The 40926-nt window shown below is 72.7% G+C and carries 40 protein-coding genes, 1 pseudogene and 1 riboswitch; of the genes and pseudogenes, 24 read left to right on the plus strand and 17 right to left on the minus strand.

Translation table 11 applies throughout. The features are described from left to right. Positions 1-231: 231 nt before the first annotated feature. From D2K64_RS18180 to proV, 7 genes are all read right to left on the minus strand, one after another. A complete protein-coding gene (locus D2K64_RS18180; RefSeq protein ID WP_202910734.1) occupies positions 232-1698 on the minus strand; it encodes a cobyric acid synthase in 1467 nt (488 codons plus the stop codon). Positions 1699-1712: 14 nt separating this feature from the next. Then, a complete protein-coding gene (locus D2K64_RS18185; RefSeq protein ID WP_120009811.1) occupies positions 1713-2045 on the minus strand; it encodes an SMR family transporter in 333 nt (110 codons plus the stop codon). 1 nt (position 2046) lies between these two features. Further along, positions 2047-2667, minus strand: coding sequence for a cob(I)yrinic acid a,c-diamide adenosyltransferase (gene cobO, locus D2K64_RS18190; RefSeq protein ID WP_120009812.1), 621 nt, complete (start codon positions 2665-2667; stop codon positions 2047-2049). Then, on the minus strand, positions 2664-3173 hold the full coding sequence (gene cobU / locus D2K64_RS18195; protein ID WP_120009813.1) for a bifunctional adenosylcobinamide kinase/adenosylcobinamide-phosphate guanylyltransferase: 510 nt from the start codon (positions 3171-3173) through the stop codon (positions 2664-2666). Before cobU ends, cobO begins: the two co-directional genes overlap by 4 nt. Before the next feature lie 100 nt (positions 3174-3273). Next, on the minus strand, positions 3274-4152 hold the full coding sequence (locus tag D2K64_RS18200; RefSeq protein ID WP_120009814.1) for a glycine betaine ABC transporter substrate-binding protein: 879 nt from the start codon (positions 4150-4152) through the stop codon (positions 3274-3276). A 96-nt stretch (positions 4153-4248) separates the two neighbouring features. Next, positions 4249-5163 carry an ABC transporter permease gene (locus D2K64_RS18205; protein ID WP_120009815.1) on the minus strand — a complete coding sequence of 305 codons (915 nt, stop codon included), beginning with the start codon at positions 5161-5163 and terminating at the stop codon, positions 4249-4251. Positions 5164-5175: 12 nt separating this feature from the next. Further along, positions 5176-6423: a glycine betaine/L-proline ABC transporter ATP-binding protein ProV gene (proV, locus tag D2K64_RS18210; protein ID WP_120009816.1), complete on the minus strand. Its 1248-nt coding sequence runs from the start codon at positions 6421-6423 to the stop codon at positions 5176-5178. A 423-nt stretch (positions 6424-6846) separates the two neighbouring features. Then, a riboswitch (cobalamin riboswitch) is annotated at positions 6847-7065 on the plus strand. A 151-nt stretch (positions 7066-7216) separates the two neighbouring features. Here proV and D2K64_RS18215 point away from each other — a divergent pair. From D2K64_RS18215 to cobJ, 7 genes are read left to right on the plus strand one after another with little or no spacing between them, the layout of a single operon-like run. Further along, complete coding sequence (locus D2K64_RS18215; protein ID WP_120009817.1) at positions 7217-7630, plus strand: DUF1636 family protein; 414 nt, start codon at positions 7217-7219, stop codon at positions 7628-7630. Further along, on the plus strand, positions 7627-8661 hold the full coding sequence (gene cobW / locus D2K64_RS18220; RefSeq protein ID WP_120009818.1) for a cobalamin biosynthesis protein CobW: 1035 nt from the start codon (positions 7627-7629) through the stop codon (positions 8659-8661). The genes D2K64_RS18215 and cobW overlap by 4 nt, the downstream gene beginning before the upstream one ends. Positions 8662-8704: 43 nt before the next feature. Next, a complete protein-coding gene (gene cobN / locus D2K64_RS18225; protein ID WP_120009819.1) occupies positions 8705-12019 on the plus strand; it encodes a cobaltochelatase subunit CobN in 3315 nt (1104 codons plus the stop codon). Beyond that, positions 12016-13173 carry a precorrin-3B synthase gene (gene cobG / locus D2K64_RS18230; protein ID WP_157985925.1) on the plus strand — a complete coding sequence of 386 codons (1158 nt, stop codon included), beginning with the start codon at positions 12016-12018 and terminating at the stop codon, positions 13171-13173. Before cobN ends, cobG begins: the two co-directional genes overlap by 4 nt. Further along, positions 13170-13796, plus strand: a complete 627-nt coding sequence (locus tag D2K64_RS18235; protein ID WP_120009821.1) for a precorrin-8X methylmutase — start codon at positions 13170-13172, stop codon at positions 13794-13796. The genes cobG and D2K64_RS18235 overlap by 4 nt, the downstream gene beginning before the upstream one ends. Then, positions 13796-14521 carry a precorrin-2 C(20)-methyltransferase gene (locus D2K64_RS18240; protein WP_120009822.1) on the plus strand — a complete coding sequence of 242 codons (726 nt, stop codon included), beginning with the start codon at positions 13796-13798 and terminating at the stop codon, positions 14519-14521. Before D2K64_RS18235 ends, D2K64_RS18240 begins: the two co-directional genes overlap by 1 nt. Then, positions 14518-15261, plus strand: coding sequence for a precorrin-3B C(17)-methyltransferase (gene cobJ, locus D2K64_RS18245; protein ID WP_120009823.1), 744 nt, complete (start codon positions 14518-14520; stop codon positions 15259-15261). Before D2K64_RS18240 ends, cobJ begins: the two co-directional genes overlap by 4 nt. On the opposite strand, the gene D2K64_RS18250 is transcribed toward cobJ, so the two are convergent. Next, on the minus strand, positions 15231-15983 hold the full coding sequence (locus D2K64_RS18250) for a cobalt-precorrin-6A reductase (RefSeq protein WP_120009847.1): 753 nt from the start codon (positions 15981-15983) through the stop codon (positions 15231-15233). The genes cobJ and D2K64_RS18250 overlap by 31 nt on opposite strands. Positions 15984-16006: 23 nt before the next feature. On the opposite strand from D2K64_RS18250, the pseudogene cbiE reads away from it, so the two are divergent. From cbiE to cobM, 3 genes and pseudogenes are all read left to right on the plus strand, one after another. Further along, positions 16007-17212: pseudogene (gene cbiE, locus D2K64_RS18255) on the plus strand (precorrin-6y C5,15-methyltransferase (decarboxylating) subunit CbiE); the annotation flags it as partial. Further along, positions 17201-17593, plus strand: a complete 393-nt coding sequence (locus D2K64_RS25585; protein WP_274379312.1) for a cobalamin biosynthesis protein — start codon at positions 17201-17203, stop codon at positions 17591-17593. The pseudogene cbiE and the gene D2K64_RS25585, both read left to right, overlap by 12 nt. Then, a complete protein-coding gene (cobM, locus tag D2K64_RS18260) occupies positions 17590-18339 on the plus strand; it encodes a precorrin-4 C(11)-methyltransferase (RefSeq protein ID WP_120009825.1) in 750 nt (249 codons plus the stop codon). Before D2K64_RS25585 ends, cobM begins: the two co-directional genes overlap by 4 nt. A gap of 5 nt (positions 18340-18344) precedes the next feature. Here the strand turns inward: cobM and D2K64_RS18265 are convergent, their stop codons facing one another. Further along, on the minus strand, positions 18345-19478 hold the full coding sequence (locus D2K64_RS18265; RefSeq protein ID WP_120009826.1) for a cobalt-precorrin-5B (C(1))-methyltransferase: 1134 nt from the start codon (positions 19476-19478) through the stop codon (positions 18345-18347). 38 nt (positions 19479-19516) lie between these two features. Between D2K64_RS18265 and cobA the strand changes: the two genes are divergently transcribed. Continuing rightward, positions 19517-20365, plus strand: a complete 849-nt coding sequence (gene cobA / locus D2K64_RS18270) for a uroporphyrinogen-III C-methyltransferase (protein WP_238384270.1) — start codon at positions 19517-19519, stop codon at positions 20363-20365. 40 nt (positions 20366-20405) lie between these two features. Here the strand turns inward: cobA and D2K64_RS18275 are convergent, their stop codons facing one another. Together D2K64_RS18275 and D2K64_RS18280 are read right to left on the minus strand one after the other, a co-directional pair. Continuing rightward, positions 20406-20978 carry an Ig-like domain-containing protein gene (locus D2K64_RS18275; protein ID WP_120009827.1) on the minus strand — a complete coding sequence of 191 codons (573 nt, stop codon included), beginning with the start codon at positions 20976-20978 and terminating at the stop codon, positions 20406-20408. Beyond that, the gene (locus D2K64_RS18280; protein WP_120009828.1) at positions 20978-21547 is read right to left on the minus strand and encodes a hypothetical protein; all 570 of its coding nucleotides are present in this window, start codon (positions 21545-21547) and stop codon (positions 20978-20980) included. The genes D2K64_RS18275 and D2K64_RS18280 overlap by 1 nt, the downstream gene beginning before the upstream one ends. 254 nt (positions 21548-21801) lie before the next feature. Here D2K64_RS18280 and D2K64_RS18285 point away from each other — a divergent pair, with 254 nt between their 5' ends. From D2K64_RS18285 to cobS, 3 genes are read left to right on the plus strand one after another with little or no spacing between them, the layout of a single operon-like run. Next, the gene (locus tag D2K64_RS18285) at positions 21802-23151 is read left to right on the plus strand and encodes a cobyrinate a,c-diamide synthase (protein ID WP_120009829.1); all 1350 of its coding nucleotides are present in this window, start codon (positions 21802-21804) and stop codon (positions 23149-23151) included. Further along, positions 23148-24161 (plus strand): nicotinate-nucleotide--dimethylbenzimidazole phosphoribosyltransferase, encoded by a 1014-nt coding sequence (gene cobT / locus D2K64_RS18290; RefSeq protein WP_120009830.1) that lies wholly within the window; start codon positions 23148-23150, stop codon positions 24159-24161. The genes D2K64_RS18285 and cobT overlap by 4 nt, the downstream gene beginning before the upstream one ends. Positions 24162-24168: 7 nt before the next feature. Beyond that, positions 24169-24921, plus strand: coding sequence for an adenosylcobinamide-GDP ribazoletransferase (gene cobS / locus D2K64_RS18295; protein WP_120009831.1), 753 nt, complete (start codon positions 24169-24171; stop codon positions 24919-24921). Here cobS and D2K64_RS18300 read toward each other — a convergent pair. After that, positions 24905-25429 carry a histidine phosphatase family protein gene (locus D2K64_RS18300; RefSeq protein WP_238384271.1) on the minus strand — a complete coding sequence of 175 codons (525 nt, stop codon included), beginning with the start codon at positions 25427-25429 and terminating at the stop codon, positions 24905-24907. The two genes, cobS and D2K64_RS18300, sit on opposite strands and share 17 nt — an antisense overlap. Before the next feature lie 126 nt (positions 25430-25555). Here D2K64_RS18300 and D2K64_RS18305 point away from each other — a divergent pair, with 126 nt between their 5' ends. Beyond that, entirely contained in the window at positions 25556-25747 is a 192-nt protein-coding gene (locus D2K64_RS18305) for a hypothetical protein (RefSeq protein WP_120009833.1), read from the plus strand. 27 nt (positions 25748-25774) lie between these two features. Here D2K64_RS18305 and D2K64_RS18310 read toward each other — a convergent pair whose 3' ends face one another. Both D2K64_RS18310 and ubiA read right to left on the minus strand, forming a co-directional pair. Further along, entirely contained in the window at positions 25775-26425 is a 651-nt protein-coding gene (locus D2K64_RS18310; RefSeq protein ID WP_120009834.1) for a class I SAM-dependent methyltransferase, read from the minus strand. Next, positions 26422-27357 (minus strand): 4-hydroxybenzoate octaprenyltransferase, encoded by a 936-nt coding sequence (gene ubiA, locus D2K64_RS18315; protein ID WP_120009835.1) that lies wholly within the window; start codon positions 27355-27357, stop codon positions 26422-26424. The genes D2K64_RS18310 and ubiA overlap by 4 nt, the downstream gene beginning before the upstream one ends. Between ubiA and D2K64_RS18320 the strand changes: the two genes are divergently transcribed. Next, positions 27350-28078: a 16S rRNA (uracil(1498)-N(3))-methyltransferase gene (locus D2K64_RS18320; protein ID WP_120009849.1), complete on the plus strand. Its 729-nt coding sequence runs from the start codon at positions 27350-27352 to the stop codon at positions 28076-28078. The genes ubiA and D2K64_RS18320 overlap by 8 nt on opposite strands. Positions 28079-28117: 39 nt before the next feature. Then, positions 28118-29461 carry a glutamate--cysteine ligase gene (locus D2K64_RS18325; RefSeq protein WP_120009836.1) on the plus strand — a complete coding sequence of 448 codons (1344 nt, stop codon included), beginning with the start codon at positions 28118-28120 and terminating at the stop codon, positions 29459-29461. 38 nt (positions 29462-29499) lie between these two features. Here D2K64_RS18325 and D2K64_RS18330 read toward each other — a convergent pair whose 3' ends face one another. Further along, positions 29500-29880: a hypothetical protein gene (locus D2K64_RS18330; protein ID WP_120009837.1), complete on the minus strand. Its 381-nt coding sequence runs from the start codon at positions 29878-29880 to the stop codon at positions 29500-29502. A gap of 199 nt (positions 29881-30079) precedes the next feature. Between D2K64_RS18330 and uvrB the strand changes: the two genes are divergently transcribed. Further along, positions 30080-32293, plus strand: a complete 2214-nt coding sequence (uvrB, locus tag D2K64_RS18335; protein WP_120009838.1) for an excinuclease ABC subunit UvrB — start codon at positions 30080-30082, stop codon at positions 32291-32293. A 162-nt stretch (positions 32294-32455) separates the two neighbouring features. After that, entirely contained in the window at positions 32456-33403 is a 948-nt protein-coding gene (locus D2K64_RS18340) for an FkbM family methyltransferase (RefSeq protein WP_157985926.1), read from the plus strand. Between the two features lie 27 nt (positions 33404-33430). Here D2K64_RS18340 and D2K64_RS18345 read toward each other — a convergent pair whose 3' ends face one another. Further along, a complete protein-coding gene (locus D2K64_RS18345) occupies positions 33431-34150 on the minus strand; it encodes a TVP38/TMEM64 family protein (RefSeq protein WP_120009840.1) in 720 nt (239 codons plus the stop codon). Beyond that, a complete protein-coding gene (locus D2K64_RS18350; RefSeq protein WP_120009841.1) occupies positions 34147-34923 on the minus strand; it encodes a glycosyltransferase family 2 protein in 777 nt (258 codons plus the stop codon). Before D2K64_RS18350 ends, D2K64_RS18345 begins: the two co-directional genes overlap by 4 nt. A gap of 149 nt (positions 34924-35072) precedes the next feature. Between D2K64_RS18350 and D2K64_RS18355 the strand changes: the two genes are divergently transcribed. From D2K64_RS18355 to D2K64_RS18375, 5 genes are read left to right on the plus strand one after another with little or no spacing between them, the layout of a single operon-like run. Then, positions 35073-36158 carry a COX15/CtaA family protein gene (locus D2K64_RS18355; protein WP_120009842.1) on the plus strand — a complete coding sequence of 362 codons (1086 nt, stop codon included), beginning with the start codon at positions 35073-35075 and terminating at the stop codon, positions 36156-36158. Next, the gene (locus D2K64_RS18360; protein ID WP_162306217.1) at positions 36155-38404 is read left to right on the plus strand and encodes a PAS-domain containing protein; all 2250 of its coding nucleotides are present in this window, start codon (positions 36155-36157) and stop codon (positions 38402-38404) included. The genes D2K64_RS18355 and D2K64_RS18360 overlap by 4 nt, the downstream gene beginning before the upstream one ends. Next, entirely contained in the window at positions 38401-39828 is a 1428-nt protein-coding gene (gene tldD / locus D2K64_RS18365) for a metalloprotease TldD (protein WP_120009844.1), read from the plus strand. Before D2K64_RS18360 ends, tldD begins: the two co-directional genes overlap by 4 nt. After that, positions 39812-40288 (plus strand): GNAT family N-acetyltransferase, encoded by a 477-nt coding sequence (locus tag D2K64_RS18370; RefSeq protein ID WP_238384272.1) that lies wholly within the window; start codon positions 39812-39814, stop codon positions 40286-40288. Before tldD ends, D2K64_RS18370 begins: the two co-directional genes overlap by 17 nt. A gap of 47 nt (positions 40289-40335) precedes the next feature. Continuing rightward, entirely contained in the window at positions 40336-40827 is a 492-nt protein-coding gene (locus tag D2K64_RS18375) for a hypothetical protein (protein ID WP_120009845.1), read from the plus strand. Positions 40828-40926 lie beyond the last annotated feature (99 nt).

Raw genomic sequence — 40926 nt, forward strand, 5'->3', positions numbered from 1 at the left:
CTGCTGGGCTTCTCGGAAAGCGCCGAGCACCAGCTGCAGACTGCGGCGGCGCTGGGTGGCGAAACGCCGGACACCTATGGCATCACCTTCGCCTGAGGCGCGACGGGAGCACGGCGTGGCACACCGGGTCATCCGTGCCGGGCACGATGGCATTGGCGCTTTCCCGGTGATGGCGGCCGCGCGATAGCGGGCAGGGGCGGACGGCAAGCCAGGGAGCGAAGGGCCGCCGCGTCAGCCGGCGCAGGCGATCCGCAGCAGCGCCTCCACATCCAGATGCGCTTCCAGATGCGCCGCCAGCCCGTCCAGCGCCGCCTCCACCGCCGCCTCGTGCGGGGCGGCGGCGGCGCGGGCGCCGAGCCGCGCCAGCCAGGCAGCGCGCTGGGCGTCGTCGGCGAAGAAGCCGTGCACGTAGGAGCCGGCCACCCGGCCATCCGCCGATACGGCGCCATCGATGCGGCCATCGTGGAAGCGCAGCAGCGGCCGCGCCGCATCGGGGCCGGTGGTGCGGCCGATATGCATCTCGTAGCCGCTGAAGGGCAGGCCGTCGGCCAGGGTGGTGCCGCGTGCCTCGGCCAGCCGCTTGGCACCGGCCAGCACCGTGTCCACCGCCAGAAGGCCCAGGCCCTCGGTGCGGCCGGATGGGCCTTCCACCCCGTCCGGGTCGGACAGGCTGCGCCCCAGCATCTGATAGCCGCCGCACAACCCCAGCACCCGCCCGCCGCGGCGGTGATGCGCCAGGATGTCGGTGTCCCAGCCCTCCGCGCGCAACGCGCCGAGGTCGGCGATCGTGGCCTTGGAACCGGGAATCAGCACCAGGTCCACATCGCCTGGCAGTGCCATGCCCGGGCGCAGCAGGATCAGTTCCACCTCCGGCTCGGCGGCCAGCGGGTCGAGGTCGTCGAAATTGCTGATGCGCGGCAGCACCGGCACGGCGATGCGGCACGTCGCACCGGCGCGGCGCGGCTGCTCGGCGAGATCCTGCGCATCCTCGGCTGGCAGGCGGCACGCGCCATCGAAGAACGGCACCAGGCCGAGCGGCGCCCAGCCGGTGCGCGCGCCGATCTGCGCCATGCCCTCGGCGAACAGCGTCGGGTCGCCGCGCATGCGGTTGACCACGAAGCCGCGCACCAGCGCCGCGTCCCCACGCTCCAGCACCGCATGGGTGCCGACCAGTGCGGCAATCACGCCGCCGCGGTCGATGTCACCGATCACCACCACCGGCGTGCCGGTGGCACGGGCGAAGCCCATATTGGCGATGTCGCCCTGGCGCAGGTTGATCTCAGATGCGGAGCCGGCGCCTTCCACCAGCACGATGTCGGCGCCGGCGCGCAGTTGCGCGAAGCTGTCCAGCACGAAGGGCATCAGGGAGGGCTTCATGGCCTGGTAGGCGCGCGCCCGCGCCGTGGCATGCACGCGCCCCTGCACCACCACCTGCGCGCCGGTCTCGCTCTGCGGCTTCAGCAGCACGGGGTTCATGTGGATGCTGGGGGCGAGGCCGGCGGCCCGTGCCTGCAGCGCCTGGGCGCGGCCGATCTCGCCGCCTTCCGCCGTGACGGCGGCGTTGTTGGACATGTTCTGCGGCTTGAACGGCCGCACGGCGAGGCCGCGCCGCGCGAGCGCCCGCGCCAGCCCCGCCACCAGCAGCGACTTGCCGACCGAGGAGCCGGTGCCCTGGAACATGATGGCGGCGCCGGCCATGCTTCCCGCCATGATCAGTGCGGCACCGATCGGGAAAACAGGTTCACCACCGCGACGCCGGCGACGATCAGCCCGAGGCCGATCATGGCCGGCGCATCCAGCCCATGGTGGAACCAGATCCAGCCGATGGCCGAGATCAGCACGATGCCCGCGCCGGACCAGATGGCATAGGCGATGCCGGTCGGCACCGTGCGCAGCGTGATCGACAGAAAGAAGAACGCCACCCCGTAGCCCGCCACCACCACGGCGGAGGGCCAGACGCGGGAGAACCCGTCCGAAGCCTTCAGGGCGGAGGTGGCGATCACCTCGGCCACGATGGCGATGGCGAGCGCGGCATAGGCGTTCATCTCAGAACTCGATGCCCTGCTGCGCCTTCACCCCCGCGGCGAAATGGTGCTTCACCGGCTTCATCTCGGTCACCATGTCGGCGGCCTCCAGCAGTGCCGGCGGCGCGTTGCGCCCGGTGACCACGACGTGCAGCCCGTGCGGGCGGGCGCGCAACCCGTCCAGCACCTCGGGCAGCGGCAGGTAATCGTAGCGCAGCGCGATGCACAGCTCGTCCAGCACCAGCAGGCCGAGGCCAGGCTCGGCCATCAGCCGCCGCGCCTGCTCCCAGGCGCGGCGGGCGGCGGCGATGTCGCGCGCCTTGTCCTGGGTTTCCCAGGTGAAGCCCTCGCCCATGCTGTGCCATTCCAGCATGGCATAGGCTTCCAGCACGCCCCGCTCGCCGGTGCTCCAGGCGCCCTTGATGAACTGCACCACGCCGACGCGGCGGCCACGCCCCAGCATGCGCAGCGCCAAGCCGAAGGCGGCGGTGGACTTTCCCTTGCCGGCGCCGGTGTGGACCATCAGCAGGCCCTTCTCCACCGTCTTCTCCGCCACCTCGGCATCCTGCACCGCTTTCCGCTTCGCCATCTTCTCGCGGTGGCGGGCGGCGTCCTCGTCCTCCGCGGACTGGTTCTCGGTCATGGCTCCCCCTTCAGCACCAGCGGCAGGCCGGCGGCGATGAAATGCACCGATGCGGCCCGCGCCGCCAGATCCTGGTTCAACCGCCCGGCGGCATCGCGGAAGCGGCGGGCCAGCGCGTTGTCCGGCACGATGCCGAGGCCGACCTCGTTGGCCACCAGCACGGTGGGGGCGGTCCGCGTTTCCAGCGTGCCCCCCAGCGCCGCCGCCGCGGCGGCGATGTCGCGCTCGCCCAGCATCAGGTTGGTCAGCCACAAGGTCAGGCAATCCACCAGCACTGGCCGCGAGCCGGCACCGGCCAGAATGGCGGGCAGGTCCAGCGGGGCCTCCAGCGTGATCCATTCCGCGCCGCGCCGGGCACGGTGCTCAGCGATGCGGGCGCGCATCTCGTCATCCCAGGCCTCGGCGGTGGCGATGTAGGTCCAGGGAGCAGGATACCGAGCGACCAGCGCTTCCGCGTGGCGCGATTTGCCGGAGCGCGCGCCGCCGAGAACCAGGGTGAAGCTCATGGCCGCCAGGGTTAGCCGACGGCGGGACGACGCGAAAGGCCGGCGCGTCGCCGCACCCGGCCCTCCGTCGAGGCCCCGCGTCAGGCGACGCGGCGCGGGATCAGCCGGCGAACCAGCCGTTCACGCGGCTTTCCTGCTCCTTGATGTACTTCGCCACCGCGGCGTCGGAATCATCCTCCTGCGCCACCAGCATGCCGGCCTCCAGCTCGTTCAGCGGCAGGTTCAGCTTCGACAGGAAGGCGGCGACCTGCGGATGGTCCTGCTTCAGCCCGGGGCGGCCCAGCCCGATCACCTCCTCGGCGGCGCCCAGCGCGCCCTTGGGATCGGCCAGGTAGCGGAGGTCGTACTTGCCGAACATCCAGTGCGGGCTCCAGGCCGTGGCGACGATCCAGTTCTCGCCGCGCATCTGCCGGTTTACCATGGACAGCATCGCCGCCTCGGAGGATTCCTGCAGCTTGTACTCGCCGAGGCCGTAGGTCTTCAGCGCGTCCTGCGACAGGCGGGTCAGGCCGGCACCGGGCTCGATGCCCTGGATGCGGCCGTTGAGCTTCTCCCGCACCGCGGGCTTGGCAAGGTCGGCGATGGAAGCCAGATCGCTCTCGGGAACGTAGCCCGGCACCACCCAGCCCAGCTTGGCGCCGGTGTAGAGGGTGCCGAGGCGCTCCACCTTGCCCTCGACACGCTTGAAGTAATCGGCATGGGTCTGCGGCAGCCAGCACATCAGCATGGCGTCCACGTCGCCGCGGGTCAGGCCCTGGTACAGCGGCGCCACGTCGGTCTGCACCAGCTGCACCTTGGTGTCGAGGCGGTCCTCGATCAGCCTGGCGGCGAGGCGGGTGACGAACTCTGCATCCGCCCAGGGGGCGAAGCCGAGCTTGATGGTCTTGTTCTGGGCGCGGGCCGGGCGAACGCCGGTGGCGAGGCCGGCGGCGAGCCCGGCACCGGCGGCAAGAAGCTGGCGCTTGTTCAGCTGGATCATGATGGGGTCCTTGGATCGGGGCGCGGCCAACGGCGCGCCCATTAGGCAGGCAGTGGGAAAGGGGGGCGGGAAAGCGCGTTCCCCGCCGGCTCCGGATCAGGCCTTGGGCGCGACGAGCGCGCCGGACGGCGCCTCGTTCTTCTGCGCCGCTGCCGCGCCGAACAGGCGCTTCAGCAGAAAGCCCTGGCGCGGCGCGCTGAAGCTCTGGGTGATGCGGTCGAGCAGCACGGCAAGCACCACCACGGCTAGGCCGCCCTCGAATCCGGTGCCCACATCGAGGCGCTGGATGCCGGTCAGCACCGTGTTGCCCAGGCCGCCGGCGCCGATCATGGAGGCGATCACCACCATCGACAGCGACAGCATGATCGTCTGGTTCACGCCGGCCATGATGGAGGGCAGGGCGTTCGGGATCTGCACCTTCATCAGCAGCTGCACCGGCGTGCAGCCGAAGGCCTCGCCGGCCTCGATGAACTCATGGTGGACCTGGCGGATGCCGAGATTGGTCAGGCGCACCACCGGCGGCATGGCGAAGATCACGGTGGCAATGGTGCCCGGCACCGCGCCGAGGCCGAAGAACATCGCCGCCGGGATCAGGTAGACGAAGGCCGGCATGGTCTGCATCAGGTCGAGCACCGGCCGCGCCACCGCCTGCACGACGTTGGACCGTGCCATGGCGATGCCGAGCGGGATGCCCACTACCATGGCAATGGCAGTGGCCGCCAGAACCAGCGACAGCGTTTCCATCATCCGCTCCCACAGCCCCATGCCGGTGATCAGCAGCAGGGCGGCCACGGCGAACACGGCGAACTTCCAGCCCACGCGCCACAGCGCCAGCAGAACGATGATGGCGATGGCCGCCGGCGCCGGCAGCGCCACCAGCGCGTCACGGATGCCGCCGGTGACGAAGCCGATGGCGGCGGCGATGATGTCGAGCGCGGGGGTGAAATGGTCGAGAACGAAGGTCACCACGGCATCGGCACCCTCGCCGATGCCCAGGTCCAGATCCTGCATCGGGTCGTCTCCTCAGTTGCCGCTGCGGTCGAGCGTCTGCAGCAGGGCCGTCTTGCTGATCGAGCCCACATAGCGCCGGTCCTCATCTACCACCGGCAGCGGGTGCGGGCTCTCGGCCACGCGGCCCATCACCTCCGACAGCGTGTCGGCGGCGGCGATCGGCTCCACACCGGGCAACAGGGCACGGTGATACGGGTCGGGCTCGGCGCGGCGCGCCGCCTCGGCCAGGGAATCGACGCTGACCATGCCGTGATACGTCTTGTCGCGGCCGACCACGATGGCGACGTCGCGGTCGTGCCGGCGCATCCGCTCCAGCGCCGCCGGGATGGCCATGCCGCGGCGCTCGATCAGCGTCACCTGAGTTTCGCGCGCGATGTCGCCGGCGCGGAACACATGGCTCACATCGACATTGCGGAAGAACGAGCGGACGTAGTCATTGGCCGGGCTCATCACGATCTCGTCCGGCGTGCCGACCTGCACCACCCGGCCATGCTGCATGATGGCGATACGGTCGCCGATGCGCATGGCCTCGTCGAGGTCATGGCTGACGAACACCACGGTGCGGCTGCGCTCGGCTTGCAGGCGGATCAGCTCGTCCTGCATCTCGGTGCGGATCAACGGGTCGAGCGCCGAGAAGGCCTCGTCCATCAACAGCACGCTGGGCTCGCCCGCGAGGGCACGGGCGAGGCCGACGCGCTGCTTCATGCCGCCGGACAGCTGGTCCGGCCGGCTGTCGACATAGGCGCCGAGGCCGACAGCCTCCAGCGCGGCGCGCGCCTTGGCGTGGCGCTCGGCCGGCGCCATGCCGGCCACTTCGAGGCCGAAGGCGGCGTTGTCCAGCACGGTGCGGTTGGGCAGCAGCGCGAAGGACTGGAACACCATGCCCATGGTGGAGCGTCGCACCGCCGTCAGTTCGCGGCGGGACATCTTGGTGATGTCCTGGCCATCGATCAGGATGGCGCCGGAGGAGGGTTCGATCAGCCGGTTGATCAGCCGCAGCAGGGTGGATTTGCCGGAGCCGGACAGGCCCATGATCACGAAGATCTCGCCGGCGCGGATCTCGAAGGAAGCATCGTCGACGCCGACGGTGCAGCCGGTCTCGGCCTGGATGTCGGCCTTGTCGCGGCCCGCGCGCACCATCCGCAGGGCGTCGTCCGAATGGTCGCCGAACACCTTGTAGACGTTGCGGAGCGCGATCTTGACGGGCGGAGCGGCGTCGTCGCCGGCCACGTCCTGTGGAAGCGGGGTCAGGCTGTCCATGGGATCTCCAGGCTGCCGCGCGCCGGGCGGGCGGCATCACCTCCATCGGGGTTCAAACGGGTCGCGGCCGCCCGACGGATCCGGGCGGCGCAGGGTGCCAAGCGGGCCGTGAAAAAGCCATAATCGCGTCGGAGCACCAGAATGGTTGCGTCGTCTAAAGCATCGACGGGGCAGTGTCCACCCCGGCCAAAATTCCGCCCACCGGGCAAGCAGAACCGCGCCCGATTTCCCGCAGGAGTGGAAGAATCACCTTGCCTCACAGGCATGGGAATTCTGAAGGCATTACTCATGACATCGTTGCCGATAGACATGTCGCCACCTGTTCGTCGGTCCATGTATTCTGGACCAACGATTCAGAACTCGGTCGCGGCCCCAAAGTTACAGTTCCGGATGGTCGCGTTTGACTCGCTGCACCGCGCCGCCTACCACGGCGGCGGTGATGGTCCTCCCGGTCGGGAGGCGAGAGAAGGGAATGCGGTGCGGGGCCTGGCCCCAATGCCGCGGCTGCCCCCGCAACTGTGGGCGGAGAGCACCCCGGACCGATGCCACTGGTGCCGCCCGGTTCTCCGGGAGCGCTGGGAAGGCGACCGGGGGGCGTCAGGATCCGCGAGCCAGGAGACCTGCCATCACCGCATCGGATCGTGCCACCGGGCGGGGTGCCCCGGCGGGCGGCGATGGAACCGGGCATCGATCCCCGGTCGCTGTCGGGCCTGCGCTTCCCCGGGAAGCGCCGGACGGTTCTGGCATCCTGCCGCCTCGCGCCGCTCCGGCGCGCCATCAGGGTTGCCGAGCCATGCCGACCGATACCTCCCCGCCCTGCCTCGTGGTCTGCACCACCTGCCGTGCCCGGCGCCCCCTGGCCGAGGGCGAAACCCCGCCCGGCCAGATCTTGCATGACGCGATGGCCGCCGCCCTGGCCGCCCATGCCGGGGCGCCGCCGCTGGAGCTTCGCGGCGCCGCCTGCCTATCCGCCTGCGACCAGGGCTGCACCGCGGTGATGGCGGCGCCCGGCAAGTGGAGCTACCTGCTCGGCCATCTCGATGCCGGCATGGCGGCGGACCTGCTGCGCTACGCCGAAACCTACGCCGCCAGTGCCAGCGGCGCGGTGCTGCGCTCCCGCCGCCCGGAAAGCCTGCGCCACGCCGTGCTGGGGCGCGTGCCCTCCTTTCTGTCCGCACCCCCTCCCCCATCGGAGCTTCCCGCATGAGCCAGAGCCTGGACAAGGTTCCCGCCACCGTCGTCACCGGCTTCCTCGGCGCGGGCAAGACCACGCTGCTGCGCCACCTGATAAGCCATGCCAATGGCCGCCGCATCGCCGTCATCGTCAACGAGTTCGGCGCCCTCGGCGTGGATGGCGAGACGCTGAAGGATTGCGGCATCCCCGGCTGCGAGGCGGAGAACATCGTCGAGCTGTCCAATGGCTGCCTGTGCTGCACCGTCGCCGACGACTTCATCCCGACATTGCAAACCCTGCTCGACCGCCCGAACCCGCCCGAGCACATCCTGATCGAAACCTCTGGCCTGGCGCTGCCGAAGCCGCTGATCAAGGCGTTCAACTGGCCCGCCATCCGCTCCCGCGTCACGGTGGACGGGGTGGTGACGGTGGTGGACGGTCCTGCGGTGGCCGAGGGCCGCTTCGCCGACGACCCGGAGGCCGTCGCCGCCCAGCGCGCCGCCGACCCCTCGCTCGACCACGACAACCCCCTCGCTGAGGTCTACGAGGACCAGCTCAACGCCGCCGACATCGTGGTGCTGAACAAGGCCGACCTGCTGGACCCGGCGGCGCTGGAGCGGCTGCGGGCCGAGATCGGCGCGCGGCTGCCGCGCGCGGTGAAGGTGGTGCCGGCGCGTGACGGGGCGCTGGAGCCCGCCGTGCTGCTCGGCCTCGCCGCCGCCGCCGAGGACGACCTCGATGCCCGGCCCTCGCACCACGATGCGGAGGATGGCGCGCACGAGCACGATGATTTCGACAGCTTCGTGGTGGTGCTGCCGGAGTATGACAGCGCCGACGCCCTGCTGGCCCGCCTGCCGGAGGTCGCCGCCGCGCATGACATCCTGCGCATCAAGGGCTTCGTGCGGCTGAAGGGCAAGCCGATGCGCCTGGCCGTGCAGGGGGTGGGCCGGCGCTTCCGCGCGCATTTCGACCGTGCCTGGGCGGATGACCGGGACGGGCACCTGGTGGTGATCGGCCAGGCGGGCATGAACCAGGACGCGATCGCCCGGGCCATCCTGGGGTAGCGTGGTCCCGAAGGCCCGGCCTTCCGGCGAAAGGTGAGACGCGTTGCACCTGTTGCGGCAAGAAACACGCACCCTGGACGAGATGGAGCAGGCCGAGGATCTCGGCCATGCACCGGCCGACCTCGTGCTGCTGTCCTTCACCGACAGCGACCTCGGCGCCGCCGCCGCCGCCTGGCAGTCGCTGCCGGAGCCGCGCCCGACGCTGCGCCTCGCCAGCCTGGCCCGCCTGCGCCACCCCATGTCGGTGGATCTGTACGCCGAGGACGTGCTGAGCCGCGCGCGCTGCATCGTGATCCGCCTGCTGGGCGGGCTGGATTACTGGCGCTACGGCGCCGAGGAGGTGTCGGCGCTGTGCCGGCGGCAGGGCATCCCGCTCGCCATCCTGCCCGGGGATGGGCGGCAGGATGCGCGGCTCGCCGCCCTTTCCACCGTGCCGGACGCGGTGCGGGTCCGCCTTGATGCCTGCCTGCATGAGGGCGGGGTGGAGAACCATCGCGCCGCGCTGCGCCTGGCCGCGCATTGCGCCGGTCTGGCACCGGATGACGCGGCGCCGCCGCTGCGCCGCCCCGCCTGCGGCGAACACCCGCTGGGACAGGAGGAGGATGCGCCGCAGGCCGTGATCGCCTTCTACCGCTCGCATCTGATGGCCGGCGACATCGCGCCGCTGGAAGCGCTGGCCGCGGCGCTGCGGCGGGGCGGGCTCCAGGTTCGCGGCCTTTACGCCGCCAGCCTGAAGGATGCCGAATGCGCCGGCTTCGTGGCCGCGCGCCTGGCCGAATGGCGCCCGGTCGTGGTGCTGAACGCCACCGCCTTCTCGGCCCGGCAGGGCACGGCCTCGCCGCTCGACGCGGCCGGATCACCGGTGCTGCAGCTGCTGCTCTCCGGCGCCCCGCGCGATGCCTGGGCGGCCTCCACCCGCGGCCTGGGGCAGAGCGACCTCGCCATGCAGCTGGTGCTGCCGGAGCTGGACGGGCGCCTCGCCACCACCGCCATCGGCTTCAAGCAGGAAGCGCCGCCGATCCCGGGCCTGGACCATGCGCGAACCCTGCTGGCGCCGGATGCGGAGGGCATCGCGCTGGCCGCCGACCGGGCGCTGGGCTGGGCGCGGCTGGCCGGCACCCCGCGCGCCGGGCGCCGCGTCGCCGTGCTGCTGTCCGACTACCCGGCGGTGGGCGGCCAGGCCGGGCACGCGGTGGGGCTGGACAGCTTCGCCAGCCTGTCCGCCCTGCTGCGCGACCTGGGCGATGCCGGCTATGGCACGGAAACCCCCGAGGCAGCCGGGCTCGCCCGCGCCCTGACCACGGGTGCCGCCACGCCGTTCCTGAGCCTGCGGGACTACGGCGCCCTGTTCGCCACCCTGCCCGCGGTGCTGCGCGAGGCCGTCACCGCCGCCTGGGGCGCGCCGGAACAGGACCCGTCGCTGCGGAACGGCGCCTTCGCCCTGCGCCACCGGCGGCTCGGCCACGTCACGGTGGCGGTGCAGCCGGAGCGCGGCAGCCGCCTCGACCGGCGCGAGGGCTACCACGACCCGGACACGCCGCCGCGCCACGGCTACCTCGCCTTTCACCTTTGGCTGCGCCGGGAGCACCACGCGCTGGTGCATCTCGGCACGCATGGCACGCTGGAATGGCTGCCGGGCAAGGCCGCCGCGCCTTCCGCCGCCTGCGCGCCCGCCGCCCTGCTGCGCGGGATGCCGGTGATCTATCCCTTCATCGTCAACAACCCGGGCGAGGCCGCCTATGCCAAGCGCCGCCTCGGCGCGGTCACGCTCGGCCACCTGACGCCGCCGCTGCGCGCCGCCGGCAGCCACGGCGCGGCCGCCGAGCTGGAACGGCTGATCGACGAATACGCCGCCGCCGATGGCCTCGACCGCCGCCGCGGCGCCATCCTGCGGCGCGAGATCCTGGACCGGGCCGACACCGCCGGCCTGCTGGCCGAGGGCAACATCCCGCGCGACCTGCCGGAGGAGGACGCGCTGGCCCGGCTCGACGCCTGGCTGTGCGACGTGAAGGAGATGCAGATCCGCGACGGGCTGCACGTCTTCGGCCGCGCGCCATCGCCGGAGCGACGCGATGCGCTGCTCGCCGCCCTGCCCGCCGGCACCGACCCGGCGCGGCTGGATGCCTCCCCGGCCGCCGAGCGGAAGGCGCTGCTGGCGGCGCTGGACGGCCGCTTCGTGCAGCCCGGCCCGGCCGGCGCACCGACGCGGGGCCGTGCCGACGTGCTGCCCACCGGGCGCAACCTGTTCAGCATCGACCCGCGCGGCGTGCCGAGCCGTTCCGCCCTGGTGCTGGCCGAGAAGGCCGCCACCGAGCTGCTGCGCCGCCACCGCCAGGACCATGGCGACTGGCCGCGTGCCCTGGTGATCGACCTTTGGGGCTCCACCACGCTGCGCACCGGGGGCGAGGACCTGGCGCTGGCCCTGGTGCTGATGGGGGCTAAGCCGCTGTGGGACGCCGCCTCGGCCCGCGTGACAGGGGTGGAGATCCTGCCGCTCGCGCTGCTGGACCGGCCGCGGATCGACGTCACGCTGCGCATTTCCGGCCTGTTCCGAGATGCCTTCCCGGCGCAGATCGCGCTGTTCGACGAGGCGGTGCGCGTCCTCGCCGCCCGGCAGGACGAGGATAATGGCTGGAATCCCCTGGCCGACGCCGCGCGCGGGCTGGAGGGCGAGGCGCTGCGCCGCGCCACGCTGCGCATCTTCGGCGCCGCGCCCGGCCAGTACGGCACCGGGCTGGAGGAGCGCATCGCGCGCGGCACCTGGGAGCACCGGAACGAGTTGGGCGAGGCCTATCTGGACGCTTCCGCCGCCGCCTATGGCCGCGGCCGGGACGGCACGCCGGAGCGCGCGGCGCTGGCCGCCCGCCTCGCCGCCACCGACGCCATCCTGCACGGCCAGGACCATGCCGAGGCCGACCTGCTCGACAGCCCCGACTTCGCCGCGCACCAGGGGGGCCTGGGCGCTGCCGCCGCCGCGCTGGGCGCCGCGCCCGCGCTCTACCACGCCGACACCAGCCGCCCCGACGCGCCGCGCATCCGCGCGCTGGAGGAGGAGATCGCCCGGGTGGTGCGCGGCCGCGCCGCCAACCCGGCCTGGATCGCCGGCATGATGCGGCACGGCCAGCAGGGCGCGCTGCACATCGCCCGGGGGCTGGAAGGGCTGCACGCCTTCGCCGCCACCGTTCCGGCGCGGTTCGATCGGCAGTTCGACCTGTTGTTCGAGGCGACGCTGGGCGATCCGGCGGTGGAAGCCTTCCTGTCCGAGCACAATCCGGCGGCGCTGGATGCCATGCGCGCCCGCTTCGTCGAGGCGCGCGACCGCGGCCTGTGGCGCCCGCGCCGGAACAGCGTGCCGTGACCGCGCGGCGCGGCTGGTGCCCCTCGCTGCACGAGCCGATGCGCTCGGGCGATGGCTGGCTGACCCGGGTCAAGCCGCCGCGCGGGCAGCTCACGGCGGCGCAGGCGCGCCTCATCGCCGGTGCCGCGCCCGGCTGGATCGAGGCGACGCAGCGCGGCAACCTGCAGCTGCGCGGCTTCGCGGAGGACGCGCTCGCACCCTTCGCCGAAGCCATGCGGGCGGCGGGCCTGGCCAGCGGCGATCTCGGGATCGAGCGGCGGCGCAACATCATCGCCCCGCCGCTGCTGGGCCATGACTCGACCCTGGCACCCGGCGCGGCGGCCTGGCTCGGGGCGCTGGAAGCGATGCTGGCGGATGCGGCGCTGGCGGAGCTGCCGGGCAAGTTCGGCCTGGCGCTGGATGCCGGCGGCGTGCTGCCGCTGGGCGATGTGGCGGCGGACATCACCCTGCGCCTGTTGGCGGGCGAGGCCACGCTCCACATCCCCGGCGCCACCGCGCGCGGCGTGGCGCCTGGCCATGTGGCGGCGCTGATCCGCGCGGTGCTGGCGGTGCCCGGTGCCGGCCGCCTTCGCGAGGCGACGGCGGCGCTCGGGCCTGTCGCCTTGCTGGCCCGCGCCGGACTGCGCGCCGAGCCGCCGCGGCCCGCACCGCCCGCGCCGCTTCCGGTCGGCCTGCTGCCCGGCGCCACCGGCTTCGGCCTGCCCTTCGGACAGATGAGCGCCGGAGACCTGCACCGCCTGGCTGACCTGGCCGAGCGGAAGGGCGATGGCGTGCTGTGCATCACCCCCTGGCGCGCCATCCTGCTGCCGGGCCTTGCCGATCCGGCCATGCCGGCGGCCGGGATGGGCCGCCTCATCACCGACCCCGACGATCCGCGCCTCGGCATCCGCGCCTGCCCCGGCACGGCCGGCTGCGCCAGCGGGCTGGCCGACAGCCGCGCCGATGCCGCCCGCATCGCCGCCCTGCCGCGCGGTCCGGGCTTGCTGCACGTCTCGGGCTGCGCCAAAGGCTGCGCCCATCCGGGCCCGGCGGCGCGGGTGCTGGTGGCCGAGGCTCAAGGACGCTACGCCCTGGTGCGCGGCGGCCGCGCCGGCGACACGCCCGCCCGGCGCGACCTTTCCCTGGCCGAGGCAGCGGCGGAACTGAACCGATGACCCATGACTACATCCGCGACGGCGCGGCCATTTACGCCAGATCCTTCGCCATCATCCGCGCCGAGGCCGATCTGGCGCGCTTCTCGGACGCCGAGGCGCGGATCGCGGTGCGCATGATCCATTCCTGCGGGCTGGTGCCCGTGGCGCAGCAGATCCGCTTCGCCCCCGGCTTCGCCGATGCGGCGCGCGCCGCCCTGCTGCGCGGCGCCCCGATCCTGTGCGACGCGAAGATGGTGGCGCAGGGCATCACCCGCGCCCGGCTGCCGGCCAACAACGAGATCCTCTGCACCCTGGCCGACCCGCGCGTGCCCGGGCACGCCAGCACGATCGGCAACACCCGCTCCGCCGCCGCGCTGGATTTCTGGGGCGAGAAGCTCCGCGGCGCCGTGGTGGCCATCGGCAACGCGCCCACCGCGCTGTTCCACCTGCTGGAGCTGATGGATGCCGGCGCGCCGCCGCCGGCCGCCATCATCGGCCTGCCGGTCGGCTTTGTCGGCGCCGCCGAAAGCAAGCAAGCGCTGGCCGCCGACAACCGCGTGCCCTGGATGATCGTCGAGGGCCGGCTCGGCGGCAGCGCCATGGCCGTCGCCGCCGTCAATGCCCTGGCCTCCGAGCAGGAATAATGGCCGGCACCCTGCACATCCTGGGCGTCGGGCCGGGCGATCCGGAGCTGGTGACGCTGCGGGCGGCGCGCATCCTGGGCGCGGCGCCGGTGTTCGCCGGCTTTGCCAAGCGCGGCCGCCCGGGCCACGCCTTCGGCATCGCCGCGCCGCACCTGAACCCGGCGGCGCGGGAACTGCGCTTCGAATACCCCTACACCACGGACCTGCCGGTGGAGGACCCGCGCTACCCCGACGCCATGGCCGCCTTCTACGACACCAGCGCCGCCACGGTCGCCGCCGAGCTGTGCGAGGGCCGCGACGTGGCGCTGCTGTGCGAGGGCGATCCCTTCCTGTACGGCTCGGCCATGTACCTGTTTGACCGGCTGCGCGGCGCGCACCGCGTCGAGGTGACGCCGGGCATCACCGCCATGTCCGGCTGCTGGTCGCGCGCCGGGGCACCGATGGTGCATGGCGACGACCTTCTTTCCGTGCTGCCCGCCACCCTGCCCGCCGCCGCGCTGGCCGAGGCGCTCGGACGCTGCGACGCCGCGGTGGTGATGAAGCTCGGCCGCAACCTGCCCAAGCTGCGCGCCGTGCTGGACGAACTCGGCCTGACGAACCGCGCCATCTATGCCGAGCGTGGCTGCATGGCGGGCGAGCGCATCCTGAAGCTGGCCGAGCGCGACAATGCCCCGGCCCCTTATTTCGCCTTGGTGCTGATCCCGGGGCGGCGAGGCGTACGATGAGCGGCACGCTCCGCATCATCGGCCTCGGGCCCGGCGCGGCGTCGTTGCGCACGCCGGAAGCGGAGGCGGCGCTGGCCGGAGCCACCGACCTCCTCGGCTACGGCCCCTACCTCGCCCGCGTCGCCGCTCGCCCGGAACAGCGCCTCCATCCCACCGACAACCGGGAGGAGCTGGACCGCGCCCGCCACGCGCTGCAACTGGCGGAGGGCGGTGCGCGGGTGGCGGTGGTGTCCTCCGGCGACCCCGGCGTGTTCGCCATGGCGGCGGCGGTGTTCGAGGCGCTGGAGCACGGCCCGGCCGCCTGGCACGCGCTGGACATCCAGGTGCTGCCCGGCATCTCCGCCATGTTCGCCGTGGCCGCCCGGCTGGGTGCCCCGCTGGGGCATGATTTCTGCGCCATCTCGCTGTCGGACAATTTGAAGCCCTGGGCGCTGGTGGAGCGCCGGCTGCGCCTGGCCGCCGAGGCCGGCTTCGCCATGGCGCTGTACAACCCGATCTCGCGCGCCCGGCCGTGGCAGCTCGGCCAGGCCTTCGGAATCCTGCGCGAGGTGTTGCCCGGCAGCGCGCCGGTCGCCTTCGCCACCGCCGTGTCCCGCCCCGAGGAGCGCATCCTGATCCGCCCGCTGGCCGAGGCCGATCCGGCGCTGGCCGACATGCGCACCCTGGTGCTGGTGGGCAGCGCCGCCACGCGGATGGCGGGGCGGTTTCTCTACACCCCGCGCTCGGCGAGCCTGGCATGAAGCCAGCGGAGCGCCGTCGCGGCATCCGGCACGGTATGCAGCCCCGGCGGCGGGGCTGGCCGCGCCAGCAGGATCACCGCGGCGCCGATCTCGCGCGCCGCCGCCAGCTTGGCCGCCGTGGCGGTACCGCCGGAATTCTTGCTCACCAGCGCCTCGATCCGATGGGCGGCGAGCAGGGCGCGCTCGGCCTCCGGAGCGAAGGGGCCGGTGGCGGCCAGCACGGTGGCGCGCGGCGGCAGCCATTCGGCAGGCGGTGGATCCACGGCGCGGACCAGGTAGTGGTGCTGCGGCGCCCCGTCGCGGAAGGGCAGGAGGTCCTTGCGGCCGATGGTCAGGAACACCCGGCGCGGTGCCTTGCCCAGCGCGGCGGCGGCCTCCGCCATGCTGGCCACCACGCGGTCACCGGGTTGCACCGGCCATTCCGGGCGGTTGATCCGCAGCAGCGGCACGCCGGCCAGGGCGGCGGCCTCGGCGGCGTTGCGGGTGATCTGCTGGGCAAAGGGATGGGTGGCATCCAGCAGCGCGGCCACGCGGGCCATGCGCAGGTGATCCGCCAGTCCGGCCGCGCCGCCAAAGCCGCCGATGCGGGTGGGCAGCGGCAAGGGACGCGGGTTCCGGGTGGCGCCGGCCAGCGACAGGGTGGCGTCGAACCGCGCATCCTCCGCCAGGGCGCGGGCCAGAACCGCGCCTTCCGTTGTTCCCGCCAGCAACAGAACCCGCATCATCCCCTGCGATACCTCCTGGCATGACCGAACCCTGGCTGTTCATCCTGGGCATCGGCGAGGATGGCGTCGAGGGCCTTTCCCCCGCCGCCGCCGCCCTGCTGCGCACGGCCGGCGCGGTGTTCGGCGGCCGCCGCCACCTGGCCCTGGCCGCGCCGCTGATCGCTGGTGAGGCGCATCCCTGGCCCAGCCCGATGGCGGGAGCATACCCGGCCCTGCTGGCGCGGCGCGGCCGGCCCACCGCCGTGCTGGCCTCGGGCGACCCGTTCTGCTTCGGCATCGGCGCGGTGCTGGCGCCGCAGGTGCCGCCGGGCGAGTTCCTGTGCATCCCGGCGCCCTCGGCCTTTGCCCTGGCATGTGCCCGCCTCGGCTGGGCGGCGCAGGATTGCGCCACCCTCTCCTTCTGCGGCCGGCCGCTGGAGCCGGTCCTGCCGCTGCTGCAGCCGGGCGCGCGCATCCTGGCACTGTCCGCCGACGCCGCGACGCCCGCCGCCGTGGCGGCCCTGCTGACGCGGCACGGCTTCGGCGGGTCCCGCCTGCACCTGCTGGATGCGCTGGGCGGCCCGCGCGAGCGGCTGCGCGCCGCCGCTGCCAGGAGTTTCGCGCTGGAGGCCGGGCCGCTGAACCTGTTGGGCATCGAGGTGGTGGCCGGCCCGGAGGCGCGGGTGCTGCCGCTGGCCCCCGGCCTGCCCGAGGCGCTGTTCGAGCAGGATGGCCAGATCACCAAGCGCGAGGTGCGCGCCGTCACCCTTGCCGCCCTTGCGCCGCGCCAGGGCGAGTTGTTGTGGGATGTTGGCTGCGGTTCCGGCTCGGTGGCGATCGAGTGGCTGCTGCGTCACCCCTCGATGCGTGCGGTCGGGCTGGAGCCCCGTGCCGACCGCGCCGCCCGCGCAGCCCGCAACGCGCTGTCGCTGGGGGTCCCGGGCCTGCGCATCGTGGAGGCCGCGGCGCCGGACGGCTTCGGCGGGCTGCCCGCACCGGATGCGGTGTTTCTCGGCGGCGGCGCCGGCCAGCCCGGCCTGGTGGAAGCGGCCTGGGCGGCGCTGCGCCCCGGCGGGCGGCTGGTGGCCAACGCGGTGACGCTGGAAACCGAGGCGATTCTGATCGCCGCCCGCCAGCGCTGGGGCGGTAGCCTGACGCGGATCGGGGTGGAGCGGCTGGATGCGGTCGGCACGATGCATGGCTACCGTCCGCTGATGACGGTGACGCAATATGCCGTGGAGAAGCCCGCCGATCCGCGTTCCGCCGCGCTGGCCGGGATCGGTGCCCGCCCGTCCGCCAGCGCCACCGACATCGTGGCCCTGCTCCGCAGCGCCGAGGCGCTGTCCGGCCATCGCATCGCCCGCCTGATGGCGCCCGATTTTCGCCGCGGCCTGCCCGCCCTGGCGGAAGCGGCATCGGTGCTGGGGCTGCCGCTCGGCTTTGTTGCGCGGGACGCCATCCTGGCGGCGCAACCCCGCTGCCCCACCCGCTCCGACGCCGCGCTGGAGGCCACCGGCATCGCCTCGGTGGCGGAGGGCTGCGCCCTGGCCGGCGGCGGCAGGCTGGTGCTGCCGCGCATCGACGGGCCGGGCGTCACCTGCGCCCTGGCCACGGACCACCCCGCATGACCGTGCATTTCATCGGCGCCGGCCCCGGCGCGCCGGACCTCCTCACCCTGCGCGGCCGCGACCTGCTGGCCGCCTGCCCGGTCTGCCTCTACGCCGGCTCCATCGTGCCGGCGGAGATGCTGCGGCATTGCCGGCCGGATGCGCGGACGGTGGACACCGCCGGCCTCGACCTCGATGCCATCGAGGCGGAGTTCCGCCGCGCCCATGCCGCCGGACAGGACGTGGCGCGGCTGCATTCGGGGGACCTGTCGGTGTGGTCGGCGGTGGCCGAGCAGGTGCGGCGCCTCGATCGCCTCGGCATTCCCTGGAGCATGACGCCGGGCGTGCCCGCTTTCGCCGCCGCCGCCGCCGCGCTGGGGCGGGAACTGACGGTGCCGGCCCTGGCGCAGAGCGTGGTGCTGACCCGGGTGTCCGGCCGCGCCTCCCCGATGCCGCCGGGGGAAACGCTGGACGCGTTCGGCGCCACCGGCGCGACGCTGGCCATCCACCTGGCCATCCACGCGCTGCCCGGCATCGTCGCGGCGCTGCGGCCGCTGCAGGGCGCCGATTGCCCGGCCGCGGTGGTGGTGCGCGCGTCCTGGCCGGATGAGCGCGTGATCCGCGGCACGCTCGGCGACATCGAGCACAGGCTGGCGGCCGAGCCGGCCGAACGCACCGCGCTGATCTTGGTGGGGCGGGCCCTGGATCCGGGCGCGTTCCGCGACAGCGCGCTGTACAGCGCCGATTACCGTCGGCGGTTCCGGTGAGCGGCTCAGCCTTCCGCCGGACGCCCGGCCCGCGCCAGCAGCGTGCCGTCGCGGCCGAACAGTGCCACGTCGACCACCATGCCGCTGCCCTCCACCACCTGCTGCGCCACCTGCCGCGCCCGGCTGGCGACCACCTCGGGCAGCGCTACGCCATCCGCCGCCGCAAGGGCGAAGGCTTCCAGCGCGGTGTTGCCGGCGGCGATGCGGGCGGCCAGCGCCGCGCTGCCCCCGGCCTCCCGCGCCAGGACGGCCAGGGCGTCCAGGTCGACGCCGCCGCGCCGCGAATGCAGGTCCAGCCGGCCCTGCGCCAGCTTGCACAGCTTGGCCAACCCCCCCGCCACCGTGACGCGCGGCACCGGATGCGCGCGCAGGTATTTCAGCATGCCGCCGACGAAATCGCCCATGTCGATCAGCGCCTGCTCCGGCAGCGCGTCCAGTTGCCGGATCGCTGCCTCGCTGGTGCTGCCGGTGGCGCCGGCCACGTGATCCAGCCCGGTGGCGCGCGCCACGTCGATGCCGCGGTGAATGGAATGGATCCAGGCGGCGCAGGAATACGGCACCACCACCCCCGTGGTGCCCAGGATGGACAGCCCGCCGAGGATGCCGAGGCGGCCGTTCATGGTGCGCTCGGCGATGCGCGCGCCGCCGGGGATGCTGATCTCGACATGCGCGTCGGGCGCGGCGATCTCGGCCAGGGCGGCACGGATCATGGCGCGCGGGCCGGGATTGATGGCGGGCTCGCCCACCGGCAGCGGCAGGCCGGGCAGGGTCACGGTACCGACCCCCTCGCCAGCGGCGAACACCACGCCGGAGCCGGGCGGCAGGCGCCGCACCGTGGCACGCACCAGCGCCCCGTGGGTGACGTCGGGATCGTCGCCGGCGTCCTTCATCACGGCGGCCATGGCGACGCCACCCGGCAGCAGGGCGTGCTCGGCCAGGGCAAAGGCGGGCTGCTCGCCGCGCGGCAGGGTGATGCACACAGGATCGGGGAAGCCCTGGCCGCACAGCGCGGCAAAACCCGCCTTGGCCGCCGCCGTGGCGCAGGCGCCGGTGGTCCAGCCCCGGCGCAACGGTTCGTCCGAGGGTCCTTTCTGCTGGGGGCCCCGGGGGTGTTCCTGGTGTTGCACGCCCGCAGCCATATCGCTCCCTTACGCCGCTGTCATGCGGGAGGCGGGCGGTGAACCGCCTGATGATGCTGGAAGCGCTGCTCGGCCGCCGTGCGCCGGTGCTGGCGCCGGGGCATGTCTGGCTGGTCGGGGCCGGTCCGGGCGATCCCGGCCAGCTGACCCTGGACGCCGTGGCCGCCATCGCTCAGGCGGAAACGCTGGTGCATGACGAGCTGGTGGATTCGCGCATCCTGGCGCTGGCGCCCGACGGCGCCGAGCGGGTCTACATGGGCAAGCGCGGCGGCCGCCCCTCGGCGCGGCAGGCCGACATCATCGCGGCGCTGCTGCGCGAGGCGCGGCTGGGCCGCCGCGTGGTGCGGCTGAAGGGCGGCGATCCCTTTGTGTTCGGCCGCGGCGCGGAAGAAGCGCTGGCGCTGGCCGAGGCCGGCATCCCCTGCCGCATCGTGCCTGGCCTGACGGCAGGGCTGGCCGGGCTGGCGGCGGCCGGCATCCCGGCCACGCAGCGCGGCGTGAACCAGGCGGTGGTGCTGGCCACCGGCCACGCGGCCGCCGGGGCCGAGGATGCGCTGGACTGGGCGGCCATGGCGCGGCTCGGCCAGCCCATCGTGCTGTACATGGCGATGCGCCGCCTGCCGGAGGTGGTGGCGGCGCTGCTGCGGGCCGGCTTGCCGCCCGGCACCCCGGCGGCGGCGGTGGCCGAGGCGACGACGCCGCGCCAGCGCAGCGTGGTGTCGACGCTGGCCGGAATCGTGCAGGCGGTGCGGCAGGCCGGGCTGGCGGCGCCGGCGGTGGTGGCCATCGGCGGCATCGTCGATGCGGCGGCGGCGCTGAATCGGCCGGCGCACCGGCCGATGGCCGGGGCACCGACGCTGCCCGGCGATTCGCACCAGGAGCCGTGAGGCGCCGGGGCCGGGGCCGGACCTTGGCCCCGGGCGGCACTCAGCGGGCGCGGCGGGCAGGCGCGGTGCGGGCCGGCTTGGTCACCGGGTGCGCCGAGGTGGCGGCCGGCGTCACCACCGGCCGCGCGGGCTGCGCCACGGCCGGAACGGCAGCGGCGGCGGTGGCCGGCGTTCCGGCCTCGACCCGGGCGTTGACCTTCACCGAGGTGGAGCCGGGCAGCAGCCGGATCACGAAGCTGTCCTCCCCAGCGAAGCCTGCGTCAGGGGTGTAGTCGATGCGGGTCCAGTCGCCGACGCTTTGCACGCGCACGCGGCCATGCGCGGCCCGGCTGGTCAGCAGCCCGGCGTCGAACGGCTCCGGTCCCGGCCGGGACACGCGCAGGCCGCACCAGCCGCCATCATTGCCGACGGTCATCGGCACCTCGGTCTGCTGCGCGTCCACCAGCCGCGGATTGTCCGGCACGGTGCAGCTCTTGGCCGCGCCGATCATGTCGGCGGCATAGATCGGGCGGGTGGACTGGCTCAGCGGGGCGTCGTTCTTGGCGCAGGCGGCAAGCGCCGCCGGCGCGAGCAGCGCCAGCCAGAAGCCGGCGCGGCGGACAGGGAGGGGCATCAGCGGGAAGCTCTCCGGGTGGTGCGGGCGGGCGCGGCGGCCGATGCGGAAGCGCTGGAAACGCAGGCGCCGACGGATGCCGGGATCAGGTCCTTGGCAGCGGCATAGGGCGCCAGCTCGGCCCCGGACGGCAGCGCCATCACTTCCTTGAACAGAGCGGCGTTGCGGGCGCAGAAATCGGCGCCGATGCGGTTCGCCTCCTGGGCGCGGGCATTGGCCAGGTTGGTGATGAAGGTGTCGTTGGCGCGCTGCCCGGCGCGGCGGTCGCGCGCCGTGAAATGCCGGATCACCGCCATGTCATTGGCGCTGAGCTGCGACTGGAAGCGGCGGATGAAGTCGTTGTAGGGCTGCTCCGTGTCGCAGGTGGTGGCCACCACCATCAGCTCGGTCTTCAGCGCCGAAAGCTCGAACATGCGCTGCTGCTCCTCGCTAGGGCAGCGGAACGGCGTCGCCATGGCGCCGGAAGAAGCGCACAGCGTGCCCGCCGCCAGCAGGCCGGCCAGGACGCGGCGCAGCAGCGGGGTGGCGGGCCGGGCGGGATGCGTCTGCGGAAGGTGGCGCTGAACCATGCCCTTCTCTTCTCCAATCGATGAGGCCGGCGGGTCGGAGCGCAGCCGGCGGTGCGTCGCCCTTGGAACTGGCCATGGCCAACCCAGGGGAGGCTGTGAATACCGCGCCGCGCCCCGCCAGAGCAAGCAGGACCATACGGTTTCGCGCGATTCTGCTTTGCAACAAATCAACCCTTTATCCTGGATTGCTGAAGCGTCATGTGCAGTCGGCGGCATGGGTCGGCGCGGCCGGGCGAACGTGCTAAGCGGCCCGCATGGATCCGGTCCAGCCCCCCGCCGCGCCGCCCCCCGCCCTGGTGGTCGGCGCCCCGCGCTCCGGCGCCGGCAAGAGCACGCTGACCCTGGCCCTGCTGGCCGCGCTGCGCCGCCGCGGCGTGCGGGTCGGCGCGGCCAAATCGGGGCCCGATTACATCGATCCCGCCTTTCATGCCGCAGCCTGTGGCCGGCCCAGCCCGAATCTCGACAGCTGGGCCATGCCACCCCCGCGGCTCGGCGCCGCCGCCGCCGCCGCGGCCGAGGGCTGCGAGCTGCTGCTGGTGGAATCCGCGATGGGGCTGTTCGACGGCGCCGGCACGGAGCCGGGACGCCAGGGTAGCGCCGCGGATCTGGCCGCCCGCTTCGGCTGGCCGGTGCTGCTGCTGCTCGATGCCTCGGGTCAGTCGCAATCGGCGGCGGCGGTGGCGCGCGGCTTCGCCACCCACCATCCGGCGGTGCGGATCGCCGGGGTGGTGCTGAACCGGGTGGCCAGCGAGCGGCACCGGCGCGGCGCCGCCGAGGCGATCGCCGCCACCGGCCTGCCGGTCTGGGGCGCGCTGCCGCGCGACGCCGCCATTGCCCTGCCGGAGCGGCATCTGGGCCTGGTGCAGGCGCGCGAGCTGGGCACGCTGCCGGCGCTGCTCGACCGGCTGGCGGCGCTGGCCGAATCGCATCTCGACCTCAACGCCATCCAGGCCGCCGCGGCGGCTTCCGGGACGCCCGCGCGCCCCAGCCCGGGTCCGGCGCTGCCGCCGCCCGGCCAACGCGTCGCCGTGGCCGAGGATGCCGCCTTCTCGTTCCTTTATCCGCACCTGCTGGCCGGCTGGCACGCGGCGGGCGCCACGCTTCACCGCTTTTCGCCGCTGGCCGACGAGCCACCGCCAGAGGGCTGCGATGCCTGCTGGCTGCCCGGCGGCTACCCCGAACTGCATGCCGGCCGGCTGGCCGTTGCCGGCGGTTTCCTGGATGGGCTGCGCCGCTTCGCTGCCACACGGCCGGTGCATGGCGAGTGCGGCGGCTTCATGGTGCTGGGCCAGGGGCTGGAGGATGCCGGAGGGGTCCGCCACCCGATGGCGGGGCTGCTGGGCCACGCCACCAGCTTCGCGCGCCGGCGCATGCAGCTCGGCTATCGCGAGGCGCGCCTGCTGGCCGACGGCGTGCTGGGCCGGGCGGGGCAGGTGCTGCGCGGCCATGAATTCCATTACGCCAGCATCAGCGATCCCGGCGGCGACCTGCCCCTGGCCGAGCTGCGCGATGCGGCGGGCACGGCGCTCGGCCCGGCCGGTGGCCGGCGCGGCCCGGTCAGCGGCAGCTTCTTCCACGCCATCGCGCTGCAGGATCCCTCATGACCCTCTTTCCGACCCTGGCCAGCCTGCGCGCCGCCGCCTGCCACCCGCCGCAGGGCGACGCTGCCGCGGCGGCGGCGGCCGAGGCGCGGCAGGCCGTGCTGACCAAGCCGCCCGGCAGCCTGGGCCGGCTGGAGGAGCTGGTGGCCTGGCTGGCGCGCTGGCAGCGGCGCCCGGCGCCCCGCCTGCAACGGGTGCAGGTGCTGGTGTTCGCCGGCAATCATGGCGTCACGGCGCAGGGCGTTTCGCCCTATCCGGCGGCGGTGACGGCCCAGATGGCGGATAATTTCGCCGCCGGCGGCGGCGCCATCAACGCCCTGGCCGCAGCCTCCGGCGCGGCGCTGCGGGTGGTGCCGCTGCGGCTCGACTGCCCCACCGCCGACTTCACCACCGCCCCGGCCATGACCGAGGCCGAGTTCCTCGACGCCGTGCAACAGGGTGGCGCCGCGGTGCCGGAGGGCTGCGACCTGCTCTGCCTGGGCGAGATGGGCATCGGCAACACCACCGCCGGGGCAGCGCTGGCGGCGGCGCTGTTCGGTGGCACCGGCTGGGCCGGGCGCGGCACCGGGCTCGATGCGGCAGGCGTGGCGCGCAAGGAGGCGGTGGTACGGGCCGCGCTGGCCCGCCACGCTGCCGCGCTGGACGACCCGCTGGAGGTGGCGCGGCGCCTGGGCGGCTTCGAGCTGGCGGCGATCCTCGGCGCCACCCTGGCGGCGCGGCGGCGTGGCGTGCCGGTGCTGCTGGACGGCTTCACCGCCACCGCCGCCGTGGCCCCGCTGGCGCTGCTGGCGCCGGACGGGCTGGAACACGCGCAGGCAGCGCACCTGTCGGCCGAGGCGGGCCACCGCCGGCTGCTAACGGCGCTGGACATGACGCCGCTGCTGGATCTCGGCCTGCGACTCGGCGAAGCTTCGGGCGCGGCGCTCGCGGTGCCGCTGCTGCGGGCGGCGCTGGCCTGCCACGCCGGCATGGCCAGCTTCGCCGAGGCGGGCGTGGCAGGCCGCGCCGCGTGAGGAAGGCTTGAACCTCGGCGGCCGCTTGGCGGAGATCGGCGCCGCCTTCGGCCTGCTGACCCGCTTCCCGGTGGGCTGGATGCCGACGCCGCGGGATCCTGCCGGCTATGCCCGGGCTGCCTGGGCCTGGCCCCTGGCCGGGGCGGCGCTGGGCGCGCTGGCCGGCGCGATCCAGGCGGGCCTTCTGGAACTGGGCCTGCCGCCTGCCCTGGCTGCTTTCTGGGCCCTGGCCGCGCTGCTTCTGGCCAGCGGCGCGCTGCACGAGGACGGCCTCGCCGACACTGCGGACGGCTTCGGCGGCGGGCGTGGACGGGAACGCAAGCTGGCGATCATGCGGGACAGCCGGATCGGCAGCTACGGCGCCGCGTCGTTGATCCTGTCACTGGGGTTGCGCGGCACCGCCCTCGCGGCGCTGTCCGCGCCCTGGCTCATGCTGCCGGCCGCGGCGGCGCTGGCGCGGCTGGCCATGCTGGTGCCGCTGCTGCTGCTGCCCCCGGCGCGGCCGGACGGGCTGGGGGCGGGTCTGGGCCGGCCCGGCCCGTTGCCGGCCCTGGCGGCGCTGCTGGTCGGGGGCGGGCTGGCGCTGGTGCTGCTGCCTGCGGGGCAGGCCGTGCCGGCACTGGCGGCGGCGCTGGGCGCGGGGCTGGCCATGAGCGTCCTGGCGCGCCGGCAGATCGGCGGCCACACCGGGGACGTGCTGGGCGCCACCGCCGTGCTGGCCGAATGCGCCGCGCTGACGGCCCTCAGCCTGCCGGGCTGATCAGGCACACGCTGCCAGGCGGCTGCGCCGGCGCCAGCAGATCAACCGGCCGCTTCTCCAGCAGGCAGCGCAGCACCTTCAGCGGCCCGCCATGCGCCACGATCACGGTTCGTCGCGGCAGCCCGGCGCGAAACGCGCGCACCCGCGCCACCAGCGCCGCGCCGCTTTCGCCACCGGGCGGCGCGAAGCCCCAAGGGTTGGCGGCCCATTCATCCAGGCTGGCCCTTGGCACGTCGTTCCAGGGCAGCCCTTCCCAGGCACCGAAATCCAGCTCCTGCAGGCGCGGGTCACGCCGCACCGGCAAGGCGAGGGCGGCGCCGACCGCGGCGGCCAGGCTGCGGCAGCGCCGCGCCGGGCTGCACACCAGATGGCGCGCCGGGAAGCCGCGCAGCGCCGCCAGCACCGCTGCCGCATCGTCATCCTCCGCAGGCAGGTCGAGCCGCCCGTAGCACAATCCCTTCGCTGCGACGGGAAGGTGCCGCACCAGCGCGTGGGATGCTTCAGCCATGACCGGAATCATGGCCGTTTCGTGAAATCGGCAAGACGACGCGCCGCAACAATCACCTTCCGGCTGCGTTGTGACCGGAGGAACCGCCTGTCGCGGCGCCACCCATGCGAACCGCCGGAAGAAGCCATGCACATCGCCCCGATCCAGCCGATCCCCGCTACGCCGGAATCGTCCGACAGCCGCAGCAACCGGCTCGGCCTGCGTGAACAGGCCCGCCAGGAGGCCCTGCGGCGCGTGCCGACGGCCCCGGCGCCGGAACTCGACTCCAAGCTGATCCGTGCCGCTCTGCCCGCTTCCGCCCCATCACCGCGCAACTGAGTCCCTGCCCCGCCCGCTCGGCCGCGATCAGCCCGCCAGCCGGAACACCGTGACCTCGCGTTGGTCGCGGTCTTCCAGCTCACGTGTGGTCGGCACGCTGAAGCGGGCCATGGGCGAGAGGCCGGCGCGCGGCAGGTAGGCCCGTCCGGGATCGGCCAGCAGCACCTCGGTGCCCGATGCGGCCAGGCGGCGCAGCCAGGGCATGATGTGCCCGGTCATCGGTGCCTCGTAGCAGACATCCCCGGCCAGGACCGTGTCCCAGCGCGCCGCGCTGCCCACCACGTCGCCCTCGGCCGCTAGCACGGTGACGCCGTTGTGGCCGGCGTTCAGCTGGGTAGCGGCCAGCGCCAGCGGGTCGATCTCGGCCGCCTCCACCAACGCGGCGCCGGCCCGGGCGGCGGCGATGGCGGCCAGCCCACCGCCGGCGGCGAAATCCAGCACCCGCCGCCCCGCCACCGGGATGGCACCATCCAGGATCAGCCGCGCCAGGGCCTGGCTGCCGGGCCAAGCAAAGGCCCAGAAGGGCGGCTCGATTCCCTTCTCTGCCAACCAGGTCTCGGTGGCCTGCCAGATCGGGGTGATCTCGGTGGCGAGGTAGAGCTCGATCTCCGGCACCAGGGCCGGGCGGGCCAGGGTGGTGTGCGCGGCGATGAACGCGGCCGCCTGGGGCTGCGTCACAGGCGGCCGATCAGAAACGCCATCGCCACCAGCAGCCCGACATCCCGGTTGCGCTGGAACAGCCGGAGGCAGAGCGCCGGGTCGTGGATGTCGAGGCGGCGGATCTGCCAGCCCAGCACCAGCGCCGGCAGCAGCAGCGCCGGGTAGAACCAGGCCCCCGCCCCCGCCAGGAACCCCGCCAGCAGCAGCAGCGCCACGGCGCCCGCATAGCAGACCAACAGGAAGGGTGCGGTGTTCTCGCCGAAGCGGCGCGCGGTGGAGCGCACGCCCACCAGGGCATCGTCCTCGCGGTCCTGGTGGGCGTAAATGGTGTCGTAGCCGAGGATCCAGAGAAAGGCGGCGGCGTAGAGCGCCAGCGCCGCTCCATCCAGCCGGCCGGTGGTCGCCGCATAGCCCATTGGCGCGGCCCAGGAAAAGGTCAGGCCCAGCACCGCCTGCGGATAATCGGTGACGCGCTTGGCTAGGGGATACAGCGCCACCGGCACCAGCGACACCACGCCCAGCAGCCAGCACAGCGGGTTCAGTTGCAACAGGACAGCCAGCCCGATTCCCAGCAGCAGGCCGAGAAAGGCCAGCGCCTGCTTCGGCCGCACCGCGCCGGAGGCGAGCGGCCGCCCGGCGGTGCGGCTGACCTGCCGGTCCAGGTCACGGTCCCACAGGTCGTTCACCACGCAGCCGGCACCGCGCATCACCACCGAGCCGAGGCCGAACAGGGCGGCCAGCCACAGCCCGTCCCGCCAGCCGGGCGCCGCCAGGGCAAAGGCCCAGAGGCCCGGCAAGAACAGCAGCCAGGACCCGATCGGCCGGTCCAGCCGCATCAGCAGCGCGTAGGGGCGCCAGCCATCGGGGAGTTGCGCGACCCAGCCCCGGGCGCGGATATCGGTGTGCAGCTTCACCCCGCCATTTGTCCTGCCGGAGCCCCGCATGTCCATCCCACGCCTGTATGCCGAGGCCGATCTGGCCGAAGGTGCCGAGATCGATGCCCTGCCCGGCCAGGGCCATTACCTGGGCCAGGTGATGCGCAAGCGCGAGGGCGACCTGCTGGTGCTGTTCAACGGCCGGCACGGCGAATGGCGCGCCCGGATCGCGGCCATCCGCAAGGACAAGGCGAGCTTCGTGCCCGAGGCGCGGATCCGCGAACAGGTCGCCTCGCCCGATATCCGCCTGTTGCTGGCGCCGGTGAAGCGGGACGCGCTGGACTGGACCGTGGAAAAGGCCACCGAGCTCGGGGTGCGCCGCATCCAGCCGGTGATCACCGCCCGCACCGTGGTGGGCCGGGTCAACACCGACCGGCTTCGCGCCGTCGCCCGCGAGGCGGCGGAGCAGTGCGAGCGCCTCGACCTGCCCGAGATCGCCGAGCCGATGGACCTGCATCGCGCGCTGGATGGCTGGGACGGGGCGCCGCTGCTGGTGGGCGATGCGCGCGGCAATGCACCACCGGCCGGCGTGGTTCTGGCCGGCAAGGCACCGCCGATCGGACTTCTGGTCGGGCCCGAGGGGGGTTTCACCGGGCAGGAGCTTGACGCGGTGCGTCGGCGACCCTTTGTTTCACCGGCTGCGCTCGGCCCGCGGATTCTGCGGGCGGAGACGGCAGCGGTTGCGGGACTCGCGGTGCTTCAGGCGCTGGCGGGAGACTGGGCCGTTCCCACCTGAGGCTCCCGCCGACGCGGTCGGCGTTCTGTGAGGTCATTGATGTCCAATCCCGGTGAGGCCGACCTCACACCGATCCAGCACCCGCGCCAGCTCGCCGAATGGTTCGCCGCCGGCTCCAAGCCGTGCGACGCCTGGCGGATCGGCACCGAGCACGAGAAGTTCGGCTTCCGCCGCGACGACCTGTCGCCGCCACCCTATGAGCCGGGCGGCATCCGGGCCATGCTGGAAGGGCTGCAGGCGCTCGGCTGGGAGCCGATCCTGGACAGCGGCAAGCCGATCGGACTGAAGCGGGGCGGCGCTTCCGTCAGCCTGGAGCCGGGCGGCCAGTTCGAATTGTCCGGCGCCCCGCTGGCCGACCTGCACCAGGCCGAGGCGGAGCTGCACAACCACCTGGACGAGGTGCGGCAGGTGGGCGGCGCACTGGGCCTCGGCTTCGCGCCGCTCGGCTTCCACCCGCTGGCGAAGCGGGCGGACATGCCGTGGATGCCCAAGGGACGCTACGCCATCATGCGGCAATACATGCCGCGTGTCGGCTCCATGGGGCTCGACATGATGCTGCGCACCTGCACCGTGCAGGTGAACCTGGATTTCGGCGCCGAGGCCGACATGGTGGAGAAGCTGCGGGTCAGCTTGGCGCTACAGCCGCTCTCCACCGCGCTGTTCGCCAATTCGCCCTTCGCCGAAGGCCAGCCCAATGGCCTGCGCACGCTGCGCGGCCGGGTCTGGACGGAAACCGATCCCGACCGCACCGGCATCCCGGCGGTGGCCTTCGAGCAGGGCTTTGGCTTCGAGCGCTTCGCCGACTGGGTGCTCGACGTGCCGATGTATTTCATCATGCGGGAAGGGCGGTGGATCGACTGCGCCGGGTCATCCTTCCGCGACTTCATGGCGCGCGGCCTGCCGCAGCATCCGGGCGTCGAGGCCACGATGGGCGACTGGGCCGACCACGTCACCACCGTGTTTACCGATGTGCGGCTGAAGCGCTTCCTGGAGATGCGCGGCTCCGACGCCGGCAGCCCGGAGATGATGCAGGCCATGCCGGCCTTCTGGGTCGGTCTGCTGTATGACGGCGCGGCGCAGACGGCGGCCGCGGCGCTGGTTCGGGACTGGCCCGTGGCGGAATTGCAGGCGCTGCGCATCGCGGTGCCGGAACAGGCGCTGGCGACACCGTTCCGCGGCCGCACCCTGCGCGACTGGGGGCACGACGCCCTGGCCATCGCCGGACAGGGGCTACGGGCGCGCGGCCTGGGCGAGGAACGCTACCTCGCGCCGGTGCAGGCCGTGCTCGACAGCGGCGAAACCCAGGCGGATCGCTGGCTGCGGCTCTGCCGCGAGGAATGGGGTGGCGAGGTAGCCCGGGTTCTTTCCGCCGCCGCCATCTGACGAAAACCCGGGCCGCGGGCGCCCGGGCCCGGAAGCCGTCAAGCGCTCGCGCGCCAATTCAGGCCCGCCAGGCTGTCCGTGTGGCGGCAGGCGCAATCCCACAGCATCGCCATCGCGGCGGAGACGCCGGGCGCCATGCCCTGCAAGGCCACGTCATCGCCGACGCTCAACAGCACGCAGATGCCCGCGACGTCGCGCTGCAGCACCAGGGCGGTGTCCTGATCCTCCCAGCAGGCCGGCGCCAGCAGCAGCGTCACTTCGCCGTTCTCATCCACATGCGGAAAAATTGTCCAGCTGCCGGGGAGGGAATGAACGTCACGGTTGATCTGGGATATTTCCCGCTCGGTGAAGCGGGTGATCGTGGCGGCATCGTCGCAGGTTTTGCGCTGTTCGCCGGACGCGGTCGGACGGGTCATCATGGCCGCGCACTCTGGCTAACAAAGATGAACAACCTTTAAAGAAGATGAGCTACTCACGGAATCCTGAATATGACGTTCACCATTGCTCGGATCAGCGGCAATGGGTTCACAATCCGTTCTTGCCTTCTGGCGATCAGGGCCACCATTGCCCACATGGTCGCCACTTCGTTCCAGATGTGTCCGCTCCGGGGTCCGCCGCATGAACCTGATCATCCCTGCCGCCACCCCCTTCCTGCCGCCGAAGCGTCCATCGCCGCCTTCCGCGCGGCCCCTGCAGGTGGTCTCGCCCTATGAGCCTGCCGGCGACCAGCCCCATGCCATCGCGCAGCTGGTGGAGGGGCTGAGGCAACAGGAACGCGATCAGGTGCTGCTCGGCGTCACCGGCTCCGGCAAGACCTTCACCATGGCCAAGGTGATCGAGGCGGTGCAGCGGCCGACGCTGATCCTGGCACCCAACAAGACGCTGGCGGCACAGCTTTACGGGGAGATGAAGTCCTTCTTCCCTGAGAATGCGGTGGAATACTTCGTTTCCTACTACGACTACTACCAGCCCGAAGCCTATGTTCCGCGCTCCGACACCTATATCGAGAAGGACGCGCAGATCAACGAGCAGATCGACCGCATGCGCCACTCCGCGACGCAGGCCCTGCTGGAGCGCAGCGACGTGGTGATCGTGGCCTCGGTGTCCTGCATCTACGGCATCGGCTCGGTTGAGCTGTACTCGAACATGGTGGTGAAGCTGCAGGTGGGCGGGCGCATCGCGCGCGAGCAGTTGCTGAAGGCCCTGGTGGAGCAGCAATACCGCCGCAACGACGCCGCCTTCCAGCGCGGCACCTTCCGGGTGCGCGGCGAAACCGTGGACATCTGGCCCTCCCACCTGGAGGACCGCGCCTGGCGCGTCTCGCTGTTCGGCGACGAGGTCGATTCGCTGCGCGAGTTCGACCCTCTGACCGGCGAGATCGCCGGGGAGATGGACAGCATCGCGGTTTACGCCAACAGCCACTACGTCACGCCGCGGCCAACGCTGCTGCAGGCGATCCGCGACATTCGGGTCGAGCTGAAGCAGCGGCTGGAGGAATTGAACGCCGAAGGCAAGCTGCTGGAAGCCCAGCGCCTGGAGCAGCGCACCACCTTCGACCTGGAGATGATGGAAACCACCGGCTCCTGCAAAGGCATCGAGAATTATTCCCGCTACCTGTCGGGCCGCGGCCCCGGCCAGCCGCCGCCGACACTGTTCGAGTACCTCCCGGACAACGCGCTGCTGATCGTCGATGAGAGCCACGTCACCGTGCCGCAGATCGGCGGCATGTATCGCGGCGACTTCGCGCGCAAAACCATCCTGAACGAGTTCGGCTTCCGGCTGCCGTCCTGCATGGACAACCGGCCGCTGAAATTCGAGGAATGGGACAGCTTCCGTCCCGACAGCCTGTTCGTCTCGGCGACGCCGGGGCCGTGGGAGATGGAGCGCACCGGCGGCAGCTTCGCCGAGCAGGTGATCCGCCCCACCGGCCTGATCGACCCGGTCTGCGAGATCCGCCCCGTCGAGGGCCAGGTGGACGACCTGCTGGCCGAGTGCCGCGACACCATGGCCAAGGGCGGCCGCGTGCTGGTCACCACCCTGACCAAGCGCATGGCCGAGGACCTGACGGAATACATGACGGAAGCCGGCATCAAGTGCCGCTACCTGCATTCCGACGTGGACACGCTGGAGCGCATCGAGATCATCCGCGACCTGCGCAAGGGCGTGTTCGACGTGCTGATCGGCATCAACCTGCTGCGCGAGGGACTCGACATTCCGGAATGCCGGCTGGTCGCCATCCTGGATGCCGACAAGGAAGGCTTTCTGCGCTCCACCACCTCGCTGATCCAGACCATTGGCCGCGCCGCGCGCAACGCCGAGGGGCGGGTGGTGCTGTATGCCGACCGCATGACCAACAGCCTGCGCAACGCGCTGGAGGAAACCGAGCGTCGCCGCACCAAGCAGCAGGACTGGAACACCGCGCACGGCATCACGCCGCAGAGCATCGTCCGGCAGATCAGCGACGTGCTGCAATCGGTCTACGAGCAGGATTACGTCACCGTGGCGCCGACCGGCGCCGAGGAAGACGGGCCGATGGAGTTCGTCGGCAAGGACCTGCGCGCGTCCATCGCCGAGCTGGAGAAGAAGATGCGCGCCGCCGCCGCGGACCTGGAATTCGAGACGGCCGCCCGGCTGCGCGACGAGATCAAGCGGCTGGAGAACCTGGAGCTCGGCCTCGGGCCGGCGCTGGAGCCGAACTTGGCCGGGCGCTCGATGAACCCGGCGGCGCCGAAACGTGGGGCCAAGGCGGATTGGAAGCCGAAGCCATTGGGGCCCGGCGGCGGTGGCTACGACCCGGAGAAGAAGCGCGGCGGACGCCGGCGCGCACGCTGAGGCGGCGCCGCGGCGGCCGGGAGCGGCGCCATGGGGCGGAACGACGCGGGCCGGGCGCAGGCTTCAGCTTGCTTCGGTTGAACCTCCATGGAAATATCCAAACCGTTGCGCGACAGCGTCGTCGCCCCACCCACAGGCGCCAGTAGCGCCGCCGGAGCCCGCATGAGCGAGACGAGCCCGATGTCGGAGCGCACCGCCAGCCGTTCCGGCACCACCGGTCCCGATACCGGCAGGTTGGAAGCGGCGCTGGGTGCGATGCAGGATAAGCTCGCGGTGATCGAGACGACGCTGATCCGCCGCATCGACGGGCTCGAGGCGCAGCTGCAGCAATTGCGCGACGCCCACACCATCTATCTCGGCGGCCACGAGGCGCTGACGCGGCTCCACACCGGCCACCGCATCTATGTGGACACCCGCGACGCCGGGATCTGTTCGCACCTGATGCTGGACGGCCGCTGGGAGCGCTGGATCGAGACAATCATCGCCGGCGCCGTGAAACCGGGCATGACCTTTCTCGATGTGGGCGCCAATTTCGGCTACTACACGCTGCTCGGTGCCGCCTGGGTGGGCGCGAGGGGCCGGGTTTATTCCTTCGAGGCCAATCCCGGCATCTTCCGCCACCTGCGCAGGTCGGTGTCGATCAACGGCTTCGACGACCGCGTCGAGCTGTTCAACCTCGCGGTCCACTCCGAGGAAGCGACGCTGCGCTTCGGCTACACGGATGATTTCTCGGGGGGCGGCTCGACCATGGGCAGTCCGCAGGGCGCGCACCATATCGAGGTGAAGGCGGCGCCACTCGATACCCTGCTCGCCCAGGTCGCGACCGCGCACGTGATGAAGGTCGATGTCGAGGGCGCGGAGCCGCACGTGTTCCGCGGTGCCCGCGCGCTGATGGACCGCTCGCCGAACCTGACGCTGATCGTGGAGTTCCACGAGGACAGCACACGGCCGATCATGCCGCCGCTGCGCTACCTGCAGGATTTCGTGGACCAGGGCTTCGCCCTCCGGCTGATCGAGCAGAAGGGCCTGACCGGCGCCATGCGGGCCGAGGAGTGCTTGCAAACCCTGGCCGGCACCCTCGGCTACCTTTATCTCACCCGGGGCGGCTAGCGGCGGCTCCCGGCCGCCGCGGGCGCCTCAGCCCTCCTCGTCGAGCGCCCGCGCCGCGCGGACCCGCCGCAGCAGGGCGAAACCGATCGCCGCCGACAGCACGAACAGCCCGCCGGCCAGCCAGAGCTGCGCGTCGCGCTCCACCGCGATGCCGCCGCCAGCCAGTGCGAACACCGCCGTCTGCGGCAGGTATCCGAGCAGCGAGGCGGCGAAGAAGGCGGCGGCGCGGATGCCGGCCATTCCGGCCAGCAGGTTCAGCGCCAGGTTGTTGCCGACCGGCAGCAGCCGCAGCGCCAGGGTGGCGCCGAAGGGATTTGCCGCCAGGGCGTCGCGCAGCGGCCGGAGCCGCCGGCCGAACCGCCCGGCCAGCCGCCGCTCGGCCCAGCCGCGGGCGACCAGCCGTGCCCAGCCGTAATCGGCGGCGCAGCTCAGCCCCTGCGCCAGCAACGCCAGGCCGCCGCCGGTCAGTGGCCCGAAGGCATAGCCGCCGATAAACGCGGCCGCCTGCCGCGGCACGCCGACGGCGACGGCCAGCGTAGCGAGCAGAAGAAAGGCTCCCTCGCCCCAGAGCGTCCGCTCTAGCCCGAAGCGGCGAACCCAATCCTCGGCCTGCGCCCCGCCCGGCGCCGCACCCAGCTCGCGCAGCAGCCAGCCGGCCGCCGCCAGCCCGGCCAGAAGAACCAGCATGCGGGCCAGCGAGGCGAAGGGCCGGGTGCGCGGCGCTTCCCGGGCGCCGCCCACAGTCATGGGCGCAGCTGCGGCCGCTTCCAGCGCCGCTGCAGCCACATCACGCCCAGGATGTCGACCACGCCCACGGCCAACCGGTCCAGCGTGCCGTAGTTGGATTGGCCGCGCATGCGCGGCCGGTGGTTCACCGGGCGACTGACCACCCGGCCGCCCTGGCGCAGCACCAGCGCCGGCAGGAAGCGGTGCATGTGGTCAAAGGCCGGCAGGCTGAGGAACAGGGCGCGCGGGAACAGCTTCAGTCCGCAGCCGGTATCGGGGGTGGCGTCGCCCAGCAGCCGGGCGCGGATCCGGTTGGCGAAGCTCGAGGAGAGGCGCTTCACCTGGGTGTCGCGCCGGGTGGTGCGCCATCCCGCCACCATCAGCGGCGAACCTCCGTCCCGGTTTTCCGCTTGGGCGAACTGCCACAGGGCGGGAATGTCGGCTGGGTCGTTCTGCCCGTCGCCGTCCAGCGTGGCGATCCATTCGCCGCGCGCCGCCCTGACGCCCGTGACAATGGCCGCCGACTGGCCGCAGGAGGCCGCATGGCTCAGCACCCGCAAGGCTGGCGTGGTCTGCGCCAGCTCCGCCAGCACCGCCGCCGTGTTGTCGGAGGAGCCGTCGTTCACATAGACGATTTCGTGCGGGACGCCGTCCAGGGCGGCGGAGATCTCGGCCACCAGCGGGCCGATATTCGGCGCCTCGTTGCGCACCGGCACCACGATCGACAGGGCGGGCGGCGCGGCGGGGGCCGGGCCGGGGGTTGCGGCGGCGACAGGGCGCGGAAGGTCCGGCATGGCGGCGCGGGGTAGCAGGCAGCAACCAGCCGGACAAGGGCCGGGCCCAGCCAGGGGCACGCACGGCACCCCGCCGCACCGGCCATTTCGTTCCGCAGCGCCGGCCGGCGCAGCTTCCCGCCGCCAAATTGTGCTAGACGCCGTGGATCATGCCCTTCGATCCGCACCTTCCCATCCGCAACCAGCTCCGAGCCGACCGGCGCGCCGTCGGCTGGTGGCTGCTCGGCGTCGCCTTCATGATCTGGGTGATGGTGGCGCTCGGCGGCGCCACGCGGCTGACCGGCTCGGGCCTGTCCATCATGGAATGGGCACCGCTCTCCGGCGCGCTGCCGCCCCTGTCCGAGGCCGAGTGGCGCCGCCTCTACGACCTGTACCGCACCATTCCCCAATATGAACTCGTCAACCAGGGCTTCGGCCTGGAGGGTTTCAAGCAGATCTTCTGGCTGGAATGGACCCACCGGCTCTGGGGGCGGCTGATCGGTCTGGCCTTTCTGGTGCCGCTGGTGTGGTTCTGGCTGCGCGGCCGCATTCCCGCCGGGCTGAAGCCGCGACTGGTGCTGTTGTTCCTGCTCGGCGGCGCGCAAGGCGCGGTGGGCTGGTTCATGGTGGCCTCCGGCTTCGAGGCCGACCGCACCGCCGTCTCGCCCTACCGCCTCGTGGTGCATCTGGGGCTGGCGCTGCTGCTCTACGGCGTCGTGCTGTGGACGGCGCTGGGCCTGTTCCGGCCGGATCGCGACGCGCCGCCGCACCCGGCCGGGCTGCGCCGGCTGGTGCATGGCACAGCCGGGCTGCTGGTGCTGGCGATGCTGGCCGGCGGCTTCACGGCCGGCATCCATGCCGGCTTCGCCTACAACACCTTTCCGCTGATGGAGGGGCGGCTGGTGCCGGAGGGCTATGCCCAGCTTTCGCCCTTCCTGCGCAATTTCACCGCCAACATTGCCGCCGTGCAGTTCAACCATCGCCTGCTGGCGAGCCTGGCCGGCATCGCCGCCCTGGCCGCCGCCGCATGGGGTGCCCGCGCGCTGCCCGCCGGCTTCGCGCGCAACAGCCTGCTGGCCCTGGGCGGCGTGGTGGCGCTGCAATACGGGCTGGGCGTGGCGACGCTGCTGCTGGTGGTGCCGGCCTGGCTCGGCACCTTGCACCAGACGGTGGCGGTGGGCGTGCTGACCGCCGCGCTGGCCGCGCTGCATGCCCTGCGCCGGCCGCGCGCCACGGCACGGCGGCTCGCCCCGTGACCTCGGCGGCCGGCCGCGACGAGGCCGAGGCGGCGCTGCAGCTGCTGCTGGCGCTGCCCAGCGCGGCGCTGGTGTTCGACGCCGAGCACAGGCTGGTGCTGGCCAACGGTCCGGCCCGCGCCCTGCTGGCCCTGCCGGCCGAGGACGACCCCCGCGGCACTCCGGCGGAGGACCTGATCCGCCGCCTCGCCTATCGCGGCATCTATGGCAGCGGCGATCCCGAGGCGCATGCCCGGACAGCGCTGGCACTCGACCGCAGCCAGCCGGTGCGCCGGCTGGTCTGCGCCACGGATGGCCGCTGGTTCGAGATCGCCCGGATGCCGCTGCCCGACGGCGGCTGGGCCAGCGTCGTCACCGACGTCACCCGTCACCGGCATACCGAGGCCGCGGCACGCGACCGCCTGCGGCTGTTCGACACGGCGCTGCGGCACAATCCCTCCGGCATCGCGATCTATGACCAGCAGCACCGGCTGGTGCTGTTCAACGAGCCCTATGAGGCGCTGCTGAACCTGCCCGCGGGAACGCTGGGCCCCGGCCTTCCCATCAATGCGGTGATCGATCTGATCATCGAGAACATGCCGCTGGACCCGGAAACGCAGGCGCGCCTCGATGCCCGGCGCAACATCGACCGCAGCCAGCGCAGCCAGATCATCGGCATCCGCTCCAACGGCATCACCGTGCGCGCCACCAGCCAGCCGCTGCCAGATGGCGGCTTCCTGATCGGGCTGGAGGACGTGACGCCGATGCGCCAGGCGGAGGACGAGGCCAAGCGCCGCGCCGCCATGCTCGACGGCATCCTGGCGGCGCTGCCGCACGGCGTCTGCGTGTACGGGCCCGACCGCCGGCTGCGGATGGTCAACGCCGCCTTCCGGCGCATCGTCGGCGACGGCACGGTGATGCTGGGCGAGCACCTGATGGACATCCTGCGCCGGCGGGAAGCCACCGGCGAATACGCCGCGCCGGAAGCGGTCGAGGAGGTGTTCCGCAGGCAATTCGACTTTGACCGCCCGCCCACAACACGCATCCGGACCGATGGCAGGGTGCTGACCGGCAAGACCGCCCCCCTGCCCGATGGGGGCCACATCTCGGTGGTCAGCGACGTCACGGCGCTGCACCGCGCCGAGGCGGAGGCGCAGCGCCGCGCCGCGCTGCTGCAGGTGATGATGGACAACATGCGACACGGCGTCTGCCTGTTCGACCGCGACAACCGCGTGGTGGCCGCCAACACCCTGGCCTGCCGGATGACCGGCCTGACGCGCGAGGAAATGGCCCCCGGCGCGCCGCTGCGGGAATTACGCCGGCTGCAGTTCGAGCGCGGCCAGTTCGGCCGCGGGCCCGAGGCGGAGCGCATCTTCCGGACCCGCGCCACCAATGTGGTGCCGACGCTGGAAACCTTTACCCGCTCCACCGCCGAAGGCCGCATGATCGAGGTCAGCACCGACCCGACCCCGGATGGCGGCTTCGTGCGCATCTACACCGACGTGACCGCCGAGCGCCGCGCCCTGGCCGAAACCGAGCGCGCCCGCGCCGCCGCGGAGGAAGCCAGCAATGCCAAGACCCGCTTCCTCGCCACCATGAGCCATGAGCTGCGCACGCCGCTGAACGCGGTGATCGGCTTTTCCGAGGCGCTCGCCGCCGAACCCGGGCCGCCGCATGTGGCGGAATTCGCCAGCAGCATCCTGGAAGCCGGGCGGCACCTGCTAGGGCTGATCGACGAGGTGCTGGCGGTGGCCCAGGCCGGCACCGGCGCCCTGCAGGTGGAAACCCGGGCCCTGTTCCTGCCGTCCGTGCTGCAAGGGGCGGTGCGGCTGATGCGCCCGACCGCCGAGGCCGCCGCCATCATCCTGGTGCTGGAGCCGCTGCCCGAACTGCCGCGCATCCGCGCCGATGAGCGGCGGCTGCGTCAGATCCTGCTCAACCTGGTGGCCAATGCGGTGAAGTTCACGCCGGCGGGCGGCAGCGTCCGCATCGCCGCCGCACCGGTGGCCGATGGTGTCGAGGTCACCGTCAGCGACACCGGCATCGGCATGTCCCCAGAGCAGGTCGAGCGCGCCTTCGAGCCCTTCGTGCAGTTGGAAACCAGCCACGCGCGCCGATATGGGGGATCAGGACTCGGGCTCTATCTCGCCCGCGCCCTGGCGCAGGCGATGGAAGGCAGCCTGGTTCTCGACAGCCAGCGCGGTGCCGGCACCACGGCCCGGCTGCGCCTCACCACCGCCATGCAACCGCAGGAGCAGACGGCATGACCGCCCTCGACACCACCGACCGCCTGTTCTTCCGCGAACTGGACCAGGCCGCCGCCGAGCGCCTCACCCGCGGCGCCCTGCAGGGCGCGGAGGATGGCGAGCTGTTCCTGGAATACGTGGAAAGCGAGGCGATCAGCCTGGATGACGGCCGCATCCGCTCGGCCAGCTTCGACAGCACGCGCGGCTTCGGCCTGCGCGCCGTGGCCGGCGAGGCCGCGGGCTACGCGCATGGCGGGGAGATCTCGGAAGCCGCCCTGCAGCGCGCCGCCGCCACGGTCCGGGCGGTGGCCACCGGGCATTCCGGCCAGCTCGCCCTGGGTCCCCGCGCCACCAATGCGCGGCTCTACGACGATGCCAACCCGCTGTCCGCGGTGGAGTTCCCGGTCAAGACGGCGCTGCTGGCCGCCATCGACGCCTATGCGCGCGGCCGCGACAGCCGCGTTACTCAGGTGATGGCCGGCCTGTCCGGCGAATGGCAGGCGGTGCAAATCATCCGCGGCGACGGCCAGCGCGTGGCCGACCTGCGGCCGCTGGTGCGGCTCAACGTCAGCGTGGTGGTGGAATCCGGCGGCCGGCGCGAAAGCGGCATGCACGGCATGGGCGGCCGCGTCTCCTATGATGCGGTGATGAGCGAGGCGGCCTGGAAGGGCGCGGTGGACGAGGCGCTGCGCCAGGCGCTGCTGAACCTGGAAAGCATTCCCGCCCCCGCCGGGGAGATGGAGGTGGTGCTCGGCCCCGGATGGCCGGGCATCCTGCTGCACGAGGCGATCGGCCACGGGCTGGAGGGCGATTTCAACCGCAAGAAGACCTCGGCCTTCGCCGGGCTGCTCGGCCAGCGCATCGCCGCCCCGGGCGTCACGGTGGTGGATGACGGCACCCTGGCGAATCGGCGCGGCTCGCTCACCGTGGATGACGAGGGCACGCCCACCGGCCGCACGGTGATGATCGAGGACGGCATTCTCACCGGCTTCATCCAGGATCGGCAGAACGCCCGGCTGATGGGGGTGGCGCCCACCGGCAATGGCCGGCGGCAGAGCCACGCCCACGCACCGATGCCACGCATGACCAACACGGTGATGCTGGGCGGCGACAAGGACCCGGAGGAGATCCTGCGCTCGGTGAAGCGCGGCATCTGGGGCGTCAATTTCGGCGGCGGGCAGGTGGACATCACCTCCGGCAAATTCGTGTTCTCGATGTCCGAGGCCTATCTGGTCGAGGACGGCAAGGTCGGCGCGCCGGTGAAGGGCGCCATGCTGATCGGCAACGGTCCCGATGCGCTGACCCGCGTCACCATGATCGGCAACGACATGTCGCTCGATCCCGGCATCGGCACCTGCGGCAAGCAGGGCCAGGGCGTGCCGGTGGGCGTCGGCCAGCCGACCCTGAAGATGACCGGGCTGACCATCGGTGGCACCGCTGTCTGACCCGGCGCCGCGCCTCGCCCGCGCGGCGGAGGCCCCCGCCCTCGCCGCGCTGGTGGAGCGCGCCTATGCCCCCTGGGTGGCAGTGATCGGCCGGCGCCCCGCGCCCATGCAGGATGACTACACCGCCCGCATCTCCGCCGGCCAGACCTGGGTGGTGGCGGTGGACGGTGCCCTGGCCGGTGCCGCGGTGATCGAGGAGCGGCCGGACTGCCTGTGGCTCGACAATGTGGCGGTGGACCCTGCCCACCATGGCGGCGGCCTCGGCCGCGCCCTGCTGCGCTTCGTGGGCCGGGAGGCGCTGCGGCGCGGGCTGCCGCAGGTCGGGCTGATCACCAACGAGAAGATGGCGCGCAACATCGCCCTGTACCAGCGGCTCGGCTTCGAGGAGGTGGAGCGGCGCGAGGAACACGGGTTCCGCCGTGTCGAGTTCCGCATCGCCGCCGCGCATCTGGCGGGCTGAGCGGCAACTCCTGGCGCCTTTTGCCGCTGATGGGGTGGAAGGTGCGCATGAAGCTGTTCCTGGACCTGGATGGCGTGCTGGCCGATTTCGACCATGGCGTTCACGCCATCACCGGCCGGCGGCCCGAGGAATTGTCGCTGAAGGCGATGTGGGGCGCGCTGGCCAAGGCCCCCCGCTTCTTCGAGACGCTGGTTTTCATGCAGGATGCGGAAGTGCTGTGGCGCTTCTGCGCCCCGCACCATCCCACCATCCTGACCGGCCTGCCGATGGGAAGCTGGGCTCCGGCGCAGAAGAAGCGCTGGGTGGCGCGGATGCTGGGTGCGCATGTGCCGGTGATCACCTGCATGAGCCGCGACAAGCCCCGCTGGTCCGGCCCCGGCCACGTGCTGGTGGATGACCGCGCTTCCGCCGCGGAGAGCTGGGAGCGCAAGGGCGGCGTGTTCATTCACCACGTTTCGGCGGAACGATCCATCGCGGCGCTGCGCCGGCTAGGCTTCGGCGAGCCGGCAGACGTGGCTGGCCAAACGAAACACGCCTGACGGAACATCCCTGAGGAAACATGCCTAGCAGTCTGTCGGATTTCCCTCCGGTCTGAAATCCGCGAATCTGATGGGCATGACGCAGTTTATCCCCTTCAG

The organism is Teichococcus vastitatis (assembly GCF_003604215.1).
GTDB classification, from domain to species: Bacteria; Pseudomonadota; Alphaproteobacteria; order Acetobacterales; family Acetobacteraceae; genus Pseudoroseomonas; species Pseudoroseomonas vastitatis.

Coding starts and splice junctions, on each gene's coding strand:
- D2K64_RS18180 (WP_202910734.1), bottom strand. CDS start 1,698: ATGGCCGGCGCCGCCATCATGTTCCAGGGCACCGGCTCCTCGGTCGGC.
- D2K64_RS18185 (WP_120009811.1), bottom strand. CDS start 2,045: ATGAACGCCTATGCCGCGCTCGCCATCGCCATCGTGGCCGAGGTGATC.
- cobO (WP_120009812.1), bottom strand. CDS start 2,667: ATGACCGAGAACCAGTCCGCGGAGGACGAGGACGCCGCCCGCCACCGC.
- cobU (WP_120009813.1), bottom strand. CDS start 3,173: ATGAGCTTCACCCTGGTTCTCGGCGGCGCGCGCTCCGGCAAATCGCGC.
- D2K64_RS18200 (WP_120009814.1), bottom strand. CDS start 4,152: ATGATCCAGCTGAACAAGCGCCAGCTTCTTGCCGCCGGTGCCGGGCTC.
- D2K64_RS18205 (WP_120009815.1), bottom strand. CDS start 5,163: ATGCAGGATCTGGACCTGGGCATCGGCGAGGGTGCCGATGCCGTGGTG.
- proV (WP_120009816.1), bottom strand. CDS start 6,423: ATGGACAGCCTGACCCCGCTTCCACAGGACGTGGCCGGCGACGACGCC.
- D2K64_RS18215 (WP_120009817.1), top strand. CDS start 7,217: ATGCCGACCGATACCTCCCCGCCCTGCCTCGTGGTCTGCACCACCTGC.
- cobW (WP_120009818.1), top strand. CDS start 7,627: ATGAGCCAGAGCCTGGACAAGGTTCCCGCCACCGTCGTCACCGGCTTC.
- D2K64_RS18235 (WP_120009821.1), top strand. CDS start 13,170: ATGACCCATGACTACATCCGCGACGGCGCGGCCATTTACGCCAGATCC.
- D2K64_RS18240 (WP_120009822.1), top strand. CDS start 13,796: ATGGCCGGCACCCTGCACATCCTGGGCGTCGGGCCGGGCGATCCGGAG.
- cobJ (WP_120009823.1), top strand. CDS start 14,518: ATGAGCGGCACGCTCCGCATCATCGGCCTCGGGCCCGGCGCGGCGTCG.
- D2K64_RS18250 (WP_120009847.1), bottom strand. CDS start 15,983: ATGCGGGTTCTGTTGCTGGCGGGAACAACGGAAGGCGCGGTTCTGGCC.
- cobM (WP_120009825.1), top strand. CDS start 17,590: ATGACCGTGCATTTCATCGGCGCCGGCCCCGGCGCGCCGGACCTCCTC.
- D2K64_RS18265 (WP_120009826.1), bottom strand. CDS start 19,478: ATGGCTGCGGGCGTGCAACACCAGGAACACCCCCGGGGCCCCCAGCAG.
- D2K64_RS18275 (WP_120009827.1), bottom strand. CDS start 20,978: ATGCCCCTCCCTGTCCGCCGCGCCGGCTTCTGGCTGGCGCTGCTCGCG.
- D2K64_RS18280 (WP_120009828.1), bottom strand. CDS start 21,547: ATGGTTCAGCGCCACCTTCCGCAGACGCATCCCGCCCGGCCCGCCACC.
- D2K64_RS18285 (WP_120009829.1), top strand. CDS start 21,802: ATGGATCCGGTCCAGCCCCCCGCCGCGCCGCCCCCCGCCCTGGTGGTC.
- cobT (WP_120009830.1), top strand. CDS start 23,148: ATGACCCTCTTTCCGACCCTGGCCAGCCTGCGCGCCGCCGCCTGCCAC.
- D2K64_RS18300 (WP_238384271.1), bottom strand. CDS start 25,429: ATGGCTGAAGCATCCCACGCGCTGGTGCGGCACCTTCCCGTCGCAGCG.
- D2K64_RS18305 (WP_120009833.1), top strand. CDS start 25,556: ATGCACATCGCCCCGATCCAGCCGATCCCCGCTACGCCGGAATCGTCC.
- D2K64_RS18320 (WP_120009849.1), top strand. CDS start 27,350: ATGTCCATCCCACGCCTGTATGCCGAGGCCGATCTGGCCGAAGGTGCC.
- ubiA (WP_120009835.1), bottom strand. CDS start 27,357: ATGGACATGCGGGGCTCCGGCAGGACAAATGGCGGGGTGAAGCTGCAC.
- D2K64_RS18325 (WP_120009836.1), top strand. CDS start 28,118: ATGTCCAATCCCGGTGAGGCCGACCTCACACCGATCCAGCACCCGCGC.
- D2K64_RS18330 (WP_120009837.1), bottom strand. CDS start 29,880: ATGATGACCCGTCCGACCGCGTCCGGCGAACAGCGCAAAACCTGCGAC.
- uvrB (WP_120009838.1), top strand. CDS start 30,080: ATGAACCTGATCATCCCTGCCGCCACCCCCTTCCTGCCGCCGAAGCGT.
- D2K64_RS18340 (WP_157985926.1), top strand. CDS start 32,456: ATGAGCGAGACGAGCCCGATGTCGGAGCGCACCGCCAGCCGTTCCGGC.
- D2K64_RS18345 (WP_120009840.1), bottom strand. CDS start 34,150: ATGACTGTGGGCGGCGCCCGGGAAGCGCCGCGCACCCGGCCCTTCGCC.
- D2K64_RS18350 (WP_120009841.1), bottom strand. CDS start 34,923: ATGCCGGACCTTCCGCGCCCTGTCGCCGCCGCAACCCCCGGCCCGGCC.
- D2K64_RS18355 (WP_120009842.1), top strand. CDS start 35,073: ATGCCCTTCGATCCGCACCTTCCCATCCGCAACCAGCTCCGAGCCGAC.
- tldD (WP_120009844.1), top strand. CDS start 38,401: ATGACCGCCCTCGACACCACCGACCGCCTGTTCTTCCGCGAACTGGAC.
- D2K64_RS18375 (WP_120009845.1), top strand. CDS start 40,336: ATGAAGCTGTTCCTGGACCTGGATGGCGTGCTGGCCGATTTCGACCAT.